Below are 46739 nucleotides of genomic sequence, written 5' to 3' on the forward strand. Positions count from 1 at the left end.
ACCGCCATCACAACTTCCCCCCCACCCCCCCCACCCCCCCCCCGGGGGGGGCGGGGCCCCCCACCCCTCTTTCCCAACAAATGGCGGGGACCCGGGGGGGGCCCAGCGCCGTCCCCCACCCCGCTCCGCTTTGCGGATCGACCCTCCCCACAAGGGGGAGGGTAAAGTCACTCCACAGCCCGGTCCGCCGGATAGGGCGTCTTGGCCAGGATCGCCATGCCGATGCCGAGGAACAGGATGATCACCGCCATGCCGAGCCGCGCCGAACCGCTGAGCGCGGTGATGGTCGCCACCAGGAACGGCGCCAGGAAACTGGTCGCCCGCCCGGCCAGCGCATAGATCCCGAAGTAGCGGCCGGATTCCGCCGCGGTGACGCTGCGCGCCATGTAGGAGCGCGATGATGCCTGCACCGGCCCGAACGCCAGACCGATCAAAAGGCCGTAAAGGATGTAGGCCTTCTCGGCCGCGGTGCCGAACAGGCCGCCTGAATCGGTGGTCGAAAACTGTATGAGGCCGAGCAGCGTGAAGCCCGGACCGGTCGAGACGACACCGAGGGTGGCGACCGACAGCATGACCAGCGCAATCATCACCACCGCCTTGGAGCCGAGCCCGGTATCCAGCCGGGCCGCGATCCAGCAGCCGAAAATGGCGACGACATTGAGGATGATGCCGAACATGCCGATCTCGGTGATCGACCAGTGGAACATCGCCGCCGCAAACGTGCCGCCCAGCGCCAGCAAGGCATTGACGCCGTCCTGGTAGATCATGCGAGCGACGAGAAAGCGGAAAATGCCGCCGCGCTGGCGCACTTCCGCCAGTGTCGATTTCAATTCCCACAGGCCTTCGCGCACCGCCGGTCCGATCGGGATGCCCTTGATGGCATCCGGGGTGAAGAAGAACATCGGCAGGATGAACAGGAAATACCAGCCAGCCGACAGCGGCCCGGTGGCGCGCGCATCCTCGCCGAGCTTCGGGTCGAGCCCGAACAGCGGGTCGATGCCGATGATCGTCTTGCCGGTCTCCGGCGAGCCGGCGAGGCAAGCGACGACGAAGATCAGCGCGATCATGCCACCGAGATAGCCGAGGCCCCAGGCGACGTTGGAAATGCGGCCGATCTCGCTCTTCGGCACCAGCCGCGGCATCATGGAATCGTTGAACACGGTGGAGAATTCAGCCGCCACCGAGGCCAGCGAAAACAGCGCCACGATCAGGAACAGGTTGGAACCGGGCGCGGCGAACCAGAGCAGGACGAGGCTGGTGATCTTGATCGCGGCGAAGAAAGCGATCCACGGCTTGCGCGGCCCGGTCTGGTCGGCGATGGAGCCGAGGATCGGCGACAATACGGCAATGACCAGCCCGGCGGCGGCAATGCCGTAGCCCCAGGCGGCCTGGCCGGTAGTCGGATCGCTCGCCATGCGCGAAACGAAATACGGACCGAAGATGAAGGTGGTGACGACCGTGAAGAACGGCTGCGCCGCCCAGTCGAACAACATCCACCCCCAGATGCCGCGCCCGGACGCCCGCTGCACTGCTACCTCACCCATATCCCCTCCACTCGCCTTTTTTGGCGGTTTACGCCATGTCTGCATGTTTTCCGATGGTCATGCAAACGAACAAGCGTAGCGCCGCTGTTCATTGATTTGCCTGCCCACATTTCCGAGTGGACGGGAGCAAGGGCGCCTACCCTACCTCCCCCTCGTGGGGAGGTCGGACCGAAGGTCCGGGTAGGGGGCCGGCGCCGCCCCCACCCCGCTGCTTCGCAGCGACCCTCCCTACAAGGGGGAGGGTGAGGCCACGACGGCTCACATTCCCGTCAAGTCGCTCATCAGGCCGGACGCGACCGACAGCCGCGAGACGGTGATGTCGCCGCCTTCCGTGAGCGCCTGCAGCCGCTCGCGGATGCGGGCCACGCGCTCGCCGCCGGCTTCCAGCCAGGCCGCCACCGGATCCGCCGCCATGGCATGGCCGGTGAGTGCGGCCACCGCGATGCCGCGCCGGGCCGCGCCGATCATGTCGGTGGCGCGTGACAGGGCCAGTTGATCGTAATAATCCGGCGGCGTGATCGAGCGCGCCGCTTCCTCGACGCGCGGGATGCGGAACGCGTCGCTGACGGCGAAGAACGCCCTGGCCGCGGCGACGATGTCGGCGCCGGCCGTGCGCGCCGTCAGCGCGATGTCGGGGATGAGTTCCGCTACATCGGCGAGCGCCAGCTGCCCGGCCAAGCCTTCCGGCGCGCCGCTTTTGACCAGCCCATGCCGCTTTTCCTCGATTCGCTCGCGCGAGAACGCCGGCAGCAGCGAAATCAGCTTGGGCTCCAGCGCCTTGCGGGCGTCCTGCAACTCGGCGATCCGCTGGCCGAGCGGTGCGGTGCCGGCATCGTTCTTCAGATACCAGCCGCTGGTGATGTAGATCAGCCGGCTGACCGCCTGATAGAGATCGAGCTGGATCTGGCCGTCGATCTGGTTGTCGAGCGCGTCGATCTCGCGATAGAGCGCCGGCAGCGCAAAACCGTCGCGCACCACAGCGAAGGTGCGCACCACGTCGGCGACGGAGCGACCCGTGGCTTCCTGCAACCGGTTGACGAAGGACGGACCGCCGCGATTGACGAGATCGTTGGCGACGACACGGGCGATGATCTCGCGACGCAGCCGGTGGCCGTGGATCTCGGCGGCGTATTTCCTGGCCATCCGGTCCGGGAAATAGCCCATCAAGTCACGGTCGAAATGCGCCTCGTCCGGCACGTCGCTGGCGACGATGTCGGAAACCAGCACGATCTTGGCATAGGCGAGCAGCACGCCGAGCTCGGCCCGGGTCAGCGGCTCGCCGCGCGCCTCGCGCTCGGCCAGCGCTGCCGGCGACGGCAGCGTCTCGACGGCGCGGTCGAGCAGCCCGCGCGCCTCCAGCGCCGTCATGAACCGGGCCTGATGCGCGATGTCGGCGAGACCGCGCTTGCGGGCGATCGAAAGCGCCAGCGTCTGCTGATAGTTGTTGGAAAGGACAAGCGAGCCGACCTCGTCGGTCATCTCGGCCAGCAGCTTGTTGCGCGCCGGGCGCGTCAACGATCCCTTGCGCATGGCCGACGCCAGCGCGATCTTGATGTTGACCTCGACGTCGGAGCAGTTGACGCCGCCCGAATTGTCGATGGCGTCGGAATTGCAGCGGCCGCCATTCATGCCGAACTCGATGCGCGCCCGTTGCGTCACGCCGAGATTGGCGCCCTCGCCGATCACCTTGGCGCGCACGTCGAGCGCGGTGATGCGGATGGCATCGTTGGCGCGGTCGCCGGCATCGGCATTGGTCTCGGTCGATGCCCTGAGGTAAGTGCCGATGCCGCCGAACCACAGCAGGTCGACCGGCGCCTTGAGAATGGCGCTCATGATCTCGACCGGCGTGGCGGTCGTCTTGCCGAGGCCGATCGCCGCCGCCGATGCCGCCGGCAAGGTGATCGACTTCTGGTTGCGCGAAACGATCACGCCACCTTCCGACAGCTTGGTTTTGTCGTAGTCCTGCCAGCTCGAACGCGCGAGAGCGAACATGCGCTGGCGTTCGGCCATCGACGCCGCCATATCCGGATCGGGATCGATGAAGATGTCTCGATGGTCGAAGGCGGCGATCAGTCGCGTCTGCGGCGACAAAAGCATGCCATTGCCGAACACGTCGCCCGACATGTCGCCGACGCCGACGACCGAGAAGGGCGAGGTCTGGACATCGCGGTTCATCTCGCGGAAATGCCGCTTGACCGCTTCCCAGGCGCCCTTGGCGGTGATGCCCATCTTCTTGTGGTCGTAGCCGGCCGAGCCGCCGCTGGCGAAGGCGTCGTCGAGCCAGAAGCCATGCTTCTCGCTGATCGCGTTGGCGGTGTCGGAGAAGGTCGCCGTACCCTTGTCGGCGGCGACGACGAAATAGGGATCATCCTGGTCGCGGCGCACGACGCCGGCCGGCGGGATGACACCGTCGAGGCCGATATTGTCGGTGATCGACAGCAGGCTGGAGACGAAGTTCTTGTAGGCCGAAGTGCCGGCCTCGAAGATGGCGTCGCGGCCTGCGCTCATCGGCAGCTTCTTCGGATAGAAACCGCCCTTGGCGCCGACCGGCACGATGACGGCATTCTTCACCTGCTGCGCCTTGACGAGACCCAGCACCTCGGTGCGGTAGTCCTGGGCGCGGTCCGACCAGCGCAAGCCGCCGCGCGCAACCGGCCCGAAGCGCAGATGCAGGCCCTCGACCTCGGAACCATAGACGAAGATCTCCCGCCATGGCCGCGGCGCCGGCAATCCCTCGACCGCATGCGAATCGAGCTTGATGGCCAGCGACTGGCCCTTCGCTTTCGTATCGGCAACGAAATGATTGGTGCGCAGAGAGGCCTCGATCAAATTGAGATAGCGACGGATGATGGTGTCGTCGTCGATGTTCGGCACCTCATCCAATGCATCCCTGATCTTGGCCTTGAGGTGCTTTGCCGCCACCACGCCTTCAGTCTCCGCCGTCGGGCCAAGCCGGGCGATGAACAGCGCATGCAGGCCGCGCGCGATGTCGGGATAGCGGTTGAGCGCTGCGGCGATGAAATCCTGGCTCTGCGGAATGCCGACCTGCTGCAAATAGCGGCCATAGGCACGCAGGATGGTGATCTCGCCCGACCACAAGCCGGCGGTCTGGGCAAGGCCGTTATAGCCGTCATTGTCGATGTCGCCGCGCCAGACGGACAAGAACGCGTCTTCGAACAATGCGCCGCCATCGGTCAGGTCGATCGGCTTGCCGTAGCTGTTCTCCAGCTCCATGTCGTGGATGAAGACCTTGCCGGGCTGATCACTATTGATCATGCCTGGCTGGTCCTCGCCGACCTCGAAAGTGCGCTCGCTGATGACGCGGAAACCGATGTTTTCCAGCACTGGTACACGCCGCGACAGCGCCACCGGGCTGCCGTGGTGATAGATCTTCAGCGACGCCTGGTGCGGCTTCTGCTCGGCATGACGATAGTAATCGATGGCGATCGGATTGCTGGCACTGATCCTGGCGATGCGCCTGGCATCGGCCAACGCGACCGCCGCGCTGAACGAATCGCGATAGCTTTGCGGCAGCCGCGCGGCGATCGCCTTCAACGCCTGGTCGGCGCCACTGGCGTCCGCCGCATCGGAAAGCGCGTCCTCCCAGGTCCGCACGATGTCGCGGATCGCCGCCTCGATCGTCGCTTGCTCGACCTTTGGCGTCTTGCCGCCGGAGCGGCCAATGATGAAGTGCACGCGCGCCAGCCCGCCTTCGGGGAAGGCCGGGTAGTAGGCCGACAACCGGCCCTCGAACACGGTTTTCAGGTAGTTGCCGATCTTCTCGCGCACGACGCTGTCGTAGCGGTCGCGCGGCACGAAGACGAGGATCGAGACGAAGCGATCGAACTGGTCGGCGCGCACCAGTGCCCGCACGCGCGGCCGCTCGACCAATCCGAGAATGGCCGCGGCGTGCTTGCGCAGGATCGGCACCGGCACCTGGAACAGTTCGTCGCGCGGGTAGCTTTCCAGCACGTTGATCAGTGCCTTGCCGGAGTGGTCGTGGCGGTCGAAGCCGGATTTGGCGATGATGGTTTCGGCTTTCGACCTGAGATACGGGATCTTCATCACCGAGCGCGTGTAGGCGGTCGAGGTGAACAGGCCAACGATGCGCAGTTCGCCCGACAGCGCGCCTTTGGCGGTGTAGGTCTTGACGCCGACGTAATCGAGATAGATGCGGCGGTGCACGGAAGACTTGGCGTTGGCCTTGGTGACGATCAGCGGCTCCGGCCCATGCAGGAAGGCGCGGATTTCCGGCGTTGTCGTCACCGCTTCGGTGCCGCGCCGCAGCACCAGCACGTCGGGATCGGCCAGGATGCCGAGGCCGGGCTTCTCGGCTCGCTCCAGCGTGCCGCTCTCCTCGCCGCCGGTGTATTTGAATTCGCGCATGCCGAGAAAGGTGAAATTGTCGTCGCGCAGCCACTCCAGGAAGGCGATCGCTTCGGCCACGCTCTTCTTCTCGAGCGGTACGGCAGAATAGCGGAACTCCGAGATCGCCTGATCGAGGCGGGCGAGCATCGGCCTCCAGTCGTTGACGGCGGCGCGAACCTGGCCGAGCAGCTTGCGCAGCCGCCCGGTCAATGCGTCCGCGTGCTCGCTGGTCAGCCTGGGGATATGGACATGGATGACGCTCAGCCGGTCGTGGCTGCCGTCGTCCCTGGCGAAATTGCCGTCGCCGAGGATTTCCTCGACGCCGGCCTTGCCGTGGCGCACGGTGATGACCGGGTGCGTGACCAGGCTCGGCTCGCCAGCGCTCTCGGTGACCTCGCCGAGAATGGAATCGAACAGGAACGGCATGTTGTCGTTGACCACGGTGATGGTCGTCACCGGACGGCCCTGGCGCACAACGCCTGGATCGGCCTCGACGGCGACGATGCACTCGCCCTTCTTGTGCCTTGCGACCGCACGGCCGGCGTGATCGGCGGCGCGCTCAAGGTCGGCCACTTCATAGGCGGCGATGTCTTCCGCCGGCGCGCGGGCGAGCAGATAATCGGCAAGCCTGGCTGGCCTTTCCTCCGCCTTGGCCGCCGCTATGGATTTTTTCTTCGGCTTGCTTGCGGATTTCACGCTGGCCATGACGCTTCTTCCCTCCCGTCGAATGCTTTTATGACTATGCTAGCAGATGACCGCTGTTTAGCGACAAAGGTTTGACGGCTTGCCAAGAATTATCGGAATTCGGCGACAAGGCGCCGCCCTACGAGGAGAATGGCCCCATGACCGGCAAAATCACCGCGCTTGAACTCACAGCCGTGGAACTGAGCGAACCGACAAAGGCCTATTTCGCCAAATGCGAGGAGAAGCTCGGCCTCGTCCCCAACGTGCTCAGGGCCTATGCCTTCGACGACAAGAAGCTGCGCGCCTTCACCGACATGTACAACGACCTGATGCTGGGTGATTCCGGCCTATCGAAGCTGGAGCGCGAGATGATCGCGGTCGCCGTCTCCTCGATCAACCACTGCTACTACTGCCTGACCGCGCATGGCGCGGCCGTGCGCCAGCTGTCCGGCGATCCGGCGCTCGGCGAGATGATGGTGATGAATTTCCGTGCCGCCGATCTTTCGCCCAGACAGACCGCGATGCTGGAATTCGCCGTCAAGCTGACCGAAGAACCGGCCAAGATCGTCGAGGCCGACCGGGCGGCGCTGCGCAAGGCCGGCTTCACCGATCGCGACATCTGGGACATCGCCTCGACCGCCGCCTTCTTCAACATGTCGAACCGGGTGGCGGCCGCGGTCGACATGCGGCCGAACGACGAATACCACGCCATGGCCCGGTGAGCCCGGCGCCTGGAACCCAACCGCGCCTTATATTAGTCGTTTCGCATTCTCGTTGCTTGTTTGCCGGTTTGGGCCGATGATCGCAAGGCGGCATGACCGCATGCCGGTTCGATGCCGCTCACCAGGGAGGAGAACATGGCGAAATTTCTCTACGTTTATCACGGTTCGGGCAAGATGCCGACCGAGGAGGCCGAACGCAAGGCGGCAATGGACGCCTGGACCGGCTGGTACGACAAGCTCGGCGCGGCCGTGGTCGATGGCGGCAATCCGGTCGGCATGTCCAAGACGGTGTTGCCTGGCGGCACGATCGAGAACAATGGCGGCAGCAATCCGACGGCCGGCTACACGATCGTCGAAGCCAGGGATATCGACGATGCCGTCGCCAAGGCCAGGGACTGCCCGATCCTGACGGATCCAGCCTTCAGCGTCGAAGTTGCACCGATCATCGAGATGATGTGACGGCAACCGTTCAGGATCGCGCCGCGATGGCCGCAGCAGCACCAGCCATCGTCGTCGCGCTGATGCGGTTGGCGATCCTCATGGCGCGCTTGCTCTTCAGGAGCTTGCGCGCCTGAGAGGCGGCGAGCACCCAGGCGAGATCGATGGCGACATCTGGGACATCGCCTCGACCACGGCCTTCTTCAACATGTCGAACTGGGTGGCGACCGCAGTCGACATGCGGCCGAATGACGAATATCACGCCATGGCGCGATAGCGATCATCAGAATGGATGACTGGCTATTGTCATCAAATTTTGAAGAATCTTCAGAAATTCGTCCGCCTCCTGGGATGTAACCCCAACATCGAGCTCGCCATGAATGAATCGATTACGAAAACTCGCTAACGACCGCAGGCGCTGCGCCTCGCTGTGTGTGAGAATTCCTTGATTGGCCATAATTTCGATAAGACGTCCAGGAGTTTGCGGCCGGCCAAATCGATCTGCGAGAATTCTACGAGCGATTGCTTCAAAGATTGCCCACGACAATAGAAAGCCTGCAGAGATGTGATTTTCGGCGACAAGGGTCTGCGCCTGAGCTAGAGCATCTTCGATGTCATTGATTGATTGTGCCCGAAGTGGCTCCTCAATGTCCGACTTGGAAGCCCAATAGATCCGAAACTTCCAGCCTTTTTGACCATCAAACAGCCTAGCGATATCGTCCAGCTTTCGACTTTCTGGGGCAGCCTTCGATACGACTTCGATGGCTAAGTTACCGTCCTCCCTCAACGCAATTAAATCGGGGAGATATGAGCCGAGAAAGGGAGGGACTACCGGACGCCGGGGTTCTCTGATGACCTGATAGCCATCGGCTTCCAACTCGGGTAGCAAACTCTCCAAAACGGTCTGCTCAAGAATGTCCGGCTTCATTGTAGCTCCTCATGCGGATCATTCGAAATGCGAATATACAGGGCGGGTTTGGCACCTTCAAAGGCATGCACGAATGTAGCAGAAGGGCTGCCAAAACTGAACAGGTGGTCCGGTTCAAACTTCTGAACTACGACGCGCTCAACCTGTGAATCGTCGAGGTAGATGTGAGGGCAGCACGCGTCGAGAACAAGCTTAACAATGTTGTCTATATCGCCCTGCATGGGCTCCGGCGGAAAATAAAACAGTGTCACAGCGATCCGATCGACACTAGCAAAATGCGTATCTGGAAGCGCTGAGTGGCTCGAATTGCGGACCTCGTCTTTCCACTGCTCCCGGGATTCAGGGCGTTTTGCTTGGTGAGATACAGGCGTTCCATAAACAACGAATTCGACCGGAAACACGATCTCCATCTTCTGCCCTAATATTTCCTACATCTAAAGTGAATTACCACATGTAGAGCAAGGGGAATACAGTTGACTTCTAAGTCACTTCTCGGCGTTTACCGCGCCGCGATTGCCGCCGCAGCGCCGGCCATCGTCGTCGCGCTGATGCGGTTGGCGATCCTCATGGCGCGCTTGCTCTTCAGGAGCTTGCGCGCCTGCGAGGCAGCGAGCACCCAGGCAAGATCGATGGCGACCAGCACCAAGGCCATGGTGGCGGTCAGCTCGAGCCAGCCGACAATGCTGACCGAAGCGAGATCGACGATGGTCGGCAGCAGCGCCAGATAGAACATCATGATCTTGGGGTTGCCGAGCGTCACCGCCATGCCGGCGAAGAACAGTCTGACGGCCGAATCCTCGCGCGGCATCTCGCCCTCTTTCGCGTCGACCGGCGCCGTCCACATTTTCCAGGCAAGCCAGGCGAGGTAAGCGACGCCGACCCACTTCACCACGACAAAGGCAAAGTGAAAGGTCTGCGCCACAACCGCCAGCCCGAACACCGCCAGCGACAGCCAGATGCCCTCGCCGACCCACATAGCGAGGAGGAACGGGAACACGTCGCGAAAACCTTTCGCGATGACGCGGGCGACGAGTGCCGCAATCGACGGGCCGGGCGAGCCGGCGGCGACGAACAAGGCGGCGGCGAAGATCAGCAGCGAGGTCAGGTGCATGGTGAGTATCTCTGTTGAGACATCGATAGGCTTACACTAGCCGACAGCTACAGCGCTGGCAAAGGCAGGACAATCGCCCGCGTCGGCGCTCAGGGCAACGAAACCCAGGTTAACGGGCTCTTCCGGAGCGTTCGCCCAGCGTTGGTTGAGAAGCATCAACGAAAAACCCGCCTGTGCGGCGGGTCATTGGCGCAAATCTGCACCATGAGTAAATATCTACCATAGCTGCACTCACCTGTCAAGAAAAAATTCCCAATATTGTACTTCGCGTACCCAAGGTGCTACGATGCCTGACGCATTGATGCATCCAAACGCGATTGGTGTTCTGCGTTATGTCAGCGGACTGCCAACTGGGCGGCGCGAGCGGAGAAGGTTTTTGGCGCTCCAGGTCGGCATGGACGACAGCCGCTCGGATGGGCGAGTGCTAATTCTATCTGGTTTCGTGGCAGAAGCCGTCGACTGGGCGCAGTTTTCAAACAAGTGGCAAGAACGTCTAGACACCATTGGGTGGCCCCGCTTCAAGATGTCAGAAGTCAATCGACGGTTTAACGAGCCGGAAGCTTTCCGACATGCCGAAGCATTCTACAGAATCCTGGAGCCGTTCCCGAAAGCGTTCTTCTCTATTGGAATTGACGAAAAACTGGTGGAAGAGGCTTTCGAAAGCTGTCGATTGCCAAAGGCATATAGTAATCCTTATTTTCTTGCCTATTGGTTATTCTTAGGCTACTTCGGTCAAAGTATTCATGTCACCAGGGTCAGCGAACCGGTTGAAGTTATCTTCGACAAACAGAACGCTTTGGAAAGCTTGCCGCAGAACCATTGGGAAGAGTATGTCGCCTCTGTTGGTGACAGGACATTTAGTATCTTGAATAAAAGACCGCGCTTTGAGAAAGATGAAGATTTTCTCCCTCTTCAGGCAGCCGATCTAGCGAGTTGGTTTGTAAGGAAATACTGGCATGAAAAAGGGAACCTTCGACATCCAATGAGCAACCCATTTCCTTGGAAATTAAAAGGAACGTTTTATGGGCTGACGGCCACACCAGACAAAAGTGAGATTTCTCGAAAACTTCAAAAAATCAGAGAACAATTTATCGAGAGATATGGAATATCGGAAGATGATGCCGAAGGCTACGACTTCAGTCATCTTTCGACAAAATTGTTGAGATAGCCTTCTCAAACTGCTTTCCACTTTCGTCTGCAGAAGCGGCTGCTGGTCGTCGACCGGACGCGGCGAAGGCCTTGCGCAAGCCGGCCCGGGATGGAGCGACGATCCGCATCGATCTGGCCGGCGAACCGGATCGGCGGGCCATCATCTCGGCTGCCGGCGGATGAATGAGAAAGGGGCGGAGCACTGGTGTACTCCGCCCCTCCTGACCGTTGGAAATCGAAAGATTACGCCGCGCCGACGACCTTGGACGATTTCTCGAAGCGCTTGCGCTCGTTGGGGTCCAGATAAAGCTTGCGCAGGCGGATCGTCTTCGGCGTCACTTCGACCAGCTCGTCGTCCTGGATCCAGGCCAGCGCGCGTTCCAGTGTCATGCGGATCGGCGGGGTGAGCTTGACCGCCTCGTCCTTGCCCGCGGCGCGGATGTTGGTCAGCTTCTTGCCTTTCAGCACGTTCACTTCGAGGTCGTTGTCTCTGCTGTGGATGCCGATGATCATGCCCTGATAGACCTTGACGCCGGGGTCGATGACCATCGGGCCGCGGTCTTCCAGGTTCCACATGGCATAGGCCACCGACTCGCCCTGCTCGTTCGAGATCAGGACGCCATTGGTGCGGCCGGGCAATTCGCCCTTGTAGGGCTCATAGGCGTGGAACAGCCGGTTCATCACGGCGGTGCCGCGCGTGTCGGTCAACAGTTCCGACTGGTAGCCGATCAGGCCGCGCGTCGGCGCGTGGAAGACGATGCGCTGGCGGTTGCCGCCGGACGGGCGCAGCTCGACCATCTCGGCCTTGCGCTCGGACATCTTCTGCACGACGACGCCGGCATGCTCCTCGTCGACGTCGATGACGACTTCCTCGACGGGCTCCAAAAGTTCGCCGTTTTCGCCCTTCTGCATGACGACGCGCGGACGCGACACGGCAATTTCGAAGCCTTCGCGGCGCATCGTCTCGATCAGCACGGCCAGCTGCAATTCACCGCGGCCGGAGACGAAGAACGAGTCCTTGTCGGGCGATTCCTCGATCTTCAGCGCGACATTGCCTTCGGCCTCGCGCAGCAGTCGGTCGCGGATGACGCGGCTGGTCACCTTGTCGCCTTCGGTACCGGCGAGCGGGCTGTCGTTGACGAGGAACGACATGGTCACGGTCGGCGGATCGATCGGCTGCGCATGCAGCGCCTCGGTCACCGCCAGGTCGCAGAACGTGTCGGCGACGGTGCCCTTCGACAGGCCGGCGATGGCGACGATGTCGCCCGCCTGCGCTTCTTCGATCGGCTGGCGCTCAAGGCCGCGGAAGGCGAGGATCTTGGAGATGCGGCCGGTTTCGATCTGCGTGCCGTCATTGTGCAGCACCTTGACCGCCTGGTTCGACTTCAGCGTACCGCTCTCGATACGGCCGGTTATGATGCGGCCGAGGAACGGGTTGGCTTCCAGGATGGTGCCGATCATGCGGAACGGGCCGGGATGCACGGTCGGCGCCGGCACATGCTTGATGACGAGATCGAACAGCGGTGCCAGCTGCTGGTCCTTCGGACCTTCGGGATTTTCGGAAACCCAGCCATCGCGGCCCGAACCGTAGAGGATCGGAAAATCGAGCTGTTCGTCGGTGGCGTCGAGCGCCGCGAAGAGGTCGAACACCTCGTTGACCACCTCGACATGGCGAGCGTCCGGCCGGTCGATCTTGTTGATGACGACGATCGGCTTGAGGCCGACCTTGAGTGCCTTGCCGACGACGAACTTGGTCTGCGGCATCGGCCCTTCGGCGGCGTCGACCAGCACGATGGCCGAATCCACCATCGACAGGATGCGTTCGACTTCGCCGCCGAAATCGGCGTGGCCGGGCGTGTCGACGATGTTGATGCGGGTGTCCTTCCAGTCGACCGAGGTCGCCTTGGCCAGGATGGTGATGCCGCGTTCCTTTTCGAGGTCGTTGGAATCCATGGCGCGCTCGGCGACGCGCTGGTTGTCGCGGAAGGAGCCGGACTGCTTCAAAAGCTGATCGACCAGGGTGGTCTTTCCATGGTCGACGTGCGCGATGATCGCGATATTACGGAGTTTCATGTTCTGGTCTCGGGAGCGTTGCAGGCAGCAAGCCAAATGGCGCCGCCTCTTTCGGTTGCGCGGCTCATACAGGGTTTTTCGCAATTGCGAAAGGGGAAGCGGAATACCAAATACTCATCAAATCTTAAGCATCCTCGTGCGAGATGATTTTGTTAACCAAGGTGGGAACCTTTTTTGGCCCCGGGCAGTTCGAACGTCATGACCGATCCAGTCACCAGATTGCAGCATATTCTCGCATGGGCCGCGCTTGCAGTGCTGCTTGCCGCCGGTGCGGCGCAATCGGCTGCGGCCCTGAAGGAAGCAAACCCGGCGTTGCCGCCGGAACCGCGAACGGCACAGCAGATGTTCGCCGACGCGCCCGACGGCGTCGATCCCATCGTTACCGGCCCCGTCAGCGCCGCCTTCAAGCAGCGGCAGAGGGACGCCGGCTGCGACAGCGCGGTGTGGCCGAAGATTCCGGCCGCCTGCTATCCGGACTGACTGCCGCCGGCGGGCGGTGATCGCCGTTCCGCCGTGATCCTTCGCCGCAGCGTTTCGACCGAAGCCAAATTCTTACGCCGAGCGCACAGGATCCAGCGTCACCTTGTAGAGCTCGTTGTCGTCGCGATCCATCAGCCGCACGGTCAGTTGCTCGCTGGCGCCGCTAATATCGACCAGACCGAAGAATTGCAGCCCGGCCGATGGCGGCAGGTTCTGTCCCTGCTCGGCGGTCGGCGCCTTGATGAATTTCAGCTCCGGACCAAACGTCATGTCGAAATCGTTCGGACCGAACGTGCCGGCATGGATCGGGCCCGAGACGAATTCCCAGAACGGATTGAAGTCCTGGAACTGCGCCTTGTCGGGATTGTAGTAGTGCGCGGCGGTGTAATGCACGTCAGCCGTCAGCCACACGGTGTTGGCGATGCCGACGTTCTTGATGTAGCGAAGCAGGTCGGCGATTTCAAGCTCGCGCCCCTTTGGCAGGCCGTTGTCGCCATTGCTGACGGCTTCCGCACCTGATTTCTTAGCAGCGTCGTCCCAGACGACGAGACCCAGCGGCATGTCGGCGGCGATGATCTTCCAGGTCGCCTTGGAGTTCGCCAGCTCGCGCTTCAGCCATTTCGTCTGCTGCTCGCCCAGCATGCGCGATTGCGGTGTCATCTCGTCCTGCATGTCGGGGCCGTTGGGGCCGCGATAGGAACGCATGTCGAGGAAGAACACATCGAGCAGCGGTCCGTAGGCAATTTTGCGATAGACCCGGCCCGGCTCCGACGGCTCGTAGCGGATCGTCGTCATCTCATGGAAGGCGCGCGCCGCACGCGCCGCCAGCACATGGATGGATTTCTCCGTATAGCGGTTGTCGGCGCTCAGGTCCTTCGAATCCGACCAGTTGTTCAGCACCTCGTGGTCGTCCCACTGGTAGAAGGTCGGGCAGATGGCGCTGAGCCCCAGCACGTGCCTGTCCATCATGTTGTATTTCCACTGGTCCCGATATTCGTCCAGCGTCTCGGCGACCTTGCGCTTGCCGTCGATCAGCACGACATTTTTCCACTTGCCGCCGCCGGCCAGGTCGACCTCCTCCTTCATGGCGCCGTCGGCATAGATGGTGTCGCCCGAATGCAGGAAGAAATCGGGCGTGTGCTTGCCGATCGTGGCGTAGGTTTTCATGCCGGTCTCGTCGATGCCCCAGCCCTGACCCGCGGTATCGCCCGACCAGGCGAATCTGATGTCGCGCTTGGAAGCGGGCGCGGTGCGGAAACGGCCGACGATCGGCTCCGAGACGACGTTGATGTCGGCGAGGTCGGCCGCTGTCATTCGATAAAAAATGTCCTGATCGGAGGCGAGATCGGTGAGCAGCCGCTTCACCGTGTGGTCGCTGGCCGGCGACGTGTCGAGCGGCGCGAGCCTGGTGGCGTCGGTGAAATTTTCCGTCGACGACACTTCGTACATGACGCGCGACGGGCGATCCGTGCGCGTCCACACCATGCCGCTGGTGGCATCGACATCGCCGGACTGGACGCCATGGGTGAAAGCCGGGCGCTGGTTGGCGCGCGAATAATAGGGCAGCGCCAGGCTCGAAACGCCGACCAGGCCAGCGGCGCTGGCGGAAGTGACGAAAGCGCGGCGGGTCATCGAGAGCTTGTTCATGGCTGTCTCCTGGATGGCGTTGAACGTTGCCATCAAGGTCCAGCGTCAATGTTTCAGGCGCATCTCGAAATCGTGAAGGTTTGATAACAGTGAACAGGCAAGCCGCCGGTCTCCCCCAGAGGGCAGAGATCGGCAGCATTGCCTACGGCGCCGCAATAACGGCGATTACGCCGCCTGCGGCTCCGGATCAAAGGCTGGCCGGCTGGTGTTGATCAGCAGCGAAATACACGCCGCGGCAATCGCCGTCATGCCGGCGATGAGGAAGGCCAGCTCGTAATTGCCTTGCAGTTCGCGCATGGTGCCGCCGAAAGCAGCAGCGGTCGCAGCACCGACCTGGTGGCCGGCAACGATCCAGCCGAACACGATCGGGCCGCTGCGGTCGCCGAAGGCTTCGTTGGCGAGCCTGAGCGTCGGCGGCACGGTGGCGATCCAGTCGAGGCCGTAGAGCACGGCAAAGATGATCAGGCTGGTCGCCGAGAAGCCGGAATAAGGAAGATAGATCAGCGACAGACCACGGATGCCGTAGTAGACGCCGAGCAGCTTGCGCGGATCGAAGCGATCGGTGAGCCAGCCCGACAGCGTCGTGCCGATCAGGTCGAAGATGCCCATCATCGACAGCAGGCCGGCGGCCTGCACCTCGCCAATGCCCATGTCGCCGCAGAAGGCGATCAGATGTGTGCCGACAAGCCCGTTGGTGGTGAAGCCGCAGACGAAGAAGGTGGCGAACAGGTACCAGAACACCCGCGTGCCGGCGGCGCGGCGCAGCGTCGAGAGCGTATGGGCGAGGAAATTGCCTTGCGATGCCGGCGAGGTCGGCGGCACGTCATCCGCCTCGGCGCCATAACGCACCATGCCGATCGACGCCGGCCGCTCCGGCACCAGCAGCCAGACCAGCGGCAGAAGGCAGGCGGTGGCAATGGAAATGGCTATGGCGACCGGCTTCCAGCCGCCCGACTGGGCGAGCGCGGCAAGCAGCGGCAGAAACACCAGCAGGCCGGTGGCGCTGGAGGCCGACATCAAGCCCATCACCAGGCCGCGATTGGTCTTGAACCAGCGATTGACGATGGTGGCGCCGAGCACCGTGGCGACCGCGCCTGAACCGATGCCGGAAAACACGCCCCAGGTGATCAGCAGATGCCACGGCTTGGTCATCAACAGGCTGAGCGCCGTCGAGCCCGACATCACCGCCAGCGAGGCAAGCAGCGTGCGGCGCAGCCCGATCCGCTCCATCAACGCCGCCGCGAACGGCCCGGTCAGACCGTAGAGGAAGATGCCGACGGCGGCAGCCAGGGAAACGACGTCGCGCCGCCAGCCGAAGCTGTTTTCCAACGGCAACATCATGACGGACGGCGCGGAACGCATCCCGGCCGCGATCAGCAGGCAGAGGAAGATGACGCCAACCACGACGAAAGCGTAGCGCTGGCCAAATGGACGGGATTGAGTTATCATGTTACTGACCGGTACGTTGCAAGATGGGAGCATGTATACGTACCGATCGGTAACATTGTCAATCGAGACTCGCCATGCGAACGGACAAAAATATTGAACTGACCATCAGCGACGGACATGCACCGGCTCCGCCGAAGGCTGCCAAGAAGATCCTCGATGTGGCATACGACCTGTTCTACCGGCGAGGCATCAGGGCGATCGGCGTCGACGAGATCGTCAAACGCGCCGGCGTCACCAAGCCGAGCCTCTACCGCAGCTTTCCTTCCAAGGACGAACTGGCCGCTTCCTACCTCAGGCAATACGATCTCGAGTTCTGGGAGCGCTTCGACGAGGCGGTGAACGCCCATCCCGGCGATCCGCGCGCGCAGATCCGCGCCTTCCTGACGCGGGTCGGCAAGCGCACGCAGCGCCCGGATTACCGCGGCTGCGGCATGACCAACGCGGCGGTGGAGTACCCCGAGCGCGGTCATCCGGCGCGCCTCGTCAGCGAGGCCAACAAGCAGGAACTGCGCCGCCGGCTGCGCGCCATGGCAGCAGCGATGGGCGCGCAAGACGCCGACACGCTGGGCGATGGGCTGCTGCTCCTGATCGAGGGTGCCTATATCAGCGGCCAGTTGTTCGGCCTCGGCGGCCCGGCGCATACGGTTGCCCGCAACGCCGACCTGCTGATCGAAGCGAGCTTGAAGAAATAGCGACAGGCGCTACGCTGGGTCCCCTGCAACGGAGACGTCCGCGATGCGCAGCCTGCTGATCCCGCTCATCCTCGCCGGCGCCTGCCAGGCGGCACATGCCGGCGACATATCGAGCGCCTACACCGAGCTCGACTGGAAGAAGGACTGCGTGACCTACGCTCAGGCGGAACAGGGCGACGGCGATTGGTCCGATCTCGCCTGTTCGGGCTATCGTGGCTATCCCGTGCTGGTCGCCTATGACGACGCCCGCGAATCGCTATTCTACGGTTTTCCGCCCGGCGGCGACATGGTGTCGGTCTGGGAGAGCTTTTCCGGCTTCAATTCGTCAGGTGCCAAGATCGAATGGCGCATCGAGACCAATGGCGACAAGGCCGTACCTTTTGCCGCCATCCATCGCCGCACGGTCAGCAATCCCGAGGATGAGAAAAAGCCGACCGAGGTGCTGCTCGTCGCCAAGGTCGGCCAGATGGATACGCGCGACGGCTGCACCGTCGGCCTTGTCCTGGCCACCGGCAACCCCGCCGCCAACGACCAGGCGCGCAAACTCGCCGATGACAAGGCCCGAACCTTCGCCTGCGGCAAGGACAGGCACACCGTCATCGGCAATGTGCCGGCTTTCGGCCGGGTGGATAATTAGGCACATCGGGGATTAGCCGCCGCGCCAGCAACTTCGTCATCCTTGGGCGGAGCGAGGTTCGTAGTCTGCGGAGCGCAAGCAGTCGGTTATTTGCTCGCCTTCGCCCGCTCGATCGCGTCGACGATCATCTTCTTGGCGTATTTGGAATCGTGCCAGCCTTCGATCTTGACCCATTTGCCGGGTTCGAGGTCCTTGTAGTGCTCGAAGAAGTGCTGCACCTGCTGGCGCGTGATGTCGGGCAGATGGGTGTATTCGGTGACGTTCTCGTAGCGCAGCGTCAATTTGGGCGACGGGACCGCGATGACCTTCTCGTCCTGGCCGGCATTGTCTTCCATGATCAGCACGCCGATCGGCCTGACATTGATGACGCAGCCCGGCACCAGCGCGCGCGTGTTGCAGATCAACACGTCGATCGGATCGCCGTCGCCCGACAGCGTGTGCGGCACGAAGCCGTAATTGCCGGGGTAGCGCATCGAGGTGTGCAGGAACCGGTCGACGAACAGCGTGCCGGCCTCCTTGTCCATCTCGTACTTGATCGGCTCGCCGCCGATCGGCACCTCGATGATGACGTTGATGTCCTCAGGCGGATTCTTTCCGATGGCGATGGCTTCGATGCGCATGGCTTGTCCCTCTCTCGATTTCCCAGATCGATAGCGGGGGACGCGTCATGGTGCAATGCGGCGAATGGTGCTGAGGACGATCGGAAGGCATCGACGGAAAGGCCGGAACGTCACTGCCAGACGAAAGCGACCTTCTTCAGCGCTTTCTGTTCGAATATCTCCACGCCCTCGGCGACGTCGCGGCCACCGGCGCCGGCATAGAAGGCGATCGCGTTCTGGTTGTCCTCCAGCGCCCACACCACCATGCCTTTCAGCCCATGATCGGCCAGGCGCGCCCTGGCCGCCTTGAACAGGCGGCTGCCGAGCCCGATGCCCTGATATTCCGGGCGCAGGTACAATTCGTAGATTTCGCCCTGCTGCTTGAGGTCCCGGGCGCGGTTCTTGCCGATCGTCGCATAACCGGCGATCGTGCCGCCGATCTCGACGACCAGAACGGTCGCGGCACGGCGGATCGCATTGGCCCACCAGTCGGCGCCGCGGCGGTTGATCATCGACGTCAGGGTGCGGTGCGGAATGATGCCCGAATAAGCGCCGCGCCAAGCCTGCAGGTGCACCTCGGCGATGGCGCCGGCGTCGCGCGGCTCGGCTTTTCGGATATCGATCGTCAGCGTATTCATGATTTGTTAACCATAAACCCGCATCGGCCGATTGCAAGAGTCGGCGCGGCCCGCCGCCGGCTTTCTCACACGATCATGACACTGGTGGCACCAGGGGTGACGTCGAGCAGAGTCCGTCCGAAACACGTCAGGACGGTTCTCAGATCTCGACCAGATGATCGTCCAGCTCGTTGAAGTCGCCCGGTGTGACCGGGAAATGCTCCGCCAGCACGGTCCCCACCGTCTCGATCGCCTTGATGAAGCCTTCGGCAAGCCGGTCGTCGCCGGCATGCGCGGTCAGGTCACGCACCACATCGTCCCAGACACGCTGGCCAACTTTGGCATCGATACCCGAATCGGCGACTACCTCGGCGTAGCGTTCGGCGATCGAGACGAAGACCAGCACGCCGGTGCGCGCCGTGGTGCGATGGACGTTGCGGGCAAGGAACTGTTTCAGGGCGTTGTCATGCGCGGCCTGATAGCGCAGCCGCCTCGGCACCATATGGATGCGCAGCGCGGGAAAGGCCCATAACAGCAACAGTACGCAGGCCAGCGCCAGGAGTTGGGCAACGACGAAGTGCGGCAGGCGGATAGTAAGCCACCATGCTTCGAGACCGTAGGCGACGGCGAGGCTGACGAGAAGCGTGCCAAGCGCCGCCACGAAGGCGGCCGGGAAGAAATAGCTCCCGCTTGCATGGGCCACGACGCAATAGATTTCTCCGTCCGTCCATGCCTCGGCGGCGCGAATGGCGTCGGCGACGCGCTCATGGTCCTGGGGGGTGATCGGTCGTGTTGCCATGGTTGCCCTCACCAGCTTCCCGACGAGCCGCCGCCGCCGGAAGAACCACCGCCGCCGGAAAAGCCGCCGCCGCTCCCCGACGACCAACCACCGCCGCCCGACGACCAACCGCCGCCACCGGAGGACCAGCCGCCCCTTGACGATCGCCGGCCAGGCTCGAAGGTCATGCCGAGCCAGCGGTAGCGGCCGGGCCCGAGCTTCTGGCCGAAGATCGGCGGCAACACCGAGACCGCGATGGCGCCAAAGAAAATGATCGCCCAGATACTGATGAAGACGGCGGCGAACAGGTCGTCGGAATTGAACGGCGCCTGCTGGTTGCGCGCGCCGCGCGCTTCCAGCTCCTCCGGATTGCCTTCCAGCACCATGATCATGTCGTCGACGGCCTTGCTTATGCCGCCGGAGAAATCGCCGGCGCGGAAGGCCGGCACCATGTCGTTCTCGATGATCAGCTTGGTATGCAGGTCGGTCAGCGTGCCTTCCAGCCCATAGCCGACCTCGATGCGCATCTTGCGGTCGTTCGGCGCAACCAGCAGCAGCGCACCGTTGTTCTCCTTTGCCTGGCCAAGCTTCCAGAAGCGATACAACCGGTTGGCGTAAGGTTCGATCTCCTCGCCATCGAGGCTTGGGACGGTCGCTACGACGATCTGGTCGGAGCCTTTCGCTTCGAAATCGGCCAGCTTCTGCGTCAGCGCCGCCCTGGTCGCCGCATCGATGATACCGGCATTGTCGACGACGCGGCCGGTGAGCGCGGGGAGATCCGCGGCGAGGGCGGTTAGGGGGAGAAAGAGGAGGCTGGCAAGAAGGAGGCTGGCAAGAAGGCCAAGAAACGAAAGGCTGGCGTTTCTTCGCACCCCCCTCTGTCCTGCCGGACATCTCCCCCGCAAAGGGGGAGATTGGCAGCTCCCGCGTCGGCTCGCGCTTTTGAACGCTGGTGGTTGGCGAAAGCGCAAATGAGGGCCGATCTCCCCCCATGCGGGGGAGATGTCCGGCAGGACAAAGGGGGGTGTTTGCACGCCAGCGGTCCGTCTTTTCGCGGGATTATTCCGATCCAGTCGCCGCTATCACCCGCCCTGCTTCGTCCCGAAATTGACCTTCGGCACCTGCAGCTTGTCTTCGTCTATGGTGAAATTGGCGAACGGCTGGTTGCCGCGGAACCACAGGCTCGCCCAGATCACCGACGGGAAGGTCCTCAGCGTCAGATTATAGTCCCTCACTGCCTGGATGTAGTCGCGCCGGGCAACCGCGATGCGGTTCTCGGTGCCTTCGAGCTGCGCCTGCAGCGCCAGGAAGTTCTGGTTGGCCTTGAGGTCGGGATAGTTCTCGACCACCGCCAGCAGCCGCGACAGCGCGCTGGTCAGCCCCGCCTGGCTGTCCTGGAACTTCTTGAACGCCTCGGGATCATTCAGCGTTTCGGGTGTCACCGTGACCTGCGTCGCCTTGGCACGCGCCTCGACCACCGCGTCGAGCGTGTCCTTTTCATGCGATGCATAGCCCTTGACCGTTTCGACAAGGTTGGGGATCAGGTCGGCGCGGCGCTGATACTGGTTCAGCACCTCGCTCCAAGCCGCCTTTGCGTTTTCTTCCGCCGTCGGGATGGTATTGTAGCCGCAACCGGCCAGCAGTGGCAGCACGATCGCCATAATCAGGAAGGCGGGCAGCGTACGGAACGGTGACGGTGCAGCAAAGCGCTGGGCAAGCATGATGGATCCCTCAATAGGAGTTGCAAGCGAAGCATTACCACAATCGGCGCGCAAGAAAACGACCTCAAGGGGAACGGCTATTGACCCGTTTCGATCGGTTTAGGGAGCTGTAATTGATGGGGCGAACACGATAAGATCGGCATGAAACCGGACATGATCATGGCGGAGCCCAAGGACAGCGATAAAGATAACGACAAGGAATCGCGCCGCATCCTCGAGCGCATCGCGCGCGAGACCGATCCGGCCGATAGTTCGTTCGTGACGCGGACTGCCAAAGGCATGCGCGATCACGTCGCCGCGGCCGATGCCGACCGATCGGACCCGATCGAGGTCTGGGGCACGCGTCTTGGCAGGATACTCGGCTTGCTTCTGGCGCTGGGCCTGATGGTGTGGCTCGTGCTTTTCCTCACCCGGGGCAGCTAGGAATCAACAGCAATGACCGCCGAAAAACTCGACGCGCCGCAGGCGGTCATCGTCATTTCCAGTCATGTCGCACGCGGCTCGGTTGGCAACCGCGCCGCTGTCTTTGCCCTGGAAACGCTGGGCTTTCCGGTCTGGGCGGTGCCGACCGTCATCCTGCCCTGGCACCCCGGCCACGGACGGGCGACACGGATTGTGCCGCCGCTCGATCAATTCAAGGCACTGATGGCCGACCTTGAGCGCGCGCCATGGCTGGGTGAAGTCGGCGCCGTGCTGTCCGGCTATCTCGGCGAGGCCGGTCAAGCCGATGCAGTCGCTTCGCTGGTCGCCGCGGTCAAGGCCAAGAACGCCGACACCGTCTATATCTGCGATCCGGTGATGGGTGATTCGGGTGGCCTCTATGTGCCCGAGCCCACTGCTGCCGCCATGCGCGACCGGCTGATGCCGATCGCCGACATTGCCACCCCCAATCGCTACGAACTGGAATGGATGGCCGGCACGCCGCTGCCCGACCTCAAATCGGTCATCGCGGCAGCACTCCATGCCGGACCCTCGACGATGCTGGTCACCTCGGCGCCGTCGATGATTTCAGGCGGCACCGGCAATCTCCTGCTTGACGCCAACCAGGCGCTGCTTGCCGAGCACCGCTTGATCGACAAGCCGCCGAACGGCCTGGGTGACCTGACGGCTGCCGTTTATCTGGCGCGCATTCTCTCCGGCCAACCGGCGATCAAGGCGCTGCAGTCGACCACGGCTGCGGTCTACGAGATCCTGGCGCGCACCGCCAAGCGCGGCGGCGACGAATTGCAGCTCGAAACCGATGCGCAGAGCCTGTCGCACCCGATGGCGATGGTGCAGATGCGCCACCTCACGCATCCCGGGCGGGACCGCCGGGCGTGACACCGGCCGAGACCGCGCTTGTCGGCGTCGACGGCTGCAAGGCCGGCTGGATCGCTGTCCGGCGCACGCCCGGTTCGACACCCCGTAACCCCGGCATGGCACCATCCGTGGATGTCTTCGCCAGCTTTTCCGCACTGCTAGCGGCAATCCCCGATGATGCGATTGTCGCCGTCGACATGCCGATCGGCTTGCCCGAGTTCTCGCAAAACGGCGGGCGCGGACCGGAAGCGTTGGTGCGGCCGCTGCTTGGGACACGCCAGTCCAGCGTCTTCTCGATACCGTCCCGCGCCGCTCTGTACGCGGACATCGCCGACTTCACCACGGTGGACGCCTGGTACGCCGCGCATCGCCGGGCAAGCGACATCGCCAAGACCACATCCGACCCGCCGCGCGGTGTCTCGATCCAGGCGTTTGGCATCTTTTCCAAGATCCGCGAGATCGATGCGCTGCTCATTGCGCGGCCCGACTTGCGCAGCCGCATCTTCGAATCGCATCCGGAGGTTGCTTTCTGTCGGCTGAACGGCGGTCAGGCCATGCAGCTGCCGAAAAAAGTCAAGGGCAGCGTCAATCCGGCCGGCATGGCGGAACGCAAGGCGCTGCTCGGCCGGCACGGCTATGAGACAGGGTTTCTCGACCAGGCGCCGCCACGCGGCGCCGCAGCGGACGATTTCCTCGACGCCGCCGCCATGATGCTGATCGCCGGCCGCATCGCCCATGGCGAGGCAAGGCCGTATCCCGACCCGCCGCTCACCGATGGCTTTGGCATACCGGTCGCTATCTGGGCCTGACGGTGCCGGCCGGAGCTGCCCCTGACGCATGGCAATTCTGGTGAGCCCCTGCAATTCCGCATTGCTCGCGACAGGCTTTTGCCGCTAGAGCCTTTTCTCGACCGCAACGAGCTGCCGCCTCCAACCCGGAAAGGCCTTAGCCGCACATGCCTCATCTCCCCGACCATCTCCTCGCTGGCTATCGCAATTTCATGAGCGGCCGCTATCTCACCGAGAGCGGGCGCTATCGCGAGCTCGCCCGCGAAGGCCAGGCACCGGAAACGATGATCGTTGCCTGTTGCGACTCCCGCGCTGCCCCCGAAGCGATCTTCGACGCCGGGCCGGGCGAACTCTTCGTTCTGCGCAATGTCGGCAATCTGGTGCCGCCCTATGCACCCGACGGCGAGTTCCACTCGACCTCGGCGGCACTGGAATTCGCCGTGCAGAGCCTAAAGGTCAAGAACATCGTCGTCATGGGCCACGGCCGTTGCGGCGGCATCCGCGCCGCGCTCGACCCCAATTCCGCGCCGCTTTCGCCCGGCGACTTCATCGGCAAATGGATGAGCCTGATCGCGCCGGCCGCCGAGACCGTCTCATCCAGCACCTTCATGACGGCGACCGAGCGCCAGACCGCGCTGGAGCGCATCTCGGTCCGCTACTCCATCGCCAATCTCAGGACCTTTCCTTGCGTCTCGATCCTCGAGGGCAAGGGAAGGCTGTCATTGCATGGCGCCTGGTTCGACATCTCGACCGGCGAACTCTGGGTGATGAACAAGGAGACCGGCGATTTCGAACGGCCGGAACTGGGATGACCGCGACGGCACGCCGGGCGAGGGATTTCCGGCCGATCGTTTTCACGACGGCCGCGCTGCTGATGGCGGTCCTTGCCGCCCGCGCCGACGATGGGGCCGTCATAGGCCGCTGGTATTCGGCGCTGCTGGTCGCAGACCGCACAGAATTGTCCGACTTGCTTGCCGACGATGTCCGCATCGAGCTCGATGACCTCGGCATCGTTCAGAGCAAGCAGGAATTCATCGCCTCGATCGACGAATGGAAAGGCGCGGTTGCCGGCGCCGAGATCCGGCACCGGATCGAGAAAAGCGAAGGCGGCGTCACCACGGTGATCGCCTGCTACGACTTCCCCAATAACGACATGCTGATGCAGGAGACCTTTGCGGTGACCGGCAACCGCATCACAGCCAGTTCGCAAGCGGCAATCGCTGAAAACTGCGACGGCTACTGAGTAGGCCAGATCCTGTATTGCGAGCTTGCGGGCCGAACCCTACATCGGGAACAACTCACCCATCCTCGCCATCATCGAAAGACCGTCCATGCCCTCCACGAAAGCCGTCGACCTCGCCGCCCATCCCTTGACCACGTGGCGGGGGCCGCTCGGCCTGCCTGACTTTGACCACATCGGCGACCACGATTTTTCCCCGGTCTTCGATGCCGCACGGAAGGCGCACGAGGCCGAGATCGAGGCGATCGCCGGCAACAAGGACGCGCCGACGATCGAGAACACGCTTCAGGCCCTGGAACTCGGCGGCGAAGCGCTCGACCATGTTTCGTCGATTTTCTGGTGCCGGGCCGGCGCCCACACCAACGAGACGATCCAGGCATTGGAGCGCGACATCTCGCCGAAGATGTCCAGGCATTTCTCGGCGATCTCGATGAACGAGAGACTGTTTGCCCGCATCGACGATCTCTACCAGCGCCGCGAGGGCCTGAACCTCGACGCGGAGACGCTGCGGGTGCTGGAGAAAACCTGGAAAGGCTTTGTCCGTTCCGGCGCGAAGCTCGACGCCGACGGCAAGAAACGGCTGGCAAGGATCAATGAGGACCTGTCTTCGCTCGGCACCACTTTCGGCCAGAATGTGCTGGCCGACGAGCGAGACTGGGCGCTGTTCCTCGATGAGCCCGATCTTGCCGGCTTGCCTGAGTTCCTGAAGAGCTCGATGGCCGAAGCCGCCGAGATGCGTGGCCAGAAGGGCCGCTACGCCGTGACGCTCTCGCGCTCGATCTACGAGCCGTTTTCGACGTTTTCCGAACGCCGGGACCTGCGTGAGATAGCCTTCCGCGCCTTCACCATGCGCGGCCAGAATGGCGGCGTCACCGACAACACCGATGTTGTTCGCGATATGCTGAAGCTGCGGGCCGAAAAGGCAAAGTTGCTCGGCTACGGCTCGTTCGCGGCGCTGAAGCTGGACGACACCATGGCCAAGACGCCGAAGGCGGTGCATGAGCTGCTCGATCCGGTCTGGCAGAAGGCGCTGGAAAAGGCGGCCGCCGACCAGGGCGAATTGCAGCGGCTGGCGACGCAAGCCGGCAGCAACGAAAAATTCGCCGCCTGGGATTGGCGTTTTTACCAAGAGAAGCTGCGGGCGGAAAAGTTCGCTTTCGACGAGGCGGAGCTGAAGCCCTATCTGCAGCTCGACCGGATCATCGACGCCTGCTTCGACGTGGCGACAAGACTGTTCGGCATCACCTTTGCGGAGAAGAAGGGCATTACCGCCTGGCACCCGGACGCGCGCGTGTTCGTGGTGAAGAATGCCGACGGCAGCGAGCGCGGCCTGTTCCTCGCCGATTATTTCGCGCGGCCGTCCAAACGCTCGGGCGCCTGGATGAGCGCGCTCAAGTCCGGGTACAAGCTTGGCCATGGCTCGAAGCCGGTGATCTACAACATCATGAACTTCGCCAAACCGCCGGCTGGCGAGGCCGCGCTGCTGTCGGTCGACGAGGCGAAGACGCTGTTCCACGAATTCGGCCATGCGCTGCACGGCATGCTGACCGACGTCACCTGGCCGTCGATTTCCGGCACCTCGGTCAGCCGTGATTTCGTCGAACTGCCCTCGCAGCTCTACGAGCACTGGCTGACCGTGCCGGCGGTGCTGGAAAAGCACGCGCTGCATGTCAGGACCGGCGAGCCGATGCCCAAGGCGCTGCTCGACAAGATGCTGGCCGCGCGTACTTTCGGCGCCGGCTTCGCCACAGTGGAATTCACCGCCTCTGCCTTGATGGACATGGCCTATCACGCCCGGCCCGATGCACCTGAAGCGCCGCTTCGTTTCGAAGCCGAAACGCTTGCTGCGCTTGATATGCCGGATACCATCGCCATGCGCCATCGCACCCCGCATTTCGGCCATGTCTTTGCCGGCGACGGCTATTCGGCCGGCTACTATTCCTACATGTGGTCGGAAGTGCTGGACGCCGACGCCTTCGCGGCCTTCGAGGAGACCGGCGACCCGTTCAACCCGGTGCTGGCCGAGCGGCTGCGCAAGAACATCTACGCCGCCGGCGGCTCGAAAGACCCGGAAGAGCTCTACACGGCGTTTCGCGGCAAGATGCCGTCGCCGGAAGCGATGATGGTCAAGCGCGGGCTGGTGTAGCGCCGAATAATCTCCCCCCTCGAGGGGGAGATGGCCGCAAAGCGGCCAGAGGGGGTCGGTCCGACCGGGCTCGACCTCCTGCGACAGAACAAGGTTAGCGCTCCACGCGCAACGACCCCCTCTGTCGCCTTCGGCGACATCTCCCCCTCAAGGGGGAGACTATCAGCGCCAAGGATCCGCCACCCGTGGCCACACCGGCCGTGTCAGCTTGGTGTAATTCGTCACCGCCGGATTGCTGGGATACGAGCTCGGTGCCGAGACATAGATGATTTCCGCGGCGATCGGCTCGAAACCGGCATAGAAATGGTTGGTCGACTTGATCAGCAATACATCCTTGCTCAGCGGATCGACGCCGATATTGGAAAAAATGTCCGGCTCGAAAGTCTGCGTGCGATTGGTGTTGAGGATGATGTCGACCTCGGTGCCCTCGATGCGGACCAGCGCCGTTGGCCCAAGCGTGACGCGGCTCGGGCCGAAACTCTGCCAGCCCTCCGCAACCGCCTTCAGCACCTTGACGCGGGCGTCGATCGGCTCGCCGGCCTCGGGGCCCGCCTTGCCGCCGAAGCGCAGGTCGATGACCGCGCCCTCGCCCGCCGCCAGGCAGAAGGTGACGGCGATCGGGTCCCAGATCGTCGCCACGCCGACATTGTCGAGGCCGCGCGCCAGCATCTGGCGCAGCACGATTGTGCCGTCACCTGGCACGCCGCCGCCGGGATTGTCCCATATGTCGGCGACCACCACGGGCTTGCCGGGATTTTCGGTGCGTACGACAAGCGCCCGATCGATGCCGTCGGCGGTATCAAGCATCGTCATCGCCGTCTTTTCGCGCATGGCGTAGAGCTCGCGCCCCAGCCGCTCCGCCAGCGCGTCGCCCCTGGCTCTGTCGTCGTCGGTGACGACGAGGATGCGCGTGCCCATTTCGGGCACATCCGCCGCCATGAAGCCATGGATGACCGAGACCGACAGCACGCCGTCCTTGCCATGCAACGCCTTGATGCGGTCGACGAAGGAACGCATCGGCTCGCGGCTGGTCGGCAGCACCTGGATCATGCGGCAGTCGAAGGTCGAGATGACAGGCTTGATCTCGCCGCGCGCCGCGGCAAGGCCAAGCTCGACGACATGTTCGCCACGCTCGTAGAAATCCGTATGCGGAAATTCGAGGAAGTAGGCCATGATATCGGACGCCGCCACGCGTTTCGGGGTCAGATGGCTGTGCGGATCGAATTCGCAGGCGATCACCACGTCAGGTCCGACCAGCGCCCGAACGCGCTCGAGCAGATCGCCCTCGCAATCGTCATAGCCTTGCGCCACCATGGCTCCGTGCAGGCCGAGAATGACGGCGTCGACGGGCAGCGCCGCCTTGAGCTGGCCGAGGATCTCGTCGCGCAGCGCCTCATAGGTCTGCCGCTGCACGAGACCGCCCGGCTCCGCCCAGGTGGCGGTGCCTTCGATGACGGTCAGGCCTTCGCTGGCCGCGCGCCGGCGCAGGGCGACCATCGGCGAGGAGCACAGCGTCGGCGTTTCCGGATGCCTGCCGGGACCGGCATAGAACGCCATCTCGAATGAAGCCCGGTCGGTCGGCACCGGCGAGAAGGTGTTGGTTTCCGTCGCCAGCGAGGCGGTGAAGATGCGCATGAAAGCTCCGTGGGCAGAGCAATTCCAGGAAAAGTGTGAAACGGTTTTCCGTCCGGAATTGCGTCAAAACAAAGAGATAGAACGGCTTCGAACGCCGAACCGTTCTATCGGCTATTTGACGGCCCCGAGCGCCAGCCCCCTGACGAGGTAGCGCTGCAGCCAGATGAACAGGATCGCCACCGGCAAGGTCGCCAGCAGCGTCGCGGCCATGACGTGGTGCCATTCAATGGTGTAGCGGCCGGCGACCAGCGAGAACACCTGGATCGGCAGCGTGTAGCTTTCCTGGCTGCGCAGCATGGTGAGCGCCACGACGAATTCGTTCCAGGCGTTGATGAAGGTGAAAATCGCGGTCACGGCGATCGCTGGCAGGCAGAGCGGCAGGAACACCTTGCGCAGGGTTAGCCAGCGGCCGGCGCCTTCCATCCAGGCCGCCTCCTCGAGATCGTGAGGAATGGTGTCGAAATAGCTCTGCAGCATCCACACGGTGAAGGCGACGTTGAAAGCCATGTAGATGAAGCCGAGCGCCGTGGTGCTCTCGACCAGGCCCCAGGCCGCCATCAGCCGGAACAGACCGAGCACCAGCACGATCGGCGAGATCATCTGCGAAATCAGCAGGAATTGGCGAAACGCTCCGTAGCCGGCAAAGCGAAATCGCGACATGGCGTAAGCCGCAGGGACGGAAATCAGGATGGCGCCAACGGTGGCGATCACCGAGACATAGAGCGAGTTGGCGAGCGCCTGGCCGAAACCGGTCGCCACCCACATGTCGGCGAAGTTGGCCCAGCGGAATTCGCTCGGCCACCATGTCGGCGACAGCACCTCCTGCCTTGGCTTGACCGCGGTCAGCAACATCACAGCGAAGGGGAAGATCGTCACCGCGATCAAGGGCGCCAGCAGCAGCCAGGCGATGATGGTGCGTATCAGCTTGCTTCTCATGCGCGTTGCTCCCGCATGGCCAGCCGCACATAGATCATGGTGAAGACGAGCAGTATGGCGAACATCACCAGCGACACGGCGGAAGCTTCGCCCAATTTGCCGATGCGGAAGGCCAGCTTGTAGAGATGGGTGACCAGGATGTCGGTCGAGTTCGCGGGCCCGCCCTGCGTCATCACCCAGATGATCGGGAAGGAGTTGAAGACGTAGATCGTGTTGAGCACGATGGCGATGTTGATGAACGGTCTCAGCAGCGGAAAAGTTATCTCGCGGAACTGCTGCAGCGCCGTCGCCCCTTCAAGCGCGGCCGCCTCGTAGAGGTCGTCGGGGATCGACGACAGACCGCCGAGGAAGATCGTCGTCGTGAACGGCACCGTCACCAGGATGCCTATCAGCACCTGCATGGGAAAGGCGGTCTGGGCGCTCGCCAGCCACTGGATGTTGTGATCGATCAGGCCAAGTCCGATCAGGGCCGAGTTCAGCATGCCGCTTTCGCCGTTGAGGGCCCAGCGCCAGACCACCGCCGTCATGGTCAGCGATACCGCCCAGGGCAGCATGATGACGACGCGCGCAAGACCCCGGCCATAGAAGTCGGTGTTGAGGATCACCGCCACCGGAACCGACAGCAGCAGCGCGCCGCCGACCACCAGCACGGTCCATAGCCCCGTGCGCCACAGGGCGGCGACGAAGTCGGGATCGGCTGCGAGGGCGGCGAAATTGGCAAGGCCGCTGAACTCGCGCAACTGGCCGAAACGGTTGACGTCATGGGTCGAGATCTGGATCAGGTCCCAGACCGGCCAGAAGATGACGACCCCCGCCAGGAACAGGCTGGGCAAGGTCAGGAGATAGGGCAAGAAACGATTTTGCATCGGCTGGCTGTACCGTTTTGCGTGGGCATCCGTGGCGCTGGCTTGCCAGCTTGGCTAATCCTGACCTGTTCTTCGCTTCGAACTCTTTCCCGAACGTCTGTGCCGCCCCTTGCCTGCCCGTCCTCCGCAGCAGTTGCGGAAGGGAGCCCTTCCTCTCCCCCGTCGATCGGGGGAGAGGTGTCGAGCGAAGCTCGACGGAGTGGGGGTCGACCCTTGGGCGCAAGGCGAGGCGATCCTTGCGCCCTTCCTACGTCCGTTCGCGGCGGTTGCCAGGTGGTTCCCCCACTCCGTCTCGGCTTCGCCGAGCCACTTCTCCCCCCTCCGGAGGGAGAGGAAAGGAGCCTGGCTGGGGCGCGCCACCGGCGCAGGGAGATACGCCTTATTTCTTGAGCACTGCATTGGCCTTGGCGGCAGCCTCCTTCAAGCCTGTCTCGGGGGCCACGCTGCCGAGATAAATCTTCTGCATGGCGTCGGACGTGATCTGGGCGATTTCTTCCCAACCCGGAATGACCGGCGCGAAGCGGGCGTCGGGCAAGAGCGCGGTGAAGGCGGCCAGATCGGCATTGTTGACGTAGTAGTCCATCTTGGCCTCTTCCTTGTTCACCGGCAGGAAGCCTTCGCCTTGCGTGAACTTGGCACGCTGTTCGGTGGTGAACAGGAAGTCGAGCAGCTTCCAGGCTTCGTCCTTGTTCTTGGAGTTCTTGAACATGATGATGGAATCGGTGACGCCATAGGTGCCGCGCGCGCCGGTCGGTCCGGCCGGAATGGCCGCGACGCCATATTTGAGGTTCGGTGCCTCGTCCTTGATCTGGTTGGACAGGAAGGGTGCCGTGATCATCATGCCGACCTTGCCCTGCTTGAACAGGTTCTGCACGTCCTCGCGGTTGTTGGACGTGACGCCAGGCTCGGTCAGCCCCTCGTCGATCATCGACTTGTAGAGCTTGGCGGCCTCGAGCGCGCCTGGGGTGCCGAGGCCCGAAGTGCCGTCCTTGTTGAGGATCTCGGTGCCCTGGGACCACATGGCGTAATAGTAATAGACGTCGGTCTCGATTTCCTTGCCTTGGAGGCCGAAACCAAACGAGCCGGACCCCAGCGCCTTGATCTTGCGGGCATCTTCCTGCAGCTCGGTCCAGCTTGCCGGCGGCTTGGCGATGCCGGCCTTCTCGAACAGCTCCTTGTTGTAATACAAGGCGCGCGCCGAGGCAGCGATCGGCAGGCCGTAGGTCTTGCCGTCCATGATCGAGGGCGACAGGAACGTGTCGATGAAGCGGTCCTTGAAATCGGGCGTGATGTGGCTGTCGAGCGGTTCGGCGACGTCCTGCTGGACGAAATCGATCAGCCAGCGCGTGCCGATGATCGACAGGTCGGCATTGGTGCCGGCGGTGATATCGGTGGTCAGCTTCTGCAAGAGCACATCCCACGGCACCACTTCGAACTTGACTGTGATGCCGGGGTTCTTCGCCTCGAACTCCTTCTTGACCTCTTCGAAATACGGACCGGTCTTGGCGCTGTATTCTGCAACGGTGACGCGTACCTCACCGGCCTGCGCCTGTGCCGCCAAGGCCAGCATGCTCATTCCGGCCATCAGGCCGGCAGTCCATTTCGCAAGGCTCATCTGATCTCTCCCATTAGTCCGCGCTTGTGCCGATCGCTGACACAAGGTTATGTGACTTTCCTACATTATCTCGGAATAAACGGCATGCAAGCGGATTATTATGTTGCTAAATTACATCCATTTGCATAGCCTGCCGGTATCTGCCTGACCTGCCGGAGGAGCACGGAGCGTGGTTTCGAGAGCCGAATTCGAAGGCCGGACCGTTCTCGTAACGGGTGCCGGCGGCGGCCTTGGCTCGGAGATCGTCACACTGCTGGGCGAAAGGGGCGCACGAGTTGTCGGCTGCGACCAGACGGGCGAGGCGCTGGCAAGCTCGCACCTTGCCTCGCGCCATGTCTTCGACCTTCTCGACCGGGCTTCGATCGAGACAGCGGTCGCCGCCGTGCTCGACAGGGATGGGGTGCCCGATATCCTGATCAACAATGCCGGCTGGACGCGCGCCGAAACGCTTGCGGCGCTGACGGCGGACAAGATAGAGCACGAACTCGACCTCAATTTGACCGGGGTGATGACTTTCGCCGATCCCATTACCAAGGCAATGGCCGCACGCGGTTCGGGAAGCATCGTCTTCATCTCTTCCGTCAACGCCATCGCGCATTTCGGCAATCCCGCCTATGCCGCCGCCAAGGCCGGCATCAATGCCTATGCGAAATCGATCGCCGTCGAACTTGGCCGCAGCGGCGTGCGCGCCAATGTCGTCTGTCCGGGATCGATCCGCACCGCCGCCTGGGACCATCGCCTTGCCAAGGATCCCGAGATCCTCGGCAAGTTGAAGCGGCTCTATCCGCTCGGCCGCATCGTCGACGCCGGCGAAGTGGCCGAGGCGGTGGCTTTCCTTGCATCCGAGCGCGCATCGGGCATAACAGGCGTGGTGATGCCTGTTGATGCTGGACTGACCGCCGGCTGTCTGCCGTTCATCGACGACATATTGGGAGCGTAACCATGACCGACGTGGAGTTCCGCGACCTGTCGAAATCGTTCGGGCAGCACAAGATCCTCGAGAACATCAGCCTCGATATCAAGAGCGGCGAGTTCGTCGTGCTGGTCGGCCCGTCCGGCTGCGGCAAGTCGACCTTGCTGCGCATGCTTGCCGGCCTTGAGACGATCTCATCAGGCGATCTCCTGATCGGCGGCGTGCGTGCCAACGACCTGCCGCCGCAGGCCCGCAACATCGCCATGGTGTTCCAGTCCTATGCGCTGTTCCCGCATCTGAAGGCTTCGGAGAATATCGGCTTCGGCCCCAAGATCCGCGGCGAAGCGCGCGCGACGGTCGAGGCGAAGGTCAAGAAGGCGTCCAGCGTCCTCAACCTGTTCTCTTATCTCGACCGCTATCCCCGGCAGTTGTCGGGCGGCCAGCGCCAGCGCGTCGCCATGGGCCGCGCCATCGTGCGCGAACCGTCGGTCTTCCTGTTCGACGAGCCATTGTCCAATCTCGATGCGCAATTGCGCGTGCAGATGCGTACCGAGATCAAGACGCTGCACCAACGGCTGAAATCGACCATCGTCTACGTCACCCACGACCAGATCGAAGCCATGACCATGGCCGACCGCATCGTCGTGATGGACCGCGGCAGGATCCAGCAGGTCGGGCCGCCGCTGGAGCTCTACGACAGGCCGGCCAACAAGTTCGTCGCCGGCTTCCTCGGCTCGCCGTCGATGAGCTTTGTTTCCGGGGCGCTCAGGACGACGCCCGAGAAAACCTGGTTCGAATCGACCGGCGGTGGGCGGCTTGCGCTTGCCGGCAAGGCGGTGCCGGCAGGCAGCCCCGTGGAAGCCGGGATCCGGCCCGAGCATTTCGTCATCGGCGAAGCCGCCGATGCGATGGCGATCAAGGTGGACGTCGTCGAGCCGACCGGCTCCGAAACCCATGTCTACGGGGTCATCGGCACCGATGCGGTGCGGGCGGTCTTCCGCGACAGGGTGCCGGTCAGGCCGGGCGACCTGCTGCCGGTCTCGGTCGCTCCCGGCAATATCCATCTGTTCGACACGGCGACGGGCCTGCCTATGCAGACGCACACGTGAGGACGCCGGCCGACATCATCACGCGGCTGCAACTAATGTCGCAGGACGGCACCAAGTCGGACCGCCGGCTGGCCGGCCTCGTGCTCAGCGACCTCGACTTCGCCTCCAAGGCAGCGATCTCCGAGATTGCCGCGCGCGTCGGCGTCAGCGAGCCGACGGTGACCCGCTTCTGTCGCAATCTCGGCTGCGAGGGCCTGCGAGACTTCAAGTTCTACCTGGCGCAGGCCATCGCCATTGGCGGCCAGTATCTGTCGCCCGAGCCGTTGAGCCGCGACGCCCGCGAGCAGCGCATCGCATCCGTCATTACCGAAGCGGCGATATCGGCAATCCAGCGCGCCGGCGAAAACCTCGACATGAAGACGCTGGTCGATGTCGGCGCGCGCATCGCGGCCTCCGGCAATGTGCTGTGCATCGGCTCCGGCGGCATCTCCTCAATGATGGCGACCGAGATGCAGAACCGGCTGTTTCGCCTCGGCCTGCCGGTACTGGCGCAGATCGACGGCCAATTGCAGCGTATGTACGCCGCCGTCGCCACGGCCGAGACCACGCTGGTCGCTTTTTCGGTTTCCGGCTATGCGCGATCGGTCATCGAGGCGGTGCAGGTCGCCCAGCAATATGGAGCCACCACCGTCGCGATCACGGCGCCCGATTCGGCGCTTGCCAAGACCGCCGACACGGTCATCCACTTGCAGCCGCTCGAGGATGGCAACATCTACAAGCCGACATCGTCACGCTATGCGCTGCTGGCGATCGTCGACATGATCGTGACATCGGTCGCGGAAGCGCGCGGACCGAAGGTGCTGGAGAATTTGCGCCGTATCAAACAGAGCGTGAACACGCTGAAAGTCGACGATCCGCGCCTGCCGCTGGGCGATTGAGAGCCTTTTGTTCGCCCATTCATGCGGCGCTCAAAATGAGCTCAGAGCCTCGATAGCCTTGGCCAGCGCCATGGGATCGCCGAGAACGCGCAGCGTCTTCAGCCGGGCCGTACCGCCGGCGACGACCGACACGGTCGATGCCGGCACGCCCAGTGCCTTGGCGACCGTTCTTTCGAGCGCTTTGTTGGCGGCGCCGTTTTCCGGCACGGCGCGGACGCGCGCCTTAAGATGGCTGCGTCCGTCCGCCGCCGTCTCGATGCCTTCAATCCTGTCAAATGCCGCCTTTGGCGTTAGCCGGACAAACAGATCGACGCCGTCGTCGCGCAAGCGAAACGGCGCGCTCATCGGATCGCGGATTTAGGCAACCCACGACCAGACGGTGGTGACCAGGAATTGCCGGATGAAGAACAGGATCAGCAGCAGGATAATGGGCGAGATGTCGATTCCGCCGAGGTCGGGCATGAACCGGCGGATCGGCCGCAGCGCCGGCTCGGTCAGCCGGTACAGCGTGTTGCCGATGGTGCCGACGAACTGGTTGCGCGAATTGACGACGTTGAAGGCGTAGAGCCAGGAAAAGATCGCCGAGGCGATGATGATCCACCAGTAGAGGTCAAGCGCCATGACGATTGTTTGAATGAGCGCGATCATGCCGGTCTCCAATTGTTGCCGACATGTAGCCATTGCACGCGAAACCGGCAAGGGCCGCCTTCGCTGTGTGCCGGCCAGGAGCCTCGCGTCCGGGGTTTTCGGCAAAACCCCGCCTTGACAGGAAACCACCGCGCCCGATAAATGCGCCATCCGCTGGACGGGGCTGTAGCTCAGCTGGGAGAGCGCGTCGTTCGCAATGACGAGGTCAGGAGTTCGATCCTCCTCAGCTCCACCAGCGGAATAGTCGATTTTCCTCTTCGTGCATCTGCAAAACGCAATTCCCGCGGGGTTCGGCGCGACGCGCCATGCCGAGGGCCGCGCCGCCCAAAATCCGCGATGTACCGGGCTTGAAGCGAAGCGGTTGTCAATTAGACTTATGCGATGACCGCCGCCGGATTGGCGATATTTTTTTGGACGCCATCTCACAGAGTGACGTTATCAAATCAATTTTTTCTGTGTGTTGTGACAAGGCGTTTCGGCGGGGGCGACTGAAGGCGCTATATCGATTTCGAGTCGAAAATGAAGCCTGCGGAAGCAAAGACGTGTCCCTTCGCGAGAATCTCGCTGCAAATCTCAGACGGCTCTGCAAGGGCCACGCCTCCGTCAGTGCGGTCTGCCGCGAGCTTGGCATAAACCGTACGCAGTTCGAACGCTATCTGCAGGGGCAGACCGTTCCGAACAAGGCCACCGCCAAGCTGATATGCGATTATTTCCGCGTCGGCGAAGCCGAATTGTACCAGGACCCCGGCCTGCCCGAGCCCACGGTTCCCGGCATGCCGCCGATTTCCGAGATATTGTTCAAGCAGATGATCCGCCCGCCCGCTCCATCGATCGCGGGAGGCACCTATTTCACCTACTTCTCGGTCCCGGCTCGTTCCGACCTGTTGATGCGGTCGGTGACCTTCATTCGCCGCGAGGCCGAACTGGTTACGTTCCGCCGGGTCACCGGATGGTCGGAGCGCCTTGGTTCGACATGGGCGCGCGCGCGCGCCAACCACTATGGGGTGGTGATCTCACGGCTGAACTGGATCTATTTCAGCGGCGTCAACCGCCGCCAGACGGGCGAGCCCTCGCTGATCTCCGTGCAATGGGCCCCCATCTCCGAGCCGGTGCTGACGGGCAAGGCCATGCTCCTCACCGAGGCCGGTCCGGCATTTGTATCGGTGATCATGCGGCAAGACATGGCCAACATCCGCCCACGGCACGCCATCCGCATGGCTCATGTCGTCAAGCTCGACGATCCGAGCGTAGACCAGCTTGTCGTCAGTCTCGCCCGGGATGATCCGGGCTAGCCCGTTCAACCGTCTCTGATTACGCTAAATAAGAATAAGTGTGTCCGGAAAAAGCGTAGGTTGGCGAATGGCTACTCTCTATCCGGGTAAAACCGATTTTTTAGACTTTATCGCGAGGAAATATAATTAAGCTCACATTGGGCGTACTATAATTTTAACAAGTCGTTAACTCTTCCGATCTTACCTTTCTTCCCGCTGATCCCACTCTGGGGTTTCGACGGATCCCATTGGGTTTCGGAAATCAACCCGGATCCGGCGGGCCGACGGTCAACTAGTCGACTTCTTATGCATGAAATAACCAGTAACGCGTTCCATGAGTTCAATCCGGGACAGGAGCAGAACGTGACGAATCAGTCCTTACGTCAGTCAGAGATCGATAGCCTCCAATATATTGCGACGATGGCCAATGAGCTGATGCAGATGGCCGAAGCAAACCGTTTTCCCATGATCTCTTATCTGCTGGGCATGGCCTATGCCGAGGCCTTCGACGTTCTACGCGGCGCACGGCCGGCCAGGCACGCACATCTCAGCGGCAATCCGATGCGTCCCAAGGCGCACGCCAAGGACAGCCGTGTCCAGTCAGGGAGAGCGTAAATCGGATGCGACCGTCAGCCATGTGCGCGACGGGGGATGCACTATCGGTAGCCACGGCTGGTCAAGTTCGTGAGATCTGTCCGACCGCACGCGGGCCGTTTCCTGGAATTGCTCTAATTCCGGAGACTGAACACGAAGGGTGCCGTGCGGCTGATGCGGGATCCAAGCTCCGGCGGCGGTGCCGGCACCGTGGCGCCCTGCAGAACGGCGAGCGCGGCGCGGTCGAGGTCGGGGTCGCCGGACGAACGCACGACACGCGCCGATACCACCCGGCCGGATCCGTCCACGGTGAAGGTCACGTTCGAGTTGCCCTGTGAGCCCCTGGATTTCGCGACGCTCGGATAGCGCGTATGGCGCTTGATCCACGCCAGCAACCGCGACTCCCACTTGGCGGGGCTGACACCTGAAACCCCGGCCGCCGATTTCGGTGCGGCTGCCCTGACCGCCGGCTTCGCGTCCGCGCTTGCGGCGGCCACCGTCTTTGCCGGCTCCGCCTTTTGCTTCTTCGGATGCGGCTTGGGCTGTTCAACCGGTTTTTTCACCTTGGCTTCGACGGGTTTCTTTTCCTTGGCCGTTTCGACCGGCCTTGGCTGCGGCACCGGAACGACAACGTCCGGCTTGATCGCCTCGACGATGTCGGGAACGGTCTCCGCCAATGGCGGCTGTTCGGCCTGTTCGGTCTCGTTGGGCGGGGCGGGCTCGGTTTCGTCGGGTGGCGTCGTTTCCGGTTGCTCGGCGACCGGCTCTGTTTGCTCGACTACCTTCTCCGGCTCGGTTTCGGCGGCCCGCTCGGTCTCTTCGACCGGCTCGGCCTGGTCGGGCGTCGCCGCATCCAGCATGGCAGCCTGCTCCGGCACCGCCGGCGTAACCACCATCGGCGCCATCTCGATCACCAGCGCCGGCGGCGGTCCGCCATCCGTCTCGAGCGGATTGAAGTTCTGCACGGCATAGGCGACCGCGACATGGGCTCCAAGTATCAATGCCGCCGCAGCCGCCCACAAGCCGACGTCGCGCCAGCCGAAGCGCGACAGTTCCATCGTGGGCATGGCGGCCGTCATGGCGCCGCCGCCCCGGTGGCAGCGGGCGCCGTCTCCAGGCCGACCAGCGCGATTTTCAGGTAGCCGGCGCCGCGCAGCAGGTTCATCGCCTCCATCAGATCGCCATAGGCGACCGCCTTGTCGGCGCGCAGGAAGATGCGTGTCTGCTTGTCGCCCTTTGTCCTGCTGTCCAGCACGGCGGCAAAAGCCTGGCGCGGCACGGCGTCGTTGCCGATCGCCAGCGTGAGATCGTCCTTCAGCGTCAGGAACAACGGCGTTTCGGGCCGCGGTGCCGGCGTTGCGGTCGAGCCCGGCAGGTCGACATTGACGTCCACCGTCGCCAGCGGTGCCGCGACCATGAAGATGATCAGCAACACCAGGATGACATCGATGAACGGGGTGACGTTGATCTCGTGGCTTTCCTCGAGATCGTCATCCATGGTCTGTCGGATTCTGCTCGCCATGGCGCTACTCCGCGGCCAAGGCCGCAGCAGGCGCGACCGTGCGGAAATCCAGATCGCGGCTGACCAGCCGTTCGACGCCCGCCGAGGCATCGGCGAGAATCTGCCGGTAGCCGGCTATCGAGCGGGCAAAGACGTTGTAGATGACGACCGCCGGTATCGCCGCGACGAGGCCCATCGCGGTGGCCAGCAGCGCCTCTGCGATGCCGGGTGCGACGACCGCCAGATTGGTGGTCTGCGCCTGCGAAATGCCGATGAAGGCGTTCATGATGCCCCAGACGGTGCCGAACAGTCCGACGAAAGGCGCGGTCGAGCCGATCGTGGCCAGCACGCCCGTGCCGCGCGACATGCGCCGCGATGCCGCCGCCTCGATGCGCGAAAGACGCGAGGTGACCCGTTCCTTGAGACCGTCGCCCGAAACATGATCGAGTGCGCCAGCCGAAAGTGCGGTTTCTTCCTCGGCCGCCCGCACCAGCAGTGCGCCGGGCCCGCCGCCGCGGCTGAGCATCCGGCTCGCCTGTTTCAGGGTCGCGGCGTCGCCGATGGCGCGCGCGGCGCGACGTGCACGCAGCTTGCCGCCGAAAACCTCCAGCGATTTCGCCAGCCATATCGTCCAGGTGACGAGCGAGGCAAAAGCCAATCCGATCATCACGGCTTTGACGATGACATCGGCCGCCATGAACATGCCCCAAGGCGACAGATCATGCGGCAAGGCCAGATCCATCGCTGTGGAAGGTCCGGGTTCGGCCGGTGCTGCCGCGCTGGTCTGGGTGTCTGGCTGCTGTTGCACCGGTGCCATCGTGGCCGACGGAGCGACCGCCGGTCCGGCGGGCGCTGGTGCGGTGGGTGCCGATGTGGCAGCAGCAGGGGCGACGGGCGCCTCGACGGCAGGGGCAGCACCCGCCGGCTGCTCCTGGGCCGTGGCGCTGCCAGCCGACAGGATGACGGATGCGACCAACGCCGCCAACAAACCATTTCTCGACAACAGCTTCTTCCTTGTTCTCACAGCGGCAAGCCGCTCCCGTTCGCTGCCCGTAGGCACGGCCGTCATTGCACATAACCGACGGGCTGGCCGGTGACGGGGTGCGCGAACACACCCATCTCCACGCCGAAAATGCCTTTCAGCACATCGCCGCGCATGATTTCGCCCGGCGTGCCGCGCGTCAGCAGCTTGCCGTCTTTCAGAGCGATCAGCTCGTCGCAATAGCGCGCCGCCATGTTGGGATCGTGCAGCACGACGACGACGCAGAGATCGCGTTTGCGGCTGAGATCCCTGACCAGCCCCAGCACCTCGACCTGATGGGCGATGTCGAGCGCCGAAATCGGCTCGTCGAGCAGCATGACGCCGGCATTCTGAGCCACCAGCATGGCGAGCCATGCGCGCTGGCGCTCGCCGCCGGACAGCTCGTCCACCAGCCGCTCCGTGAAAGCTTCCATGTCGGTCAGGGCCAACGCCTCCTCGACGTGCCGCCTGTCCTCGTGCCCGAAGCGGCCAAGCGCGCCATGCCAGGGATAGCGGCCGAGCGCTGCCAACTCGCGCACGGTCAGGCCGGTCGCCGCCGGCGTCGTCTGCGGCAGGTAGGCAAGCGCGCGGGCAAACTCGCGCGCGCGCCATTGCGGCAGCGGTCGCCTGGCGAAGGTGATGACACCCGAGCTCGCCGCCTGCTGGCGTGCCAGAAGCTTGATCAGCGTGGACTTGCCCGATCCATTGTGGCCGATCAGCCCATAGACGCGAGAACGCTCGAGTTCGAGCGAAACCGGACCGAGCAGCGTCCGCTCCCCCACGGCAAAGCGCACCGCGTCGATATGAAAGGCAGTTTGGGCGTCAGTTCCAGCCACGGTCATGGCTTTTCTCCAGTGCGGCCGCCCGCATGCCAGATTTCTGGCTTCGGCAAGCAACTGGCCGGTTGACTATGAAACATGACCTTGCTAGTCAAGATTGAACATGACTTCAATCATCAACAAATCGTCGTCACGGCGACGCCGCGGCAAAGTTCCTAGCAAGGTATGGGGGTGCTGCGCGAAGCCTGCGACCGCAACTTTCAGTGCCTGATGATCTCGGACGCCTGCGCCAGCGGGGACCAAAAGGCGCACGAGGCGGCACTTCACAAGGTACATCGAGGACGGGGCTTCGGCGCGCTGGCGGATTCAAGCGCTGTTATCGCAGACCTGTCACGGCTTGGTGACAGGCCTGAAACAACAGAAGCTTGATGGACCTTCAGCCCGCAGCGCGCGTTTGCAGCGCTGCACGGGACGCGTAAGCTCCAGGCTGGAAAGCGTCGGTCTCGCGACGCGCCAGCGAGTTGCGCAGCAGGGCGATCGTTTCCCGGCCGACCGTCGCGATCTCGCGCGGCGCGTCGACACCGACGATCATGAATTCATCGATTCCGAGAGCCGCGTAGGCAAGCAGCGACAAGGCCGCTTGAGCCGGCGGCCCGGCGACATCGACGGCCTTTTGGCCGGTGCCGGAAGCACCCTGGTGAATCCTGACCGGCAGCGCAAAGCGCAACTTACCGGCCCGGCCGTGTTCGGCGGCGGCGCCGCGCACCCGCTCCATCAGCTGCCGAACCTCGTCGATCGAGCCTGGCGCCAGTTCAAAGACATCGGCATGCCGGCCGGCCACCTTGAGCGCCGTTCCGGATTGCCCGCCCATGCGGATGATCAGGTCGGCGCCATGAGGCCCCTTGCGCGGCACATAGCCGCCCTTGATGCTGTAGAACGCCCCTTCGTGATCGAAGGGCCGGTCGTTCGACCACAGCCGCTTCAGCAACACCAGATATTCGTCGATGCGCTGCCAGACGACAGTGTGGCCGACTGGACGCGTTTCGGCATCGTCGTCGCTCAGCGGCTCGCTGATCATCCTGAGCGCCAGCCGCCCGCCGCTTTTCCTGTCGATCGAGGCCAACTGGCGGGCCGCTACCGTCGGGTCGACCACGCCAGCCCAATGAGTAAGGACGACTTCCAGCGACGAGGTGCGATCGAGCACCTGGGACGCCAGATCCATGTTGGTCAGCAGTCCGGCCGAATCGTCGACGACGATCTTCTGGAAACCACCGTCCTCGATCAGCCCAAGCTTGGTCGCGGTCTCGGCAAAGTCGTAGAAAAAAGGAACCGCGACGTCGGCGGGGTGGGACTTACCCGGAACATGCGTGAACTCGATCGGCATTGCCATCTCCTCCATCTCTGGAATCACGGATGCGGTGACATTCGAATCACAGTGCGCGCAAGCGCACCGGGATCCGGTTCATTCAACTCCGACTGCATGAAAACGGCGGGGCACCAATCCAGGGCCGACAGTCACCTCAGGGAATGAGGCCCAGGACGACCGCCCCGGTGAACACGAACGCAAGGGCAAAGACAACATAGGCGAAAGCCCCGGCATAGGCCGGGCGAAAGGTCTGGGCATTGGCCAGCCTCTGGCCGCTACGATCCGTCTGGGCGTTTTGGATATAGGACATATCGACCTCCGTCTCGCGGTTAATCTATAAAACTTGTAGACTTTGTCGATTGCTATTTTCGGACAATAGGCAGAATAATTTTCTCTTGATAAGCCTGAAATTGGTTGTGCATTGCTGAGGACGCCTATCCCAGCGATGCATCGGCGGAGGCAGAGGTTTTGTCAACGGCACGCATTCGTTCGTCGACAATGGCTTTACCGCGATGTGAAAATGTCAAAGAAGGCGCGAACTTGGCAAGAGGCGGGTTGCTCGCCCCAGGGACAGCTTGGCGCCCTTCCTCTACCCCGTCGATCGGGGGAGAGGTGTCGAGCGCAGCTCGACGGAGTGGGGGTCGATCCTTGGCGCGATGCAGGAAGATTCTTGGCTCCCTTGGTCCCCTTCTCAATATCCGTTGGCGACGGTTCCCGGTGGTTCCCCCACTCCGTCGCTGCTTCGCAGCGCCACCCCTCCGGAGGGAGAGGAAAGAACAGCCCTTGCCTACCGCTCTTCCCGTCGGAACGGCTTGAGCAGCGCCGACGGCGCCACCGCGTTGCGCGACATCACCGCCATGGCGACGATGGTGAAGATGAAGGGCAGCATCAGGAACGCCTCGTAGGGAATATGTCCCAGGCCGCTCGCTTGCATGCGCAGCTGCAACGCATCGACGAATGCGAACAGAAGCGCGGCACCCGCCGAGCGCCATGGATCCCAGCGGCCGAACACGACCAGCGCGATCGCCACCCAGCCGCGCCCGGAGACGACGCCGAAGGTGAAGGCGTTGAATTGCGCCATCGACAGGAAGGCGCCGGCCAGTCCCATCAGCGCGCCGCCAAGGATGACCGCCTGGAAACGCGTGGCGATGACGCTGACGCCGGCGGAATCGGCGGCGCGGGGATTTTCGCCGACCATGCGCACCGACAGGCCCCATGGCGTCCGGTAGAGCACGAAGGCCGCGAGCGGGATGGCGAGCATCGCCATGTAGACCAGCGCGAACTGGTTGAACACCGCCGGCCCGAGCACGGGAATGTCGGAGAGGATCGGGATCGGCAGCGTCTGAAAACCCTGGATGTTCGGCGGCACCGATTGCTGGCCGAAGATCAGCCGGTAGAGGAAATAGGCCAGGCCCGACGACAACAGCGTGACGCCGATGCCGCAGACATGCTGGCTCAGGCCGAGCGCCACCGTGAACAGCGCATGCAGCGCGCCCATCAACATGCCGGTCAGCACCGCCACCAGCACGCCGAGCCACAGGCTGCCGCTGAGGCTGGTGGCGGTGAAGCCGGTCATCGCACAGAGCAGCATGATGCCCTCGATGCCGAGATTGAGCACACCGGCGCGCTCGGAGAACATCTCGCCGAGCGTGGCAAAAGCCAAGGGCGTGGCGATGCGGATGATCGCGGCCAGAAAGCCGACCTGAAAGATTTGTTCGAATACCGCGCTCACCTGATGGCTCCGACACGGCGGATGCGATAGGCGGTGAACAGCAGCGCCACCAGCATGGCAAGCAGAGCGGTGCCCTGGATGACATCGCTGAGGAAGGCCGGAACGCCGGTCGCCCGCGACATCGCCTCGGCGCCGGTCATCACCGCCGCCAGGAAGATCGCAGCCGGCACGACGCCGAGCGGGTTGAGCCGCGCCAGCATGGCAACGACGATGCCGGAATAGCCGTAACCCGGCGAGATGTCGCTCATCACCTGGAAATGCACGCCGCCGACCTCGCCCACCCCGGCCAACCCGGCCAGTGCACCGGACAGCAGCGCGGTCGAGATCAGCACGCGCTCGACATGGATGCCGCCATAGCGCGCGGCTTCGGGATTCTCGCCGGTGACTCTGATCCTGAAGCCGAGCGTGGTGCGCACGATCAGGAACCAGATCAGCGGCGCCGCGATCAGCGCCGCGACGACGCCGAGATGCAGCCGCGTACCTTCGATCAGCACCGGGAAATTCGCCGAATCCTCGATCGGCGGCGAGATCGGATAGCCGCTGAAACTGTCCTTCCACGGTCCTTCGATCAGCGCCATCAGCGCGTAATAGATGACCGAGTTGAGCAGCAACGAACTGACGACGTCATCGACCTTGAATTTCACCCGCAGCGTCGCCGGCACCAGCGCCACCGCTGCCCCGGCGGCGGCGCCCGCCACCGCCATCAGCAACATGGCGAGAGGCCCTGGCATCGGGATCGCGCCGACAAAGCAGCTGGCCACCGCGCCGGCCAGCAACTGCCCCTCGGCGCCGATGTTCCAGAATTTCGCCCGGAAGGCGACCGCCACCGCCAGCCCGGTGAAGATCATCGGTGCCGCGCGCACCAGCGTTTCGGTGATCGCGTAGCTGTCGCCGAGCGAGGCGGTGAACATCACGCCATAGGCTTCGAGCACGCCGGCGCCGGCCAGCGCGATCAGGCCGCTGCACAGGACAAGCGTGACGCCGATCGCCAGCAGCGGCAAGGCTAGGTTGAACCAGGCGGGCGTCGAGGTGCGGACTTCCAGGCGAAACATCAGCCGCGCCCCTCCGCCCCGGTCATCAGCAGTCCGAGCCGCGCGATCGTCGCATCGGCGCTATCGAGCGTGCCGGCGATGCGGCCCTCATACATCACCGCGATGCGGTCGCAGAGCACCAGCAGCTCTTCCAGATCCTCGCCGATGACGATGATGCCGCAGCCTTTGGCCCGCATGTCGAGGAACTTTTCGTGGATGAAGCGGGCGGCGCCGATGTCGAGGCCGCGCGTCGGCTGCGAGACGACCAGCACCTTCGGATCGAAGGCGAGCTCGCGCGCCAACAGCGCCTTTTGCAGATTGCCGCCGGACAGTGCTCCGGCGCGGGTCATCGGCCCGGGGCACCTGATGTCATAGGCCTTGATCTGCGCCTCGGCGAAGGCGCGGATCGCATCCGGCTTGAGCAGCCCTTTTCTGCTGAAGGCGGCGGTGCCGATGCGCGGCAGCACCATCGAATCGGCGAGCGGCAGGTTGGTGACGAGCCCCGTCGTCATGCGGTCTTCCGGAATACGGCCGAGGCCAAGCGCCTGCACCTCGCGCGGCGAAAATCCAGACACTTTTTGGCCGGCGATCGTCATCTGCCCGGCGTCGGGCGCGCGCATGCCGGAAATCACCTCCGCCAGTGTCCGCTGGCCATTGCCCGACACGCCGGCAATGCCAAGAATCTCGCCTGCACGAACCGCAAGCGAGACCTCGCGCAGCGCCGTGCCCGAATGCCGCGAGGTGGAGATGCCGTCGAGCGTCAGCACATCGGCGCCGGGTGTCGATGGCCCCCTCGCCGGCGGCACGATCTCGTGGCCGCACATCAATTGCGCCATGGCGGCCGATGTCGTGTTGGCCGGATCGTCGACGCGGCCGGCGACGCGGCCATGCCGCAGCACCGTGCAGCGATGGGTCAGCGCTCGCACCTCGTTGAGCTTGTGCGAGATGAAGATGATGCCAAGGCCCTGCGCCGCCATGGAACGCAGCGCCGAAAACAGCCCATCGACCTCGCTCGGCGCCAGCACCGCGGTCGGCTCGTCGAGGATCAGCAGTTTGGCGCCGCGAAACAGCGCCTTGACGATTTCGAGCCGCTGCTGCTCGCCGACCGACAGCGCCGATACGGGCAGGTTCGGGTCAAGCGTCAACCCGTGCTGCTGGCTGATCTCGGCCAGCCGCGCCAACCCACCGGCGCGGTCGATCCGCCCCGATTTGCCAGGAATGCCTATGAGCAGGTTTTCCAGCACCGTGAGCCGGGGTGCGAGGTGAAAGTGCTGGTGCACCATGCCAATGCCGGCGGCCAGCGCATCGGCCGAACTGGTGATCCGCACCTTCTGGCCCCGGACGAGGATTTCGCCGGCGTCGGGCGCATAGGCGCCGAACAGCACGTTCATCAGCGTCGTCTTGCCGGCCCCGTTCTCACCCAGCAACCCGAGGATCTCGCCTGGTGCGACGCTGAGGTCGACGGCCTCGTTCGCCTTGACGGCACCAAAGCTCTTGGTGATGCCGCGCATTTCGATGAGTGGGGCGGGCAAGGCGGGATCCTAATGGCGTTGGCTGCGATCTCACCCTCCCCCTTGTGGGGAGGGTCGGCTTGCGATCGGAGCGAAGCGAAGATTGTGAGCCGGGGTGGGGGTGCGGCGCCGCCCCCCCCCCCCCCCCCCCGCGCGGGGGGGCGCCCGCCCCCCCCGGGGATGGTAAAAAAAAACGACACCCCACACCAAAGCACAGCGCGGG

45 protein-coding genes, 1 tRNA gene and 3 pseudogenes are annotated in these 46739 nt (G+C 63.4%); 20 read left to right on the plus strand and 29 right to left on the minus strand.

Annotated features, from left to right (window positions below; all coding sequences use genetic code 11):
• Positions 1-167: 167 nt before the first annotated feature.
• Both NKI49_RS27505 and NKI49_RS27510 read right to left on the minus strand, forming a co-directional pair.
• Complete coding sequence (locus tag NKI49_RS27505) at positions 168-1544, minus strand: MFS transporter (RefSeq protein WP_352605854.1); 1377 nt, start codon at positions 1542-1544, stop codon at positions 168-170.
• 258 nt (positions 1545-1802) lie between these two features.
• Positions 1803-6617 (minus strand): NAD-glutamate dehydrogenase, encoded by a 4815-nt coding sequence (locus tag NKI49_RS27510; protein ID WP_352605856.1) that lies wholly within the window; start codon positions 6615-6617, stop codon positions 1803-1805.
• 137 nt (positions 6618-6754) lie between these two features.
• Between NKI49_RS27510 and NKI49_RS27515 the strand changes: the two genes are divergently transcribed.
• Positions 6755-7318 (plus strand): peroxidase-related enzyme, encoded by a 564-nt coding sequence (locus NKI49_RS27515; RefSeq protein ID WP_352605858.1) that lies wholly within the window; start codon positions 6755-6757, stop codon positions 7316-7318.
• A gap of 135 nt (positions 7319-7453) precedes the next feature.
• Positions 7454-7777 (plus strand): YciI family protein, encoded by a 324-nt coding sequence (locus NKI49_RS27520; protein WP_352605860.1) that lies wholly within the window; start codon positions 7454-7456, stop codon positions 7775-7777.
• Positions 7778-7787: 10 nt separating this feature from the next.
• On the opposite strand, the pseudogene NKI49_RS27525 reads toward NKI49_RS27520, so the two are convergent.
• Positions 7788-7928, minus strand: a pseudogene (locus NKI49_RS27525) (LysE family translocator); the annotation flags it as partial.
• Here NKI49_RS27525 and NKI49_RS27530 point away from each other — a divergent pair.
• Positions 7911-8033, plus strand: a pseudogene (locus NKI49_RS27530) (peroxidase-related enzyme); the annotation flags it as partial. The pseudogenes NKI49_RS27525 and NKI49_RS27530 overlap by 18 nt on opposite strands.
• A gap of 6 nt (positions 8034-8039) precedes the next feature.
• Here NKI49_RS27530 and NKI49_RS27535 read toward each other — a convergent pair.
• From NKI49_RS27535 to NKI49_RS27545, 3 genes are all read right to left on the minus strand, one after another.
• Positions 8040-8684 carry a HepT-like ribonuclease domain-containing protein gene (locus NKI49_RS27535; protein ID WP_352605862.1) on the minus strand — a complete coding sequence of 215 codons (645 nt, stop codon included), beginning with the start codon at positions 8682-8684 and terminating at the stop codon, positions 8040-8042.
• On the minus strand, positions 8681-9094 hold the full coding sequence (locus NKI49_RS27540) for a RusA family crossover junction endodeoxyribonuclease (RefSeq protein WP_352605864.1): 414 nt from the start codon (positions 9092-9094) through the stop codon (positions 8681-8683). Before NKI49_RS27540 ends, NKI49_RS27535 begins: the two co-directional genes overlap by 4 nt.
• Positions 9095-9183: 89 nt before the next feature.
• Positions 9184-9795, minus strand: coding sequence for a LysE family translocator (locus NKI49_RS27545; protein WP_352605866.1), 612 nt, complete (start codon positions 9793-9795; stop codon positions 9184-9186).
• A gap of 286 nt (positions 9796-10081) precedes the next feature.
• Here NKI49_RS27545 and NKI49_RS27550 point away from each other — a divergent pair, with 286 nt between their 5' ends.
• On the plus strand, positions 10082-10963 hold the full coding sequence (locus NKI49_RS27550; RefSeq protein ID WP_352695840.1) for a DUF3800 domain-containing protein: 882 nt from the start codon (positions 10082-10084) through the stop codon (positions 10961-10963).
• A 224-nt stretch (positions 10964-11187) separates the two neighbouring features.
• On the opposite strand, the gene typA is transcribed toward NKI49_RS27550, so the two are convergent.
• Positions 11188-13017, minus strand: a complete 1830-nt coding sequence (gene typA, locus NKI49_RS27555) for a translational GTPase TypA (protein ID WP_027025549.1) — start codon at positions 13015-13017, stop codon at positions 11188-11190.
• Between the two features lie 198 nt (positions 13018-13215).
• Between typA and NKI49_RS27560 the strand changes: the two genes are divergently transcribed.
• The gene (locus NKI49_RS27560) at positions 13216-13497 is read left to right on the plus strand and encodes a hypothetical protein (protein ID WP_352605871.1); all 282 of its coding nucleotides are present in this window, start codon (positions 13216-13218) and stop codon (positions 13495-13497) included.
• Positions 13498-13569: 72 nt separating this feature from the next.
• Here the strand turns inward: NKI49_RS27560 and NKI49_RS27565 are convergent, their stop codons facing one another.
• Both NKI49_RS27565 and NKI49_RS27570 read right to left on the minus strand, forming a co-directional pair.
• The gene (locus tag NKI49_RS27565) at positions 13570-15144 is read right to left on the minus strand and encodes an alkaline phosphatase D family protein (RefSeq protein WP_352605873.1); all 1575 of its coding nucleotides are present in this window, start codon (positions 15142-15144) and stop codon (positions 13570-13572) included.
• A 165-nt stretch (positions 15145-15309) separates the two neighbouring features.
• Positions 15310-16593 carry an MFS transporter gene (locus tag NKI49_RS27570; RefSeq protein WP_352605875.1) on the minus strand — a complete coding sequence of 428 codons (1284 nt, stop codon included), beginning with the start codon at positions 16591-16593 and terminating at the stop codon, positions 15310-15312.
• 74 nt (positions 16594-16667) lie between these two features.
• On the opposite strand from NKI49_RS27570, the gene NKI49_RS27575 reads away from it, so the two are divergent.
• Positions 16668-17285 (plus strand): TetR/AcrR family transcriptional regulator, encoded by a 618-nt coding sequence (locus NKI49_RS27575; protein WP_352605877.1) that lies wholly within the window; start codon positions 16668-16670, stop codon positions 17283-17285.
• A gap of 43 nt (positions 17286-17328) precedes the next feature.
• Complete coding sequence (locus NKI49_RS27580; RefSeq protein ID WP_352605879.1) at positions 17329-17922, plus strand: hypothetical protein; 594 nt, start codon at positions 17329-17331, stop codon at positions 17920-17922.
• Between the two features lie 86 nt (positions 17923-18008).
• Here the strand turns inward: NKI49_RS27580 and ppa are convergent, their stop codons facing one another.
• The 5 genes from ppa to NKI49_RS27605 all read right to left on the minus strand — a co-directional run bounded on the left by ppa (position 18009) and on the right by NKI49_RS27605 (position 21637).
• Positions 18009-18542 (minus strand): inorganic diphosphatase, encoded by a 534-nt coding sequence (ppa, locus tag NKI49_RS27585; RefSeq protein ID WP_352605881.1) that lies wholly within the window; start codon positions 18540-18542, stop codon positions 18009-18011.
• 110 nt (positions 18543-18652) lie between these two features.
• Positions 18653-19159, minus strand: a complete 507-nt coding sequence (locus NKI49_RS27590) for a GNAT family N-acetyltransferase (RefSeq protein ID WP_352605883.1) — start codon at positions 19157-19159, stop codon at positions 18653-18655.
• Positions 19160-19298: 139 nt separating this feature from the next.
• Positions 19299-19937 (minus strand): TPM domain-containing protein, encoded by a 639-nt coding sequence (locus NKI49_RS27595; RefSeq protein WP_352605885.1) that lies wholly within the window; start codon positions 19935-19937, stop codon positions 19299-19301.
• An 8-nt stretch (positions 19938-19945) separates the two neighbouring features.
• Positions 19946-20788: a TPM domain-containing protein gene (locus NKI49_RS27600; RefSeq protein ID WP_352605887.1), complete on the minus strand. Its 843-nt coding sequence runs from the start codon at positions 20786-20788 to the stop codon at positions 19946-19948.
• Between the two features lie 210 nt (positions 20789-20998).
• Entirely contained in the window at positions 20999-21637 is a 639-nt protein-coding gene (locus NKI49_RS27605) for a LemA family protein (protein WP_352605889.1), read from the minus strand.
• 159 nt (positions 21638-21796) lie between these two features.
• On the opposite strand from NKI49_RS27605, the gene NKI49_RS27610 reads away from it, so the two are divergent.
• The 6 genes from NKI49_RS27610 to NKI49_RS27635 all read left to right on the plus strand — a co-directional run bounded on the left by NKI49_RS27610 (position 21797) and on the right by NKI49_RS27635 (position 27110).
• A complete protein-coding gene (locus NKI49_RS27610) occupies positions 21797-22060 on the plus strand; it encodes a hypothetical protein (protein WP_352605891.1) in 264 nt (87 codons plus the stop codon).
• Positions 22061-22072: 12 nt separating this feature from the next.
• Positions 22073-22957: a pyridoxal kinase PdxY gene (gene pdxY / locus NKI49_RS27615; RefSeq protein WP_352605893.1), complete on the plus strand. Its 885-nt coding sequence runs from the start codon at positions 22073-22075 to the stop codon at positions 22955-22957.
• A complete protein-coding gene (locus tag NKI49_RS27620) occupies positions 22954-23745 on the plus strand; it encodes a DUF429 domain-containing protein (protein WP_352605895.1) in 792 nt (263 codons plus the stop codon). Before pdxY ends, NKI49_RS27620 begins: the two co-directional genes overlap by 4 nt.
• A 146-nt stretch (positions 23746-23891) precedes the next feature.
• On the plus strand, positions 23892-24536 hold the full coding sequence (locus tag NKI49_RS27625) for a carbonic anhydrase (RefSeq protein WP_027025563.1): 645 nt from the start codon (positions 23892-23894) through the stop codon (positions 24534-24536).
• Complete coding sequence (locus NKI49_RS27630; RefSeq protein WP_352605897.1) at positions 24533-24967, plus strand: nuclear transport factor 2 family protein; 435 nt, start codon at positions 24533-24535, stop codon at positions 24965-24967. Before NKI49_RS27625 ends, NKI49_RS27630 begins: the two co-directional genes overlap by 4 nt.
• Before the next feature lie 88 nt (positions 24968-25055).
• Positions 25056-27110: a M3 family metallopeptidase gene (locus NKI49_RS27635; protein WP_352605899.1), complete on the plus strand. Its 2055-nt coding sequence runs from the start codon at positions 25056-25058 to the stop codon at positions 27108-27110.
• Positions 27111-27272: 162 nt separating this feature from the next.
• On the opposite strand, the gene NKI49_RS27640 is transcribed toward NKI49_RS27635, so the two are convergent.
• The 4 genes from NKI49_RS27640 to NKI49_RS27655 form a co-directional block, all read right to left on the minus strand.
• Complete coding sequence (locus tag NKI49_RS27640) at positions 27273-28745, minus strand: M81 family metallopeptidase (RefSeq protein ID WP_352605901.1); 1473 nt, start codon at positions 28743-28745, stop codon at positions 27273-27275.
• Positions 28746-28856: 111 nt separating this feature from the next.
• Positions 28857-29681, minus strand: a complete 825-nt coding sequence (locus NKI49_RS27645) for a carbohydrate ABC transporter permease (RefSeq protein ID WP_352605903.1) — start codon at positions 29679-29681, stop codon at positions 28857-28859.
• Complete coding sequence (locus tag NKI49_RS27650) at positions 29678-30547, minus strand: carbohydrate ABC transporter permease (protein WP_352605905.1); 870 nt, start codon at positions 30545-30547, stop codon at positions 29678-29680. Before NKI49_RS27650 ends, NKI49_RS27645 begins: the two co-directional genes overlap by 4 nt.
• Before the next feature lie 379 nt (positions 30548-30926).
• Positions 30927-32162, minus strand: a complete 1236-nt coding sequence (locus NKI49_RS27655) for an ABC transporter substrate-binding protein (protein WP_352605907.1) — start codon at positions 32160-32162, stop codon at positions 30927-30929.
• Between the two features lie 169 nt (positions 32163-32331).
• Here NKI49_RS27655 and NKI49_RS27660 point away from each other — a divergent pair, with 169 nt between their 5' ends.
• Genes NKI49_RS27660 through NKI49_RS27670 form a run of 3 tightly spaced genes read left to right on the plus strand, consistent with a single transcriptional unit; the run spans position 32332 to position 35062 of the window.
• The gene (locus tag NKI49_RS27660; protein WP_352605909.1) at positions 32332-33102 is read left to right on the plus strand and encodes an SDR family oxidoreductase; all 771 of its coding nucleotides are present in this window, start codon (positions 32332-32334) and stop codon (positions 33100-33102) included.
• Between the two features lie 2 nt (positions 33103-33104).
• Positions 33105-34184, plus strand: coding sequence for an ABC transporter ATP-binding protein (locus tag NKI49_RS27665; RefSeq protein ID WP_352605911.1), 1080 nt, complete (start codon positions 33105-33107; stop codon positions 34182-34184).
• Complete coding sequence (locus NKI49_RS27670; protein WP_352605913.1) at positions 34181-35062, plus strand: MurR/RpiR family transcriptional regulator; 882 nt, start codon at positions 34181-34183, stop codon at positions 35060-35062. Before NKI49_RS27665 ends, NKI49_RS27670 begins: the two co-directional genes overlap by 4 nt.
• Positions 35063-35092: 30 nt before the next feature.
• Here the strand turns inward: NKI49_RS27670 and NKI49_RS27675 are convergent, their stop codons facing one another.
• On the minus strand, positions 35093-35407 hold the full coding sequence (locus tag NKI49_RS27675) for a DUF167 domain-containing protein (protein ID WP_352605915.1): 315 nt from the start codon (positions 35405-35407) through the stop codon (positions 35093-35095).
• A gap of 12 nt (positions 35408-35419) precedes the next feature.
• Positions 35420-35710, minus strand: coding sequence for a YggT family protein (locus NKI49_RS27680; protein WP_027025683.1), 291 nt, complete (start codon positions 35708-35710; stop codon positions 35420-35422).
• A 159-nt stretch (positions 35711-35869) separates the two neighbouring features.
• Between NKI49_RS27680 and NKI49_RS27685 the strand changes: the two genes are divergently transcribed.
• From NKI49_RS27685 to NKI49_RS27695, 3 genes are all read left to right on the plus strand, one after another.
• A tRNA-Ala gene (locus tag NKI49_RS27685) sits at positions 35870-35945 on the plus strand.
• 307 nt (positions 35946-36252) lie between these two features.
• The gene (locus tag NKI49_RS27690; RefSeq protein WP_352605917.1) at positions 36253-37002 is read left to right on the plus strand and encodes a helix-turn-helix domain-containing protein; all 750 of its coding nucleotides are present in this window, start codon (positions 36253-36255) and stop codon (positions 37000-37002) included.
• A 342-nt stretch (positions 37003-37344) separates the two neighbouring features.
• Positions 37345-37596: a hypothetical protein gene (locus tag NKI49_RS27695; protein WP_352605919.1), complete on the plus strand. Its 252-nt coding sequence runs from the start codon at positions 37345-37347 to the stop codon at positions 37594-37596.
• A gap of 113 nt (positions 37597-37709) precedes the next feature.
• Here the strand turns inward: NKI49_RS27695 and NKI49_RS27700 are convergent, their stop codons facing one another.
• The 4 genes from NKI49_RS27700 to NKI49_RS27715 all read right to left on the minus strand — a co-directional run bounded on the left by NKI49_RS27700 (position 37710) and on the right by NKI49_RS27715 (position 40939).
• On the minus strand, positions 37710-38654 hold the full coding sequence (locus tag NKI49_RS27700) for an energy transducer TonB family protein (RefSeq protein WP_352605921.1): 945 nt from the start codon (positions 38652-38654) through the stop codon (positions 37710-37712).
• Positions 38651-39097, minus strand: a complete 447-nt coding sequence (gene exbD / locus NKI49_RS27705; protein ID WP_352605923.1) for a TonB system transport protein ExbD — start codon at positions 39095-39097, stop codon at positions 38651-38653. The genes NKI49_RS27700 and exbD overlap by 4 nt, the downstream gene beginning before the upstream one ends.
• Before the next feature lie 4 nt (positions 39098-39101).
• Positions 39102-40079 (minus strand): tonB-system energizer ExbB, encoded by a 978-nt coding sequence (gene exbB / locus NKI49_RS27710; protein ID WP_352605925.1) that lies wholly within the window; start codon positions 40077-40079, stop codon positions 39102-39104.
• A 62-nt stretch (positions 40080-40141) separates the two neighbouring features.
• Complete coding sequence (locus tag NKI49_RS27715; protein WP_352605927.1) at positions 40142-40939, minus strand: ATP-binding cassette domain-containing protein; 798 nt, start codon at positions 40937-40939, stop codon at positions 40142-40144.
• A gap of 171 nt (positions 40940-41110) precedes the next feature.
• Here NKI49_RS27715 and NKI49_RS27720 point away from each other — a divergent pair.
• A pseudogene (locus NKI49_RS27720) lies at positions 41111-41305 on the plus strand (cysteine hydrolase family protein); the annotation flags it as partial.
• A gap of 7 nt (positions 41306-41312) precedes the next feature.
• On the opposite strand, the gene NKI49_RS27725 reads toward NKI49_RS27720, so the two are convergent.
• From NKI49_RS27725 to NKI49_RS27745, 5 genes are all read right to left on the minus strand, one after another.
• The gene (locus NKI49_RS27725) at positions 41313-42260 is read right to left on the minus strand and encodes an LLM class flavin-dependent oxidoreductase (protein WP_352605929.1); all 948 of its coding nucleotides are present in this window, start codon (positions 42258-42260) and stop codon (positions 41313-41315) included.
• Between the two features lie 136 nt (positions 42261-42396).
• Positions 42397-42552, minus strand: a complete 156-nt coding sequence (locus tag NKI49_RS27730) for a hypothetical protein (protein WP_023760893.1) — start codon at positions 42550-42552, stop codon at positions 42397-42399.
• A gap of 477 nt (positions 42553-43029) precedes the next feature.
• Positions 43030-43974 carry an ABC transporter permease gene (locus NKI49_RS27735; protein WP_352605931.1) on the minus strand — a complete coding sequence of 315 codons (945 nt, stop codon included), beginning with the start codon at positions 43972-43974 and terminating at the stop codon, positions 43030-43032.
• Positions 43971-45026, minus strand: a complete 1056-nt coding sequence (locus tag NKI49_RS27740; protein ID WP_352605933.1) for an ABC transporter permease — start codon at positions 45024-45026, stop codon at positions 43971-43973. Before NKI49_RS27740 ends, NKI49_RS27735 begins: the two co-directional genes overlap by 4 nt.
• Complete coding sequence (locus NKI49_RS27745) at positions 45026-46537, minus strand: ABC transporter ATP-binding protein (RefSeq protein ID WP_352605935.1); 1512 nt, start codon at positions 46535-46537, stop codon at positions 45026-45028. The genes NKI49_RS27740 and NKI49_RS27745 overlap by 1 nt, the downstream gene beginning before the upstream one ends.
• Positions 46538-46739: the final 202 nt, after the last annotated feature.

Origin of the sequence: Mesorhizobium sp. M0587 (assembly GCF_040320945.1) — a bacterium.
Lineage (GTDB): Bacteria > Pseudomonadota > Alphaproteobacteria > Rhizobiales > Rhizobiaceae > Mesorhizobium.

Bases quoted from the DNA above. Each gene is read 5' to 3' on its own strand.
- NKI49_RS27505 (WP_352605854.1), bottom strand. From the start codon at position 1,544: ATGGGTGAGGTAGCAGTGCAGCGGGCGTCCGGGCGCGGCATCTGGGGG.
- NKI49_RS27510 (WP_352605856.1), bottom strand. From the start codon at position 6,617: ATGGCCAGCGTGAAATCCGCAAGCAAGCCGAAGAAAAAATCCATAGCG.
- NKI49_RS27515 (WP_352605858.1), top strand. From the start codon at position 6,755: ATGACCGGCAAAATCACCGCGCTTGAACTCACAGCCGTGGAACTGAGC.
- NKI49_RS27520 (WP_352605860.1), top strand. From the start codon at position 7,454: ATGGCGAAATTTCTCTACGTTTATCACGGTTCGGGCAAGATGCCGACC.
- NKI49_RS27535 (WP_352605862.1), bottom strand. From the start codon at position 8,684: ATGAAGCCGGACATTCTTGAGCAGACCGTTTTGGAGAGTTTGCTACCC.
- NKI49_RS27540 (WP_352605864.1), bottom strand. From the start codon at position 9,094: ATGGAGATCGTGTTTCCGGTCGAATTCGTTGTTTATGGAACGCCTGTA.
- NKI49_RS27545 (WP_352605866.1), bottom strand. From the start codon at position 9,795: ATGCACCTGACCTCGCTGCTGATCTTCGCCGCCGCCTTGTTCGTCGCC.
- NKI49_RS27550 (WP_352695840.1), top strand. From the start codon at position 10,082: ATGCCTGACGCATTGATGCATCCAAACGCGATTGGTGTTCTGCGTTAT.
- typA (WP_027025549.1), bottom strand. From the start codon at position 13,017: ATGAAACTCCGTAATATCGCGATCATCGCGCACGTCGACCATGGAAAG.
- NKI49_RS27560 (WP_352605871.1), top strand. From the start codon at position 13,216: ATGACCGATCCAGTCACCAGATTGCAGCATATTCTCGCATGGGCCGCG.
- NKI49_RS27565 (WP_352605873.1), bottom strand. From the start codon at position 15,144: ATGAACAAGCTCTCGATGACCCGCCGCGCTTTCGTCACTTCCGCCAGC.
- NKI49_RS27570 (WP_352605875.1), bottom strand. From the start codon at position 16,593: ATGATAACTCAATCCCGTCCATTTGGCCAGCGCTACGCTTTCGTCGTG.
- NKI49_RS27575 (WP_352605877.1), top strand. From the start codon at position 16,668: ATGCGAACGGACAAAAATATTGAACTGACCATCAGCGACGGACATGCA.
- NKI49_RS27580 (WP_352605879.1), top strand. From the start codon at position 17,329: ATGCGCAGCCTGCTGATCCCGCTCATCCTCGCCGGCGCCTGCCAGGCG.
- ppa (WP_352605881.1), bottom strand. From the start codon at position 18,542: ATGCGCATCGAAGCCATCGCCATCGGAAAGAATCCGCCTGAGGACATC.
- NKI49_RS27590 (WP_352605883.1), bottom strand. From the start codon at position 19,159: ATGAATACGCTGACGATCGATATCCGAAAAGCCGAGCCGCGCGACGCC.
- NKI49_RS27595 (WP_352605885.1), bottom strand. From the start codon at position 19,937: ATGGCAACACGACCGATCACCCCCCAGGACCATGAGCGCGTCGCCGAC.
- NKI49_RS27605 (WP_352605889.1), bottom strand. From the start codon at position 21,637: ATGCTTGCCCAGCGCTTTGCTGCACCGTCACCGTTCCGTACGCTGCCC.
- NKI49_RS27610 (WP_352605891.1), top strand. From the start codon at position 21,797: ATGGCGGAGCCCAAGGACAGCGATAAAGATAACGACAAGGAATCGCGC.
- pdxY (WP_352605893.1), top strand. From the start codon at position 22,073: ATGACCGCCGAAAAACTCGACGCGCCGCAGGCGGTCATCGTCATTTCC.
- NKI49_RS27625 (WP_027025563.1), top strand. From the start codon at position 23,892: ATGCCTCATCTCCCCGACCATCTCCTCGCTGGCTATCGCAATTTCATG.
- NKI49_RS27630 (WP_352605897.1), top strand. From the start codon at position 24,533: ATGACCGCGACGGCACGCCGGGCGAGGGATTTCCGGCCGATCGTTTTC.
- NKI49_RS27635 (WP_352605899.1), top strand. From the start codon at position 25,056: ATGCCCTCCACGAAAGCCGTCGACCTCGCCGCCCATCCCTTGACCACG.
- NKI49_RS27640 (WP_352605901.1), bottom strand. From the start codon at position 28,745: ATGCGCATCTTCACCGCCTCGCTGGCGACGGAAACCAACACCTTCTCG.
- NKI49_RS27645 (WP_352605903.1), bottom strand. From the start codon at position 29,681: ATGAGAAGCAAGCTGATACGCACCATCATCGCCTGGCTGCTGCTGGCG.
- NKI49_RS27650 (WP_352605905.1), bottom strand. From the start codon at position 30,547: ATGCAAAATCGTTTCTTGCCCTATCTCCTGACCTTGCCCAGCCTGTTC.
- NKI49_RS27655 (WP_352605907.1), bottom strand. From the start codon at position 32,162: ATGAGCCTTGCGAAATGGACTGCCGGCCTGATGGCCGGAATGAGCATG.
- NKI49_RS27665 (WP_352605911.1), top strand. From the start codon at position 33,105: ATGACCGACGTGGAGTTCCGCGACCTGTCGAAATCGTTCGGGCAGCAC.
- NKI49_RS27675 (WP_352605915.1), bottom strand. From the start codon at position 35,407: ATGAGCGCGCCGTTTCGCTTGCGCGACGACGGCGTCGATCTGTTTGTC.
- NKI49_RS27680 (WP_027025683.1), bottom strand. From the start codon at position 35,710: ATGATCGCGCTCATTCAAACAATCGTCATGGCGCTTGACCTCTACTGG.
- NKI49_RS27700 (WP_352605921.1), bottom strand. From the start codon at position 38,654: ATGACGGCCGCCATGCCCACGATGGAACTGTCGCGCTTCGGCTGGCGC.
- exbD (WP_352605923.1), bottom strand. From the start codon at position 39,097: ATGGCGAGCAGAATCCGACAGACCATGGATGACGATCTCGAGGAAAGC.
- NKI49_RS27715 (WP_352605927.1), bottom strand. From the start codon at position 40,939: ATGACCGTGGCTGGAACTGACGCCCAAACTGCCTTTCATATCGACGCG.
- NKI49_RS27725 (WP_352605929.1), bottom strand. From the start codon at position 42,260: ATGCCGATCGAGTTCACGCATGTTCCGGGTAAGTCCCACCCCGCCGAC.
- NKI49_RS27730 (WP_023760893.1), bottom strand. From the start codon at position 42,552: ATGTCCTATATCCAAAACGCCCAGACGGATCGTAGCGGCCAGAGGCTG.
- NKI49_RS27740 (WP_352605933.1), bottom strand. From the start codon at position 45,026: ATGTTTCGCCTGGAAGTCCGCACCTCGACGCCCGCCTGGTTCAACCTA.